Origin of the sequence: Martelella sp. NC20 (assembly GCF_013459645.1) — a bacterium.
In the GTDB taxonomy this organism is placed as follows: domain Bacteria; phylum Pseudomonadota; class Alphaproteobacteria; order Rhizobiales; family Rhizobiaceae; genus Martelella.
This window is the reverse complement of sequence record NZ_CP054863.1, coordinates 1-55,800: the sequence shown is the minus strand read 5'-3', so window position 1 is coordinate 55,800 and position 55,800 is coordinate 1. Positions and strand designations below refer to the sequence as shown.

Genomic DNA, 55,800 nt, shown 5'->3' with positions numbered 1-55,800 from the left:
GTTTCACCGGCCAGCGAGCGGAACCCTTCGAGCGCAAAGACACTTACCAACGACCCGTCGTCGGCGACAAGAGTATCGGTGTCCTCTGCGGTCACCAGACGGCAATAGCCATCCAGCGACTTGCGGAAGACCGAGCGGCTCAAGGCCGCTGCGATGTAGTCGAGGGTTTCGCCGAAACGTGCCATATCAGTTGATGCTTCTCAGCGTTCCATCAATGGTCGACGTATCCGCACCCGAGCCGAGGAAGCTCGTGACACCAACGCCGGCCCAGGCCGGCAGGCCGATCAACAGTGCGCCAGCGAGAAACCAGATGAGCATGGACATCGGGGAGTGCTGTTGATGCGGATTCCTGGAATTCGACACGAGTTTTACAATGCCGATGATGATGCACAAAAGGCCGCCGAAGAAGGCGATGGAGCCTAGAAGGTCGGCCCACGGCCCAAGTGTGGTCGTCTGAAAATTGCTGGCAAGATCGCCCAGCGATTGTTGCGCCATCACTGGCTCAAGCATGGCCAGATAAAAGCCGGAAAATGTCAGCAGGCCGGTGCACTTTCTCTGCATTTGGTCTCTCCTCTTTATTTGACCAGAAGTTTTTCAAGCATCTGCAGGACAACGACGATGTTGATCGCCAACGTCCCTGCGACGAGATGAACAATCCCGCGTCCCGTGTCGCCGACTTGTCCGCCATTGCCGGCGCGGGCGAGCAGGAACAGACCCCGTACAAATCCGAGAAGGCCGATGAATTGCGCGAAACGAACCAGAGCAATAACGGCTCGCTGGCTCATTTCAGCGGAAAGCGGTTTGGTGATTTCGGGCGCGTAGGTGAATACCTGTTCCGCCGACACGCTCTCGGATTGCAGGAAGAAGCTCATCAGGAATGCCCCGATGACCGTCGACAGCGAAATCAGCAGTGAGCCGACGAAGAACAGGACCAGCGGGCCGGTGTATGAGCCAGACGCCGCGCCCCCAATACTACGGAGCTCGTGGGCTGAAGCCATGCCGACGATCGAGCGCGCCACGAAGACAAGACCCACCAAAAAGCAGGTGCCTGCGACCAATGCCTGCAAGGGGGCAATGATCGCGACACCGCGCTCCAGAAGCTGGACAAAACTATCCATTGCCCGCCCTATTCCGCACTATCCCCGTCCGGGGCCGGCATGGCGACGACCGGATGGGTTACAATCTCGTGCTGCACGCCAACGCCGCCATTTGCGGCCTCAAAGCCAAGAGGCCCGCCGGTGCCCTGGAGCGTGACCAGTTCGTTCAGGATAAACTCGTCCTGCTTCTTCAGCTCATTCACATGACCGATAATGCGCTCAAGGACGCCGTTCCTGGCGGTCAGTGTGTTCAGTTGCTGTACCAGGTCAGCCTGTGCGGTTTTAAGCCGTTGTACCTCTGAATGTAGCTCTGAGACCTGCACCGATGTTGCATCGGAGACCCGACCTGATTTGACCGCCACTGGTTCACGCAAAAACAGGTAGAAGTTGGCCGCCGACACGGCCACAGCGACCATGATTGCCATGAAAACAAGCGATTTAGGGCCAATTTTCAGCAAATTAGGGTTGCGTCGATACGATTCGTGTTCGTATAGCTCAATTTGATTTGTCACGAGAGCCCCCGATGAAGTCTGATTTTTCCCCGAAATCACCCGTCTGCCAAGGGGACTTCACAGCTCCAATGTCTTGATGTATTACAGGCTCACGCCATTCAATGCAACATTGGCAGGAACAAATTAGCACCGGGGGACTTTTTAATGTTCAATCGCAAGTCGGCGGTTTCTACATCCGTCCTTTTCCCCGCCGCCTTACTCGGCCTGTGGCCACTCGGGGCGATCGCCGAAAACGTTGCTCAGACCGATATTGATCTGCCCTGGCAGACCACCTTTGTTGGTTGCAGCACATCGGCAGCACCTTTTATCGAGAACCAGCTCAACCTCTATGGCGCGCGCCCGCTGATGAAAGTCGGCGGCATGCAGGCATGGGCTGTGCCGCAGGGTGACGGCACAGAGAAATTTGCGCTGACAACGGAAGACGGACTGACGATTTTCGGCTTGGTTGTCGGACCACAGGGCGAGGACATTTCCGGCGCGTTGCTATCGACCAAGCCGAATGCCGTCTCGCTCAAAACCGCCAGCGCCCCCTCTCCTTCACGGCCCCCTTCCCCGAAGGTCGCCAACGAGGAGCCCGCTGCATCGAACCCCAACGCTCTCGAACCCCCCGGTCGGTTGACCGAGGCAGTTCCTGCGGAAGCGGAACCTGTCAAAGCACCGTCTTCGGATGTAGTTGAACCGAGCGACGATGCCGCACGGGCCGCATCGGCCGATCAGGCGGACGCTGGCAAACCGCCCAAACTGGCGTCGGTGGGCTCTCAAAATACACCAGACATTCCGACCGCCCAATCTTTGGATGAACTGGTGCAGCAGGCCCATGATTTCAGCGCGTGGTTCCCGGTCGGCAATCCAAGACCCGATGCACCGACCTTTTTCCTGCTTGCCGATCCGACATGCCCGCATTGCGCATGGTCGATCGATTCAATGAAGCCGCTCATTCAAAACGGCGATATCGACCTGCGCATAATTCTCGCTCCGATCCTCAGCGAAACCGCTTTCAATATCTCGGCCGCCATACTTCAGTCGGATGATGTCGGCACGGTTTTCCTAAGAAATGAGTATGCCGCGACTTCAAGCGTTGGTGGTCAAAAGGTTGCGGCAATCGCTTCCGATAAGATCGATGATCAGACGGCGGATATCCTTCGCCGAAACGTGTTGTGGATGCGCCAGAACGGGATCAAGGGCGTGCCCTTCTTCATCTACAAGACTCCTGAGGGCGGACAGTTCGCATTTGGCAATCTCACCCAGCAGGCGCTCGATACGGCGCTCACGATGGAGTAGTCATGAGCGAGCAATCCTACGGCGCACTCGAAACCGTCATGAAGCGCACACAGACATACCGGACAGCGTTCCGGGTAATGTCGATGATCAGCGGCGCGCTTCTGGTCACAACCGTCGTTTCGGTGGGCGCTGCGGCTTATCTTGCCACCCATAGGCCCGAGCCGCGCTATTTTGCGACAACGACCAACGGCCAAATCTTGCCATTGGTGGCGTTGGATAAACCGCACCTCAATGCAAACGAAGTCGCCAACTTCGCCACCCAGGCCGTGACCGCCGCGTTGACCTACTCGTTTACCAACTATCGCGCCGACCTCACCGCTGTGCAGAAGTATTTTACCCAGCCCGCTGGATGGAATTCGTTCATCGACGCTCTGGACAAGAGCGGTCAGCTCGAAATGGTGAAGGAGCGTAGGCTGAACACAACGGCGGTTGCACAAGACGCGGTGATCCTGTCGCAGGGGCCAAACGCCCGTGGCGTCTATCAGTGGATCGTGCAGATCCCGCTCCGCATCACCTATGAATCCGCGAGCGAAGTGTCCGGGCAGGATCTTCTTGTGACAGTTACCATCAATCGGATGGAAACCTATCAGACCCCTGAAGCCGTCGCGATCAACCGCTTTATCGCAGCGCGTGGAGGCACCTAATGAAAATGCGTACTTCAGGTGCCCTTCTATGCGTTCTCCTAGCGACCACTGTCCCTGCATTCGCGCAGGATGCGCCGAGCGGGCTTGCCCAAGCGGCTGCACAAGGCACACAGCGCGCCGAACAAATCAATCAGCGGCAAGCCGACCAACCTCAATACGAGGAGACTGAGAGCGAGTTTCCTGTCATTGGGTCTGACCATTTGCTGAAGTCGCTGGATGAGTTGGACCGTCCGCTGTCACCGGAAGAAATCACGGCTTTCGGCGCGGCGGTTCAATCTCAAATGCCGATGACCCCCGAGTTGATCCGTAACTACAAGCGTCGGGTGAATGAAAGCCAGAAGGCCGCAGCTCAACCCGCGACCGGCTTTCGGCCGAAGGCGATCTCTGATCAGGTCCAGGTTTCGCTTGAGGCGTCCGCCCAAACCACCGCCATCAAAACCTCGCCCGGAACGATCTCCAACCTCGCCTTCTTTGACCGCACTGGAAAGGCTTGGCCCATTGCCAGCTATGGCGTCGGTCGCCCCAATGCGTTTCAGGTCTATGCGATGCAGGAGGGTAGCAATCAGCTCATGATTACCCCGCTTCTTCCGCATGCCTTTACAAATCTGACCGTTTCTCTGGTCGGTGAGGACCGGCCGTTAATCATAGACGTCGAAACAAACGAGAAGGTCACGCAATATCGGCGCGACTATCAGGTCGACGGTCTTGGCCCGAACGCGCATGTTTCCACGGCCGTAAGCGCACCGCCGAGCCGCGCCTCCAACAAGGTGATGATGGCGTTCGTCCAAGGTGCTGGCATTCCACAAAGCGCCACGAGGCTTTCCACGGACGAGCCGTCCGTATCGGCGTGGCGAAACGGAAAGGATCTCTACATCCGCACGACCAGCACGCTGCTTTCACCATCCTGGACTGAAAGCTTGACCGGTCCCGGCTCGGTTCACGCCTACAAGCTCAAACCTACGCCAGTTGCACTCATCTCGTCCGATGGCTCTGTCAAGAAAGTGAGAATCTTCCAATGACCGATTCAGAAAACCGACCTGACGAGAACCACAGAAACCCCGATTCCGGCGAAACGCAGCAGGCTGCGCCGGAAGTCGAGACAGAATCGCCCATGAATGATGAACGGCGTTCCACGATCGATCGGAGCGCACAGCGCAACAATCGTATTGTCTACGGTGGTATTCTGGTAATCGCGGTCAGTCTTGGTTTCGTATTGTGGCAGAGCTATTCGTCTTCGCCCGTTCCATCGTCGAGCGTTGCGCGCCCGCCGAATGTCGACAGTACGCCCGGTGGCGAACAGCAAGGACGTTCAGAGCGCTACCAGAATACGCTCGATCAGTCGAACGAGGTCGGTGCTGAAACAGCTTTTGAAAACGACGAGAGCTTCATCGCGACACCTGACGAAGCCATGCGTTCGATTGATACGATCGGGCAAAAGAAAGAGCCGCCGCCGGTAAAGCGGCCAGTCGCGCCCGCCAATGTAATCGAGCGTCGCGCCCAACCTGTTGAATACCGAACCGCCGATCGCCGGCCGCCACCCAAACCGCAAACTGACTATCGACGCATTGATCAGCTTGCGAGCGCCATGAGCGCGCAACAGCAAGGATTGCTTCAGTCCTGGCAGCCTGTGGCCTCGCAGGCAACAGTTGTCGTTGAACAGGATCTGTATACGCCGCCCGAACAGCTCACAGCCAGCAACGGACAGGGCGGTGGCAACGGTTCTTTGCAGGCGTCCGGTTCTTCGCCGGTCCAAACCTATGCAGTCGCCGGCGATACGGTCATGGCGCGTATCCAGAACGCTTCCGATTCCGATACGCCCGGACCTGTGATCGCCGAGATCATCAATGGCCCCCTTGATGGCGCACGCGCCATTGGCGCCTTTGAGGTGAACAAGACGCAGAGCGCGCTCGTCATTCAGTTCGATCGGATCGTGATGCCCGATGGCGCTAACTACGACACCAGCGCCTATGCGATCGATGCGCAGCAATCGACCATCGCCGTGAAGACAGACATCGACCGCCGTTATTTTCAGCGCTACGGCGGTAAACTGGCGGCCGCGTTCATTTCCGGTCTGAGCAGTTCTCTGTCTCAACCGCAACAGCAATATGTTGGCATTTCCGACAATATTGGCTCCATCATTACCGACAAGCCGACGGTAAACGAAAGCGTCTATGCCGGTTTCGCTGCCGCCGGCGAGGCCGTTTCCAGCGACCTCAACAACAACGCGCCGAGTGGTCCCCTGGTCAAGGTTCGTGCCGGTCAGATGATCGGCATCCTGTTTCTCGAAAATGTCGGGGTGGCTAACTGATGGCGGAAAGCAGCTTCAATATCTACGGCACGCCGGTTTACTGGCGGGAAACAGTGCGAACGCCGCGCCTGCTTATCTTCGATGCCCGCCTGATATTCTTCTTCCTGCTTTTGACACTGCACCTGCGGCTATGGACCTTTATCGCTCTGGTCCTCGCATGCTGCGGGTTCTGGCTCATCGAGCGCTATGGGTACGCTTTCCCGAATGCACTGAGGGCCATTCGCAGTCTTGTTGCTGGCCGCCAACGTCCCGCCCTGCCCGGCTACAGATACCGTTCAATGATCGACTACGGCTTTGAGACGCGTGAGGTTCCGGGATGAGCATAGCTCGAGCAAACACAGCCAAAGCTCCCGTCTGCGCATGTGTGCTCTCGGAAGGCATTGCCGGCGGCAGCGCAATTTGCGCTGTGCGTGGCGATTATAGCTTGATCAACGCGATACAGAACCAGTTGGCGGCTGCCGCTGAATCTATTTTGGCTTCTGTGAAGTTAAATTCAGCGCGACAAAAAGGAGAGACAATTTGAGGTAGCCTCAAAACGACAAAGCCCCGCGCGGCTGCAACCGGCGGGGGCTTAGTGCTAAAAATAGCCAACACTTGGATAGGCTCTTTTTTAGCATTCACCCGACATCGTAGGCAAGAGGAAAAACGCAGTTTTTGCGCACGATACCCCTTTGCCTGCTTCCTGCTCGAAAGCAAGGAAAACGGAATGTTAAAATCATCGACCGGGTGGCGAAAACAGACACCCGAGCGTGCCTATTTTTCCGATCTCGCGGCCAAGACCCCGATCGGAGACCATAGCCGCGCCGAAATCAGACGGCTTCTCAACCGCATCCGTCCCGTTCTGAAAACGAACACCTCGCAAATGCTGCTGCTGAATATCCTGTTCGACGCCACCTATGATCAGGACTGGCAAAAAGGATCTCAACCGATCGTCTGGCTGTCCAACGAGGCGTTGGCTCGCCAGCTCAATATAAGCGTCAACGCGACACGGGCCGCCCTGCGGTCGCTGACCGACATGGGCATTATCTCTCACCACGATAGCGCCAATTGCCGGCGCTCCGGCCAGCGTGATCGTTCCGGCCGCATCGTGCATGCGCATGGCATCAGCCTCGCCTTGCTCGAAGCGCGGTTTGACGAGCTGACGGCGAAGGCCGACAGATACGACCGCGACAATCAGCGCCGGCGCATCCTGCGCAACGATATCACGTCGCTGCGGCGAGACATCATGGCCGCCCTGGAGATGTCGAAAGAGACGCTTCCGGCACGCCGCTGGCATAGCTTCGCAAAGCGGTTGGGCGACCTGCGAGCGTTCCTGGGCAAGATCGGCCGCGCGAACGTGGAGCATCTTGAGCGGATGCACCGCGATTTCGAACGCCTCTGGAAGGCCCTTAATGCCCTCGTCATGAGGGACCTGGACAAGAAAACTGACACCACGGAGTCCGTCAACAGACACCTATTCAAACCTACAACCAAACCTGAAATAGTATCTTGTAATGACGAACGGAGTTACGCTGACGCGCAACAATCTAGATTTGAACCTGACAGCGCCTACGGCCCTGAAAGAATGGCTCTTGAAAATGAGCCTGAGCGGATTGTGAAGCCCGAACAAGCGGAAAATCCGGTGAAATCCGGACGGCGGATAGATCTTCGAACCGTGTTGGCCGCGTGCCCGATCATTTCCGAGCTTTCCCCCGTACCACCGCGAAGCTGGCGCGAATTGGACGCATATGCCGCTGAACTTCGCCCGATGCTCGGTGTGTCGGCTCACGCCTGGGCGGAAATGCGACAGGTCGCTGGGCAAGGGCCCGCTTCGCTCGCCCTTGCTATTACCGCCCAAAAACAGGCCGACGGAGAAGTCAGTTCGCCGGGAGGCTATTTGCGGGGAATGGCCCGGAAAGCCGCCGAGGGGGAATTGCATCTCGAAAAGTCCTTGCACGGGTTGCTCGCTCGAAAGTTGGCCGCGCGGCCGGATCAAGGCCGCCAAGAGCTGTTCCAATAGTTGGTTAGGAGGCTGAAATTCCAACATGAAACGCATGCGATCCAAGTTTTTGCTCGGTATTGCCGGGGCCATCGCCATTATCGCCGCCGTTCCGGAGGCCAGCAGTTTCGTTCAATCGATCGGCGTACCGAAATCGGTCCTTCGGGAGATCGGCCGAAAGGCTGAAAAATACGGCCGGCAAACGACGATCGAGACCAACGCCGGGGAAATCAACGTTTACGACGGGGACACCATCAAAATTGGTGGTCAGAGGATGCGTTTGCTCGACATCGATACGCCCGAAATCTCGAAGCCGCGGTGCAGCTACGAGGAAAAAGTCGGATATCTGGCCAGAGACAGGTTGCGGGAGCTGATCGGTCATGCCGGGAGCGTTGAAATCATCGACAGCGGAACGACTGACAAATATGGTCGAAGTCTCATTCATGTTCAGGTGGATGGGCGCGATGCTGGGAAAATCCTTGTGTTCGAGGATCTTGCGTTGCGATATCGCGGCGGATCGGCCGCCTGGAACGACAGAAAACGGCATTGGTGCGGGTGAATTTTGTGCCCTCCCTTCGGGAGCGCGCTCTATGCCTGCGGCACGAAGACAGCATTCAGACGTCTTCGCCCATGCGGGTGACGATCGTTCGCCCGGCGCTACTTGGCCTAACAGGCGCGAAGCTGCAAAACGGCCAACTCGGAGAGCAATCGGTGAGTGAATAGCAGTGGAGGGAATTTATGCGACGTATTCACATCTTCTTGACAATTGACGACCTTGCAAATTATTATTAGTTGCATACCATAGCAATAATAGACTGCAAGGAGGAATGATGCCGTGACCGTCGAAACCATCGACCATTCATCGCTATCCCGGCTCGTGGAAGCCGGTGCTGTGAGCGGTGCGCATGTGGTCGGTCAGCCGGGCGGGTGGTCGGTGCTTGTCAAATATGGCATGGCCGAACGGGCGTTGGTCGCGCAACGCAGCCGCCAGGTTCGGGTGTTCCGCCGCATGGAAACGCTGGTCTCCTATCTCAAGGACATCGGCATCCAGCGCTTCGATGTGGACGCGGCCGAGTACGAGGCTGCGGGCGGCAAGCCCCATTCGCGGCCAGATCGCGCCGAAGCCCTGCGCCGCGCCCACGAAGCCGCCACCCATGACAAATGGTTCCGCGAACAGGTTGAGATTGCCTTGAAGGAAGCCGACGATCCGAATACCGAGTGGGTTTCTCATGAAATGGTCAAGCAGGATATGGCGCGCCAGCGCGCAGAGCTTCTGGGGCGCATCAAGGGCGATGCTGAGTGAAGGTCGTCTGGCTTCCCCAGGCTCGCACCGATCGAACGGATGCCATTGCCTATATCGCTCGGGACAACCCCCGCGCTGCCCTTGACCAGCTTGGGGAGATTGAGCAGCAGACGGATGGGCTGGCCGACCACCCAGAAATGGGGCGGATCGGTCGCATGCGCGGCACCCGTGAGCTCGTCGTTAACCGGACCCCGTTTATCATCATTTACCGGGTTCGATCGCGCTTGGATCGAGTCGAGATTTTGCGTCTGCTGCATGGCGCGCAACATTGGCCGCCTGTCTGAAACGCCGTGTTCGCTACCTGTTCCGAAGTTGGCCGTTTTCGCAGCTTCGCAGCGATTAGGCCATGCCGCATGACGAGTCCAGAATTCTTCGACGATCAACCATTAGGCAATGGTCCTTTTCAACTGCCTCTCGGCACCCATAAAACTATTGACCTGCACCCCTTGCGTCCCTCGCTCAATTCGACAGCCTGTGGGTTCGGCGAGTTCCACCCGGGCGGCGGCGGGAATACCTGTCCTTCCTGCGCTCATTGCAGAAGGAAAATAGGTGGCCGGATTTTACTCCGCCCGCGGCCGAGTCATTCCGCCGCTTCCGTGGCCGACTTTTGCACCGGCGCGTGGCGGACAAATTCGCTTTACGCCGCGCGCTTCCCCAGCCTCACACTGCGGGTGTCATTTTTTTCGGCGCATATGATCTATCGCACCTCGAATCCACGTCCGGCTCGCGTCCAATGCAAGTCCGTTGTCTATCATCTTGCGTAAGGCAGTAAGCTGTCGATCAAACAGGCCTGGTTGGTGCAGATCGCCGTTTGTCTCGTCAGGACCCAGTGGCAAAATGTGTTCGAAGTAGGTGCCGCCGAGAAAATGCCGGAGAACGCCTTCGCCGACGAACGGCTCGTCATTGTTGAGCGTACGTGTTGCGCGAAGCAATCTGCGCACATCGTACTGGCCGGGATAGATATCGGGAACCTGTTTCTTCACCCCTAAAAGTTGGTAAACACCTATTCTGGCGGTGCGCACTGAGCTTTCTAGAGTGAAGACAACATCGTTATGAGTTTCCACGAACTGCCCCAAGCACGCGAGATTGGTGCAGCCCTGAGGAACAACCCATGGGCGGTCACCTGCAGCCCGCGGCATGAACTGAGCAGTAATATAGGGCATAAGAGCTGTCCGGACTTTGGTGGCAGCAATCACTTCGCCAAGTCTATCGATTAACCCAAGATGGAAGCACATTTCAGCCAAAATCTCGTTGCCAGTGCATTCCGGCATTGTCTTCTTGATGTAGTTACCCGCCTGATCCATCAATAGCGCATAAACCCAAATGACGATGACGTCGTCAGGCTGGTTCGTGAAGTGCGGCTGACGGTTGACGGTAAAGCTCATTAACCAATTGGAGTCGGTGAACGTGATAATTCCGCCGGTTACAGTGTTGCCAGAGTATGGATCGTTAATCGATAGTTCCTTGATCTTATCAATTAGGGGGGACGGCTTGCAGGTGAGTGTCGCAGATTCCCATGTGGAGGCTGACGGGTCGCCGCAGAACTTTTCTGGGTTGCCAAAAACCGGGGATTTTTTGGCAAGGTTCTTCCAGAGTTTCCACCCTGGGCCTGCAGCGGGTTCGTCGGCGTTGATCTTCAGTTCTGGCACCGTTTCGCCATCGCCGTAGGCGGTGTCTTCGACGATCGAACCGGTGGTTACAAAGACCAGATCCTGGGCGCCGATTTCAATCCTGCCCTCTCCTTCACTACTTCGGAATTTAAGCGCACGGACGGTGATTTCTTCACCTTTTCCGTCAAAGTCCAGGTCCAAGACCGTTGTGTTAAACCGGGTATTGACGCCCTTTTCCTTCAGCCAACCCAATAACGGACGTACGAAACTCTCGTATTGGTTGTACTTCGGAAATACTAGCGAGGTCATGTCGTTCAGCCCATCCATCAGGTGCAAGAAGCGATGCATGTAGAGCTTCATTTCCAGTACCGAATGCCAGCTCTCGAAGGCGAACATGGTGCGCCAGAATGTATAGAAATTGCTGGCCAAAAAGCCTGGCGTAAACCACTCTTCAACGCTGACATTATCTAGGTCTTCCTTGCGGGCCAGCAAAAGCTTTACAAGCTCCTGCTGCTCAGACCGGGACAGTCCCATCGTGGAAAAATCCCTGATCTGGCCCTCTTTTTCCAGAAGTCGGGCTTTCGACCAATTTTTGTCAGTGTCATTCACAATCCGGTACTCATCTAGAACCGTGAAGGGATCAGGCAACTCCAAAGCCGGAATTTCCGAGAACACGTCCCAGAAGTTCTGATAGGTTAGTTCCATTTCACGGCCGCCACGTACGATAAAACCGTCCTCGGCATTTCCTGCGCCATCAAGTGCACCGCCTTCGACCTTCATTCCCTCAATAAGGGTAATGTTTTCAGCCGGCATATGGCCATCGCGGATCAGAAAAAACGCCGCCGAAAGACCCGCGATCCCGCTTCCGACAATATAAGCATGGCGTTCCGCAACACCTTCCGTGGGCAGTGGGCGATGGTTAACATAAGTGCCATGGAGATCCGCCGGCGGCAAAAGTGTATCTCGCCCATTGTGGAGGCGTTGCGATGAGGCGTCCGGTGCCACATCTACTTTTTGCGCCTTCAATGCATCTATGTGAGTTCGCAGAAGGGAAGATGAAAGGCTGTTTTTGTCGTTCTCGGCCAAGTGGAGTTCCTTTATTGTTGTCCGACAAGAAGGGGTTGTTTTGTTAATTGCTGTATCCCTACAGGATGACGTTAACACATAGGATTAACAATCCAAAACAAAGAGTTGAAAACGGAAGTAGCCTGATGCTTAGCGAGGCGACGGCATCGACCAAACCAGTTGAAGGTGCGCTCGCCCCCCATCGACGGAGCAGAACCTCAAAGTCTTTCGCTGCTTCGGAGCGTTTGATGATGTTCAAGGGTCGTTCGATATCGGTCCCTACGTCAACGGAGGACAACCCGGCGCCAGTTGCTTCGGAATGAACTCACCGCTCTGAACTGCAGCCGTAGGGTTAAGAACGCCGAGGCGCAACTCCGGAATAAAGATATAAGGACTGCCGGATTGAAGCTCCTCAACCAGGGGAGTACGCCCAGGTGCGTCCCAACATCAGGTCAGATTCAGATACAGCCCGCTTGGTTCTATCGTTTCGATACCGCCGTAGGGACTTGCGTGTACCGTCAGCAGCCAGAGGCTTGTTGTTGCTGCAAGCACATAAAGGAATATCGCTATACTCCCCGCGCGTGTTCTGTCTGCGTGCGTCACGGCGATCGTAAGCGATGTCAAGATCGTCAGCGTCAGCAGCATATACCATTTATACTGATTGACGGTCGTGCTGGCGATGGCGAGGCGCACATCGCGTGTTTCCTGCAGGTCGTTGAAAATGGCAACGGTCTGATTGATGATCGGAGCGGGCGCATCGCCCTCGGCGATATCCATGATGATGATGCGTATTTTCTGAAGCGCCTGCTCGACCGAAGCCGCGGGATGAAGGTTTCCGTTGGCACCCCATTCGTCCGAGATCACCTTTTCACGATAGAACTCCATCGCTGCTTCAAGGTCAGGCCTGTTCAGGACCTCGGCTTCGGCGTTTCCGATCAGTCGATTGATCGCGGATCGTTCCGAGGTGAGCTCCTGGTCAGCCTTTGCGTGCAGCGTCCAGATGTCGGCGGCAACGAAGCCGAGAGACAGAGCCCAGGATGTCGCAATCGTTCCAATGAAGGCGCCCAGCGGAATGACGAGAGCATCCGTGCGCGCAAATCGGGCAAACAGGCACAGAACCCAATAGGTCATGGCGAACAAGGCGAGACCGAAGACCAGAAACAGCAGGATTGAGGGAACCAGTGCCAGGTTCAGGAAGTACGACATTGAAATCCACTTCAGGGAAAACAGGGATTAGGTTCTTCTGAAATTACAGTCGTCCGGTTAAAATTCTGATTACTGCAAAGCGCGGGTGGAAGCAGTGAACTGAAAGCCGGGCGTGGAAGCCAATAACAAAAGCCGGTCCGTTTTACCGGGCCGGCTCAAGATCAGATGCGTTCTTGCTTCAGTTTTCTTCAGTTATTCGGCGCCAATCGCATCGAGACCCGCGCGGGCGCACATGGCATCGATATCGCCTGTCGGCGCGCCACCGACACCAATTCCGCCGACCAGAGCGCCATTGAAGCTGATGGGCAGACCGCCGGCCTGGATCACCATCCGTCCGTCCATGTCGCGCATGCCGTCATTTTGCGGGTTGGCGCCGATGAAATTGGCCAGCCCGGCCGTTTCCCGCCCCATGCTTGCGGAGGTGAACGCCTTGCCGAAGCTGCTGCCAACCGTATGGGGGCCAGCATTGTCGGCGCGCAGCAAGACCTTTTCGACGCCGCTGCGGGCAACAATCGAGACACTGACATTGTGGCCTTCAGCCGAGCATGCCTGAACCGCTGCCTGGGCGGCATTGGTTGCCAGATCCAGCGGCAGGTAGGGGTTGGTGGGCAGGTCCTGTGCGAACGCGGAAACGGGTGCGAGCAGGGCGGCGACGAGAGCAATTTTGCGGATCATGTCTGAGTTCCTTTCCGAAGTTGATGAAAGGAATTTAACTCAGGCATGTGTTCGCGAATATTCGTAGTGCTTGCGTGACACTCGGTAGTTCTACGGAGTGTGCTGCGCTTCCAGCCATAACCGCGTCAGTTCTGCCGGTGAACTGGTGCCGGCCTTCTGCCCGATCGCGGCGCGGTGGCTATCGACGGTTCGCGGCGAAAGCTGCAGCGCGTCGGCAATTTGCCGCGTTGTCAGCCCGCGCGCGATCATCTCCAGCACTTCAATTTCGCGGCCTGTCATGCTGGCGAGCATCTGCCTTGTCTCGCTGGTCTCCGATGCTTCACGGGTCTGCACCTCAAGCGCGGCATGTCCTTTCTGGATCGCGTCGATCAGGTCCTGTTCGTCAATCGGCTTGGACAGAAAATCGATGGCGCCGTTGTGAAACGCCCTTCGACAGGCCTCGACATCGCCATGGCCGCTGATGATCACCGTGGGCCATTTGAGGCCGCGCTCGCCAAGCTGTTCCTGAAGCTTCAGGCCGGAGACGACGGGCATCCGGATATCGAGAATGAGACATCCTGGCGAAAGGCCGGGCAACTGCGCAAGAAAGCGCGCCGGAGACGCGAAGGCGTGAACGTCGAGGCCGATCGTGCGCAGCAGCAGGGACAAGCCGTCACGCACCGCTTCATCGTCATCGACAAGATAGATCGGGTAGCTCATCCTGCGACTTCTCCTCCATTGCCGCCCTCAAGCGGAATGCGAACCTGAAATGTGGTTCGTCCCGCCTCGGGCAGAAGTCTGATATCTCCGCCCATCCCCTCGGAAAGCCGTTGGCAGAGCGTCAATCCGAGGCCGGTCCCATTCGGTTTTCCCGTCGCAAAGGGTTCAAACAGGCGGTCACGGATGGCGTCGGGAACACCGGGCCCGGTGTCGCTGACGTCTATCTCGGCCAACGAACCTTGGGCGCGCGCCGAAACACTGACCTGCTTCTCAACAACGCCTTCGACGGCCTCGATGGCATTGCGAACAAGGTTGAACACGATCTGCTCCAGTGCGACCTGATCACCGCGCACAACCAGGTCTTGCTCTGCGGCATCTACCACCAAGGTGACGCCGTTTTTCCGCGCTTCCGCCGATAGAAGAAGCTCAACGTTTCGCAAAACGCCAGCGACATGAACCTCTGTGTTTTCTTCCGGGGCCATACGGCTCCAGTTGCGAAGGCGCATGATAATCGCCGAAGCCCGCTTGGATTGATCGGCAATGCTCTGCAGCGCGCTTCCGACTGCCTCCATATCACCGCGCGCCGCCAGATGCCGGCCCGCTTGCGCCTGGCTGAGTATCGCGGTCAAAGGCTGCGTCAGCTCATGCGCCATCCCGCTCGCCATCTCGCCAAGAGCGTTGACGCGGGAGGCATGTGCCAGCCGTGCTTCGCGCGCGCTGATCTCGGCCAGGCGCTCGGCTCGCCGGGTGAACACGCGTTGACGCAGCCAGAGCGCCAAGGCCAGATAGACAAGTGAAGACAAGATAATCAGCGCGATCGCCAGCCCCCACGGAAGAAGCTCGGAGAGCGCCGGACGAATGCCCGCGCTGAGTTCAAGTGGCTGTGACCGGCTGCTGAGGCGCCTCATAAATTGCGGGCTCTGCGCCGGGGGCTCTCCTGTCAGAAGCGACCGATCAGGAAGAGCAAGCGAGCGCGTCACGGCGGGCTGTGACCAGAATTCGGTATCCATGCCAAGCAGCGACAGCCCATCCACTTCAAGAGCCAGCCCGTAGCGGGCATTCTCGTTGTTGGGGCTGCGCTTGATCAGCAGATAGCGGCCGGCATCGTCTGGGGCCTTTGTAATGACCAGTTCACCGCGCGAGCTTTCTGCGGCGGTTCGTATCATCTGCTGCTGTTCCGCCGGGAGACTGTCGCGGGTCGAAAGGACCGTTCCGCCCGGTGTCAGGGATACGAGATCAACGTCTTTTATCCGAGGATAGAATTGCTGGATCGTGCGCGCCACATTCAGGAAGACGCGGTCGCGGCCATCAATTTCGCTATCGGCAATTGCCGAAAGGGCGGTGAGATGTGCGTCATGCTGATCGGCCCGTTGTGATACGAGCCGATGCATGACCGTGGCCTCATCGTAAAACTCCGACATCAGCCGTCTGTGCTCGAAACCAACCGCGGCGGCAAGCATGACAACCGTCACAACGGCCCAGCCCAGAAACAGCAAGAGAGGGCTGCCAAGGATCTGGTAGATGCTTTGCCTGTTGTTCATGCCTTACGTTATCACCGCGCATCGCCTTAAGAAACTGTTCTGACTGACCTTCTGCACTGAACGGACAGACCGTCAGTACTGTTCTTTCTGTTGAGCCCACCATGTCTCGTAAAGGTCAGTCATTCCAGCCTCTTCGGGCGGTGTGTGCCTGACCAGGGCCCATGCCTGGGACTCGGTCGGAGCACGCAATTCGTTGGCAACCGCCTCTGTAGAAAGCCCATAAGGCTCACCTTCAGCATTTGAAAAGGCATAGAAAATCTCTGAAATGCCGGATAGCCGCATGGCGGCCAGACACATGGGACAGGGCTGACCACTTGCATAAACGATACAATTATCCAGCCGTGTTGTACCCAGTTTCTGACCGGCAACCCGCAATGCCAGAAGCTCGGCATGTGCGGTAGGGTCATTGTCGATGTGCATGAGGTTCACTGCTTTCGCGATGATCTCCCCGTTCTTCACGACGACCGCGCCAAACGGGCGCCCGCCTTCTGCGATGTTTTGATGCGCGATCGCGATGGCCTCTTGCATAAACTGTCCGGCATTCATCGCGCCCCCTCCTGCACCAGTATAGCAATAATTTCAGTGTATCCACTCTGGCGGGCGTGCTGAAGCGGCGTGACGCTGTTGTTGTCGGCAAGGTTAACGTCAGCTCCGGCGGTGACGAGTTGGCGAACGATCTCGGTGTGACGCTCTCCGCCGTTTCCAAGAATGATGGCCTCCAGAAGCGCCGTCCATCCCAGATTGTTGACGTGATCGATGTCCACACCTGCATCAATCAGCGTCTTCACCGTCTCGACATGACCGCGTTCGGCCGCCGGTATTAGCGCGGTGCCACCGAAACGATTGGTATCGGAAAGATCGGCGCCGTTCGCAAGCGTCAGCTTCAAGATCTCCAGATGTCCGCGCGCACCGGCATAAAGATACGGCGTGTCGGCAATGGCATCCTTTGCATTCACATCGGCGCCTGCTTCAATCAGCAACCGCGCGCTATCCACCTGGTTGGCATGTGTTGCCGCCAGAAGCGGCGTGCGACCGCGATCATCGCGCACATTGAGTGGCTGGCCGTTATTGATGCTATTGCTCATTGCTTTCAGCTCCCCGCTCTCAGCTGCGGCGAAAAAGGCCTGATCGGCTTGGGAAGCGGATGCTTCGTTTGTCGATATCATCATGAACGATCCTGCAAGTGTCAGAACGGCCAGAGAGAGCGACTTGGTTTTGCGCATTTTCATCTCCCGATTGGTTTCAAGCCAATCAGGTAGGAGTCGCCTCGTTCATTTTGAAATCACATATTCGTATGGGGGCGAATAGATGCGACATTCGATCTGGATCTGCGGCGAAATTTCGCCGAAGGAGGGTAAGCTTGTTCAGTCAGGAAATCCAGAATTTGCGTCGACACGCAACGATATCGTATCCGGTAGCCTACGTATTAAACGGAATTCGGCAGATGAACGATCGCCGCGCACTTTCTTGTGGCCGGTTTTGTGGAGTCGTTGAAGAGTACCTAGTGGTTTGATTCCAACGTTTGGAACCCTCGGTTTCGTGCGGTGATGATGTCCTCGGGATCGGCTTTCCAGACAAATGGCTTGGGACAGTCAGCATTGTATTCGCGCACGAAACGGTTGATTGCGGCCTGCAGATCGACGACGGAATGGAAGACCCCGTATTTGAGCCTTCGCCGTGTGAGTTTGGCGAAGAAGCCCTCGACGGCGTTGAGCCAGGAGCAGGATGTCGGGGTGAAGTGGAAGGTCCAGCGCGGATGGCGGGCGAGCCAGGCGCGGACCTTGTCCTTTTTGTGTACGGCGTAATTGTCGAGGATGACGTGGATGGCCTTGTCTTGCGGCACCTCGCGCTCGATGCGGTTGAGGAAGCGGATGAACTCCTGATGGCGGTGGCGCTGCATGTTCTGGCCGATGACCGTGCCATCCAGCACGTTGAGCGCGGCAAACAGAGTGGTGGTGCCGTGGCGCTTGTAATCGTGGGTCATGGTGCCGGCACGGCCCTTCTTCATCGGCAGTCCGGGCTGGGTTCTGTCGAGAGCCTGTATCTGTGATTTCTCGTCAACCGACAGCACCACGGCATGGGCCGGCGGGTCGACATAAAGACCAACGATGTCGGTGAGCTTTTCGGCGAAGGCTGGATCGTTGGAGAGTTTGAACTGCCTCCAGCGATGCGGGCTGAGACCGTGAGCCTTCCAGATCGCCTGAACCGTCGAGGCCGCGATGCCGGCGACCCTGGCCATGGCGCGCAGCGTCCAGTGTGTTGCCTCGTGCGGCGGCGGTTCCTGCGTCAAGCGGACGATCTCGGCAACACGCTCCGGCGGGACCGGCGCCTTGCCGGGTGGCCGGGACCGGTCATGAAGCAGGCCGTCGACGCCCTCATGCATGAACCGCTCCTGCCAGCGCCACACACAGGTTTTCGACTTGCCGGTCTCGGCCATGATCGCCGAGGTGCCCAGACCATCGTCGCTCAGAAGGATGATACGTGCCCGCCAGACGTGCTTCTGTGGGCTGTTCGGGGCCGCGACGATGGCGCTCAATCGCTGCCGGTCGTCGGGAGATACCGTAAAGGAAATGTTGCTGCGCATGCCGCAGACTCGCACATCTCAAAGCGGTTGGGAATCAACCAACGGACTCCTTTGATCCGATCAATCCACTAGCTTCTATGACGGCAACAGCTTACAAAAACGATGATGCAAGTGGAATCGGTTTTCAGGTTGCCGGACCGGGGGGAACACATTGAAAGAATATATCGTTGCGTGCGCTTTTTCTCTATGCGTTCCGCAGGTTCTCCATGCGGCCGACACTGCCACCGCGGCCCCGGAAGCCTCCGCAGTGAGCGCCTCTGACTGGGCATTCCAGATCACTCCCTATCTGTGGGCAACCGGCGTCACGGGAAAGGTTTCTCCCTTTGGCGTTGGGCCGACCGTGAATATCGACCGCTCTTTTTCCGAGGGCCGGGACGGGCTGAATATTGCCGGATTTGTCAATGTCTGGGGCCGCCACGACCGTTTCGTTCTCTCTGCGGACATGATGTATACGGATACGAGCGACGAGAACACATACGGGTTTCCGGGCACATCGCAGCTGCCGGCGTTTGAAGCGGCCGGCAAACTCAATACCAGGCAGTTCATGGCCACCGTGCAGGGCGGATACCGCGTTGTCGACACGCCCGCATTTACGCTCGACGCTTTGGCCGGCATACGTCTGTGGCATGTTTCCAATGAGATCACGGCCAGCGGACTTGGCAGATCAGTCCGTTATGACGAAAGCTTCGGCTGGATTGACCCCGTCGTCGGCGCCCGCGTGTTTTTCAATCTGACGGATCGCTTATCGGTTCAGGCTCAGGCCGATATCGGCGGCTTTGAGGTCAATTCCGATCTGACCTGGTCGTTCCTCTCGACGGCGAACTATACCTTGAACGAGCACCTGTCATTCTCAGCAGGCTATAAGATCGTCGACACCGATTACGAAAAAGACGGTCATGTCTATGACACGAGGCTGAGCGGGCCGGTTGTGGGGCTCACCTACCGGTTCTGACCAGGATTGATCTGGTCGCGAACATCCGCGATCGGAACGACAAGTCCCGTTGAGAACAGGATGACCCGGCCACCACACGGAAATGCGGTGGCCGGCACGTCTCAGTTGACCGGTTCGAACTGGAAAGGTTCGGCGGGCTTGAAATCCGCCGACACTTCGCCTGACTGCAACGTAACCATGTCAACGCCCAAATCCAGCATCCGGACCCCGGCTTCAGCCGAGAAATCCAGATTGTTCAGATCGACCCAGAACAGGTTCGGTGAAATCGCCGATTCAACATAAAACAGCTTGTCCTTGTGATCCGCGACCACTCTCCAGCGCGTGGTCGACAGGTTCGGCGCGTCCGGCGTGTTGATGCCATAGGGAACGGAAGCATTGCGGATCACGCTCATGGCGGCGGCCGCCGCGATACGCGGTTCATCCGACTGAACCACCATGTCGATATAGGTGTCAGCACGGGTAAAGCGATCGGAAGAACGGGTTGTGCCGGGCAGCACCTCACGCGGATTGACGTCCTGCCAATACCTTTTCACCGCCAGTTGCTGGTCGTATGGCGGATCGTTCGTCATGGTGCGGTATTGCGGGCCGTGATGAATGACCAGTTCGCCGTCCAGCCATTCCAGAATAGCGCTGTCGCCGCTGGCGTCCGAGAGCGAAAGATGCACCTTCGCCAGGCGTCCGGGCTGATCGGGAACGTCGGCGGTCACCACGTCGAAAGGATTGGCTTCCAAATCCTCCACCGCTTCGGCAACACTGCCGTAATTGTCCATGAAATACTGCGCCCAGATCGACAGCGACATTTCGGGCTTCGACCCGTCATTCTTCGGGTATTCGGACGCCACCAGCCAGAGCATGTTGGCCACCAGGCCGGCCTCGTTCATGCCATCCACGGTGGAGAAGTCATAACCGGAGACAATCATGCTTCCGTATTTCGACGTCCAGGTCAGTGAATTCTCGCCCGCCTCGCCATTTCGCTCCATGCCGCGCGGGAACACCCACAGGTTGGAAAGCATCGGCAGGCTCCAGTCCATGGAACGCGCCGTCAGGATGCGGTCTTCCGGACCATGATAGACAACACGGGTGCAGGCATCGGCGATCGGCGCCGCGGCCACCGAAAGCGCGGCGGCCAGTGTCAGGCTGCGCCAAAGCGATCTGTTTGCTTTCAAAATCATTCCTCCAGTTTGTACAGCGGTCAACCTTTGAACCTCAGGCGAAAAACCGACTCAACCAACTTGAATGGTCGCAAGCCGGTTGGTCAAGCTTAAGCGACGACAAACGCATCGCGAGCCACCTAAATCTGACGTTTGCTTGCGTTTGTCGGCCAGGAGTCCTTTACGGCACGCAAGCCTGCTTCGCCGATAATTTCTTGAATGTGCAGCTTTGACCTTCAGGGCCGTTGAACACAATGCGTTAGGACACGCTTTTGGGCGTCCGCCTACCGGAAACCAACCCCCAGAATGCCGGAGACTTTAAGTCACTTGATTCAACTCAAGCGGGTGTTCGTTGACATCGGCCGCCAAACATGTTGGCAACTCTGGGATGGTCGTGCGGAGCCTTCCGGGCTCGGGTGCAGTATAGAGGGGGCAGTTCAATCGTGCAGATCAACAAAGTCGTCATCATTTCGCTCCTTCTTTGCCTGCCGATCGGCATGTGGGGCGTCATTGCCCCAGATCAGATGGCGGCAAGCGTTCTGGGCTTCACCAGCTATTTCATGGTCGGGGCGAGTTGGTGGTGGCTGGGTCTCTGTTCGAGTTTCGTGCTTCTGGCCGCATTTCTGGCAATTGGTCCCTACGGCTCCATTCGCCTGGGCAAGGACGATGAAAAGCCGGAATTTTCCTATTCGTCGTGGATTGCGATGCTGTTTGCCGGCGGTATGGGGGCCGGTCTGCTGTTCTGGGGCGTTGCCGAGCCGGTAACGCATTTTGAAAATCCGCCCGTCGGCACGCCTGCATCGGCGGAAGCCGCGCGGCAGGCCATGGTGATCACCAACCTGCATTGGGGGCTGCATGCCTGGTCGATTTACGGCGTTTGCGCGCTGGTGATTGCCTATTTCACCTTCCGGCTGGACAAGCCGCCGTTGATTTCGACTCCGCTGCGTGGGCTCTTTTCCGGCCGCTCGTCCGATGTCGCCGCCACCACTGCAGACGTTCTTGGCGTCGTTGCCGTGGTCTTCGGCCTTGCCGGTTCTCTGGCGATGGGCGCCCTGCAGGTGCGCTCGGGCCTGACCGCGCTGTTCGATTTCCCCGCGATCAACGCGGTTTCGCTGGCCGTGCTGGCCGCCCTGTTTGTGATGTACATGATCTCGACGCTCACAGGCGTCGAAAAGGGTATGAAACTGCTTTCCGACATCAACATGATGCTGGGTCTGGCGCTCATGGCCTTCATCCTGATCTTCGGCCCAACGGCCTTCATCATGGAAACATTCGTAACGACGATCGGTGCCTATATGTCGCAGTTTGTCAGCATGTCGTTCCGCCTGTTCCCGTTCGAGGGGCTGACGGAGTGGTCGGCCAACTGGACGCTGACCTATCTGATCTGGTGGCTGGCCTGGGGACCTTTCGTCGGCGTGTTCATCGCGCGCATTTCCCGCGGACGCACCATCCGCGAGTTCTGCATGGGCGTCATCCTGATCCCGACCGCCTTCTCCATTCTCTGGTTCGCCGTTTTCGGCGGCGCCGGCATCTATGTCGAGATGTACGGTCCCGGTGGCCTTGCGTCCGTCATCACGCAGGATGTTGCCGCCGCGTTGTTCTCGTTTCTCGATTACTTCCCGTTCTCCTCGGTGCTCAGTATTGGCGCGCTGCTGCTGATCGTGATCTTCCTGGTGACGTCGGCCGACAGCGGCACATTCGTGCTGTCCATGATGACCACGAACGGAAATCTCAATCCGCCCGCCGCCGCGAAAATCGTATGGGGCAGCATCGTCGCCGTCATCACGGCGGCCACGCTTCTGGCGGGATCCGTCGATGTGGCAAGGGCCATGTCGACGCTTGGCGCGATACCGTTCTCCGCGATCCTGATCTTGCAGATCGTCAGTTTCCTGCGGCGATTAAGACGTGATCCCTCGCGCGAGAAACCGGTCGAGGCCGATACCAATGAGGTGATGTCATGAGGGCATTTGTCTCGCTGCTGATCGTCATCCTGCTGGCGGGCTGCTCGTCGGACCCTGTCAGGGTGGGCTCCAAGAACCTGGCGGAAAGCCGCGTTCTGGCGGAAATGTTTGCCCTTCTGCTGGAAGAGGAGGGCGTGCCGGTCAAGCGCATGCCCTCGCTCGGTGCCACGGGCGTGGTCTACCAGGCGCTGATCGACGACGACATCGATCTATATCCCGAATATACCGGCACGGCGCTGGCGTTCCTGGGCGCGCGCAGCAACGGTGATGCAGACGAAGCCATGCGGGTGGCCTCCGAGGGGCTCGCCCGCAACGGCCTTGTCCTGCTCGACAGGCTCGGCTTCGAAACCGATTACGTGGTTTTGACCCGGCCAGCCATCGCGGCCGCCAATCGCCTCGATGACATCTCCGATCTTGCCGGTGCGGATGGCAGGCTGCGCCTCGGTGTCACGCAATCCTTCGCGGAGCGACCCCGCGACGGGCTGGAGCCTTTCCTGGACCGGTTCGGCCTGACATTCGAGGATATCGAGGTGTTCAGCGAAACGAGCCGGGAGGGCATGTATGACGCGCTTCTGGAAAGAAGCGTCGACATCATCGTCGGTCTCTCCACGGATCCGGAGATAAGCGATTACGAGCTTGTCGCGCTCAGCGATGCCACGGGGTTCTTTCCCGTCTATCAGGCCGCGCCGCTGACATCGGACCTCGCGCTGGAGCGGACTCCCGACATCGCCGCCGCCATGCAGAAACTGGCGGGCAGGATCGACGACGACATGATGCGGTCGCTGAACGCCGCTGTGCGCCTCGATGGCCGGCCGGTCAACCGCGTGGCGCGGCAGGCGCTTTACGACCTCGGCCTGGTGGCGAAGCCGCCGCGCGAGCGCATGCCGGTTCTTGCCATCGCCATGGGGCCGGAGACGATGGGTACCGATGCCGGCATCGAAACGCTGCGCGCGGTCCGCAAATCCATGCGCGGCCGCGACGTCAATCTTCTGTCGACCAATGTGCCGCTGGAAGCGATGGCAAGCGGTGAAGCGAGGCTGGCGCTGACGCCGGCGCTCTCCGGCTTCACCCTGACCGATGGCCGCGTGATCCGCGATGAACGTGTCGAGGCGATCGCCGCCATCGGCTCGACCTTCCTGCATGTGTTGACGCGCTCCGATGACCGCGCATTGCCGGAAGGAACGCTGACGATTGCGACGGGACCGGTGGGGTCGGCCTCGCATACGCTCGCGCTGGCCGTCGCCCACAACAGCAACCGAGACATCAGCGTCACGCCGCTGGATGACTTTGGCGCACAGGCTGCGTCAGCGGTATTGCGCGATGGCGATGCCGATCTGGCTTTGATCTTTGCCGCAAGAGGCCGTCAGGATCTGGTCGATCTTTTCGCGCGGTCGGACGATGTCACCCTTGCCGATGTTGCCGGCTGGTGGACCAATGCCGACCGTCTTTCCATGCCGGTCATGCGCGAGGCGCAGATCGCCGTGGGCACATATCCGGGCATTGACGAGACCGTCGATACGCTTTCCACGCAAATGATCCTGTTCGGACCGGCCACATCCGACCGGTTCTTGATCGGCCAGCAGGGCCCCAATGCGTTCTTCGATGAGCCGCGACCGCTGCAGGATAAAAGCGTGGCAGCCATAAACCGGAATCTCGGCCTCCACGCAGCGGTCGACCCGCACCTGCGCCGCGCTGCCGCGCTGACGCCGGAAGTCAATATCCTTGACGACCGGATCAATCCCTATCCCGGTCGCGCGATCCTGATGATCGCGATCTTCGGGTATCTCATATGGGCGGGCTGGCTCTTCGTCAGGCCGGAACGTAAAGGCGAGAGATAGCGAACGAAATTTTACGGAGCGCCTGTTTGAGTGGCTCCAGCAAACCAAATTATCAGGATGTCGCATGTTATTATGCCCTTTAGCCCAGGTAGAAGAGCAACGTCTTGCCCAGATGCTCGAGAATGACCTTCAGGCCAGGATATCGATCAAAGACGCCGGCGAAAATCACACGCAGAAAGTGGGTCGCCGTCTCGTAATTCCACCCCATGTCATTTTGAATAGTTCGTCGCACCCTTCAAGTTCATAAGATTTGACTTGAAAATCGGACTGGTGAATGAAGACCGGGGCAACGAGTGCTTCGAGAAGTTCCTAAAAGACGTCGTGGCGAGGGCATTGTTCGCTGTGCCGATGAAAGGGGCCTTTCGAAGTTCATTCTTCAATGAAGCCGCCAACCTGCTATGCGGTCCGATTTGGGTTCTGCTGGATACGACCAAGTCGCCATTCAGCACCGCAATGTCGCCGCTTCAAGGCGCACGCTCGCGATCCGCTTCTGGAAGGGAAGAGCTGGCTTAACCAAAGTGGTCGCCCCTGCGGCGAAACAACCCAAAGCCCAATGTGCAAACGCCCTCAGTCTGGCACTAGATGGGTAGATCAAGATCGGTAAGGGGTTCGGCGCCGATCGGCACGATAAGCCTTCGAAATATTTCAAGCGCGTGCGTTCGGGGGCCGCGGCGAATAAATACAGCCGTCTTTTAGCCCTTGCTCGGCCCTTCAGTCCTTTTCGAGGTAAACGGTCTGGGTGGGGAACGCGAAATCCGCACCGTGGGAGTGAACGATTTCGACGATCTTCAGGAAAACCTCCTGCTGGATTGCCAGCCACTCGGCCCAGCGCGTGGTCTTGGTGAAGCAGTAGATCATGATGTTGAGCGAGGAGTCCGCGAATGCGTCGAAATAGACGAGGAGGGTTTGCTGCAGGTCGATATGTTCGCTCTGGTGCAGCATGCCGCGGATATCGCTAACCACGGCGGCGACCTTGTCGGCGTCTTCGTAGCGAAGTCCGATCGTGGCTTCGATGCGGCGGTTGCGCATCTGCCCCGGATTTTCGACGCTGATAGAGGAGAACACGGAGTTGGGCACGTAAAGCGGACGCTTGTCGAAGGTCATGATCCGGGTCATACGCCAGCCGATTTCCTCGACCGTACCCTCGATGTTGCGGTCGGGAGAGCGAATCCAGTCTCCAAGGCGAAACGGTCTGTCGAAATAGAGCATCACACCGGAAAACATGTTGCTCAGCACGTCGCGCCCGGCAATGCCGATGGCAATGCCGCCAAAACCGCCGAAGGCCATCAGGCCGGAAAGGCTCAATCCCATATGCTCGCCAAACAACAGCAGGAGCAGAAGAAAGATCATCAGCTTGAGAATGCGGGCGATGCTGGTCGCCGACGTTCTGTCGCTGCCCTTGCGTACCTGATCGGCCGTCAGCCGGTTGATGAGGTGGAAGCCCTGTTGCATCAGTACGAGGCCGAGGGCAACCAGAGTGATATCGTCGATCATTTCTGGCTTGACGGCTTTGATTCTGAAGTGAGCAAGAAGCTGATCGGCTGTCTTGTTGAGCGTGAGCAGAAGACCGGCAGTTGCTCCAAGAAAGATCGCATGGAGGGTGATGCTGTGCGACAACGCCTCGTGGCGGCGCATGGCGAGGCTGCTGAGAAGCATAACGGCAACGAGTGCGACGGCAATGCCTGCATTAATCCAGTAAACACTCATGCAGTAAACCTGGCTGGAGCTGGTCCATTGACAAAAAATCCATGGAAGCGCTCAATCAAATCTTCTGTCGCATCTTGAGGATGCGAGATTTCGTCGACCCGCCGCGACCGTACCGGTCTGACAGTTGTTCCGGCCATCCTGAGAAGGCCTCTTGCCCATGTGGTTCGCCCACGGTCCTTCATGAGCGCGCCGTTACACGCCATTCGCGTGGTGGCTAACGGCCCGGTCTGGAGACCGCCCTCGCCATCTATCGCCAACATGCCGGTAAAGCTGTTGCAGCCGTAGATCTGACCCTCGTCAGTGATTGTAAAGTCCGGTGGTTTGCCATCATCGCTCCGGTGATTGCCATTGATGGAGCCGACCATCCATTCGGTGCCTGAAAGAAGGCTCAGCGTGTCGCCGCCGCAGCCCTGCAGCGTTTCGATTGCCGTTTCGAGCGTGACGGCCTTTGGAAAAGATCGGCCGCTAGTATCATCCTGGCATATCCCGTCACGTATGACGGCGACCAGTTTGAACGGCGCTGAACCGTAGCGATAGGCTCCGTCGACGATTTCCGGTTCGGGCAGAAGAAGATTCAGCCGGTCGTCACCGTAATTAATGTTTAACGCCATGCGACCGTTGGCGATGATGGCGCGCCAACCGGGTTCATTGCCCTGCTCCGCCCACAGCTTATCCGCCTCTGCCAGTACGCCGAAGCATTCCGACAGGTCCTTTCCGTCGAACGTCACGAGCGCATTCTTGCCCTTGCTCCAGAAAACCGTTTCGCCGTCGTCGGACTGATATTTGGCGCCATCCGCGGAGATTAGCGGGGCGAGGTGGTAGAACTGTGTGTCGGTTTCGATCACCGCATCTTCACCCTGAAACCTCGCCTCCAGACGGGTATGCCCAAACATATAGGCGCTTTCGAAAGTCGCAGGCGTGAATGCCGACGGCATCAACTGTCCGAGATCGACATTCTCTTCTCCCGCGGCAATCGGGGCAGGCGCGATTACCCAGCGGTTGGTGCCATCGATCCGGATGGCGGCGGAGAAATCGGTCTTTACGCCCGCCGGGATGTCGAGTGTGAACGGCCATGGAATTTGCTGGCCGTTCGCCTCGGTGCTGTCCGTCGCAAACAGTGTGTTATGGAAACCACGTGCTTCGACCACGAGTTCGGCATTGTCGTGCAGAGCCATGCGCTCGCGTATGACGGCTTCGCCGGAAATCAAACGTATGTTCTGAGCATGTGCGGTCGTTGCGGCAAGAAAGCTTGCTAGAAGCGTCAGGACGCAACGGGACATAGTCTTTCCTTTGTCGTCTTCAACGGGTGAAAAGGCACGACGCGCAGGAGACGGCTCCGCATTTCGTCGCGGAGCTGGTCGAACCACCGGCGAGGCCAGCAGTTACAGCACGGCAGGCCACGGACATGGCAACACACTATTTCTAGGTCACCGCAACCGCCTAAACAACATGTCAGACCGAACGGTTGACCGTGTGCAAGCGCGGTGATTATCAGCAGGTTCGGTTGGTAGAAGCGCAAACTCTGCCTGCCGGCAGTTTCCGGTGGCTCCGTGCCGATCGGCGTCGAACCCTATGTCGATTTACATGCGCAGACAATTCGACATGAACGTCTTCGGCGCCGTCACCATCGCCAAGGCTTTCCTGCCGTGTTTTCGCGCGCGGCGCAGCGGCTTCATCATAAACGTCACCTCGATGGGCGGAATGATCACCATACCGGGCATCGTCTATTACTGCGGCAGCAAATTCATGCTTCTGTGGTGTTGGATTTCCGAGGTCATGCGCGCCGAAATGGCACCCTTCGGCGTCCATGTGACGACGCTCTGCCCCAGCTCGTTCCGCACCGACTGGGCGGGCCGCTCAATGGTACGCACCGGCCGATCGATTCTGGATTTCGATGCGCTGTTCGATCCGGTCCGCGCCGCGCGGCGAGAAAAGAGCGGCAAACACCTCGGCGACCCCGACAAGCTGGCGGCAGCCGTGCTGATGCTGATCGCTTCCGATAGCCCGCCGCCGCAACGCCTTCTGGGCAGCGACACGCTGCGTCTCGTCACGGAACGGATCGACCGCACGAAGCAGGAAATTGCCGATTGAGAGAATCTGACCTGCCCGACGGATGGATGATTAGAGTCGCCCGATGACGACTGCCGCCGACGCCTCCGTGACGCGGTTCCTTGGGCGCTGTGCGTCGGCCAGCGCAGCTCCCTCCTGGGTCGGGCGTTCTTTCGCTTGAAAGACCCGGCATGGCTCCCGGCGACCCTCGTTCGGACTTCGGCGAGGCCGCAAGCCCGCTGCCTCGGCCAAGACGCGGATCGCTCTTCTCCAGCTCGAAAGTTCGGCTTGGGACCGCGAAACCTAGAAAGACACAGCTCGAATAGATGGACCGCTTCAAAGGTCATTATGGGATACGAACCAACGACCCCGTCGAAATGATATTCAATTGAATAAACTGCCAGTGGCCGAACGGCGACGTCGCCCCTGGCTGATGAAATTGCCGCCACTAAGCGCGGGCAGGTCTCCATGGCTGTTTCCGACTTCATTCTGGTCATTTTGAGCCAGGATTCCAAAGCGGAAGGTTGGGTTCACGCAGTAAAGCGTGGCAGCCCGCCAAAAGCGGTCCGGGAAACTACGTCTCGCGTACAGCGCTTCGCGCCATCGCGGCGATAAGGTCTGTCCTCGTCACGATGCCGATGATGCGATCGTTCTCCAGCACCGGAACCGCGTCGACCTCTCCATCGGCCATCATCGGCAGCAAGGCGCTCAACGGGGTCGTTGCCGCCGCGCGCGGACCGCGCACCTGCATGATGTCCCGGGCGATTGTCGGCTTGATCTGTTCGCGACCGAGCATGTGCCGGAACGCGGGAATGAAGCTGCGATCGTGCTTCAAGCCCTCTCTCGCAGCCTGACTGATGAGGTGGATCTGAAAGATCACGCCCACGAATTCCCCGCCCGGTCCGACCACCGGAAGTGACGTGAACCTGTGGCGTTCGAACAGATCCGCGACCTCGAACAGCGTGGTGTCCGGACCGACCGTAATCAGATTGCGCGACATGATGTCGGTGACCGTCATGGCGCCGGTCTGATGGCTGGCTGCCTGCAGCTCCGCCGCTCCGATGAGCCTTGCCAGATCTTCTACGCCGAGGTTCAGGGACTGCCGATACCGTTGCAGGATATCGACCAGTTCGGCCTCGCTCAGCCCGAGGCGCTCGGCAGGCGGCTGATCGCTCGTTCCCTGGACATTCTGCTCCTCGAACTGCCGGAATGGGTATCGCCGTCCGGTCGTGCGCGCGTAGATCCAGGCGATGAGGACGAGAAGCGTTGTTCCGGTTGCCACGGGCGTGATGGCGAAACGAAACCCTAGTTCCTGAATGGCATCGGGGCTCATGGCCGCGGTCATGGCGACAGCCCCGGCCGGCGGATGGACGGCGCGGGCGAGGCTCATGAGCGCAATCGCAATGCCCACAGCCAGGGCGATGCGGAGCGACGGCTCCGAAACGGTGAGACACACGGCAACGCCGACAATTGCGGCAAGCGTATTGCCGACGATTGCGGACCATGGCTGGGCCAACGGGCTGTTGGGCACTGCGAAGATCAGAACCGAAGTCGCGCCGAAGGGCGCGACGAGATAAAGCCCGAGCCTGAGATCCACTGTCGGCGCCAGGACGAACAGTCCCACGATGACAAGACCGAGCGTGGCGCCGAGACCCGCCCGGATGGATTCCCGAAGGGAAATGGGCGCCATCGCGGGCCCGATAGCCCGGATCAGACGGCCTGTGATTGTCATTGATTTCGTCATGGCAACCGAGCTTCATTCTACCGCGATCTGGACCAGATCGGTCTGGTCGTATGATCGTTCTCCTCGTTATGTCGATGCAGACGGGTGTGCAACAGACCATGCCGAGCAAATATCCCAACCACTGCACCTTCGCCTATGGTCCTGGCGCAGGATGCTTCCACCTTGACCGAATGCGCTCCAGTCTCTCTTGCCACTATGTCTTGGTCTCGACGAGTTCTGCCAGTTGCGCCACCACGGTGCCCCAGCCATCGTGAAACCCGAGTTCTTCATGTTTCTCACGATCGGCACGACTTTTATGCAGCGCTTGCGCGCGGTAATGTGTGCCCTCTGGATGATCGGAAAGGGTGATGATCGCCGTCACAAAGCCGTTTGCGGCAGGTCGCCAGCCTCCGGTCAGCGCGTTCGTGTAGATGATGCGTCTCCCGGCCAGCACATCGAGAAAGCAGGCCGAGAGGTGCGGCACGAACGGCCCGTCATTCTCGCTCATTTCAGTGACGAACGCTCCGCCGGGACGAACGTCCAGGCTGACGACGCGGCAGATCAGGGGATGTGGTATCCACCATTTTGCAAGGCGTTCCGGATCCACCCAGGCGTTCCATACGCGGTCCCGCGGCGCCTTGATGATCCGGGATACCTCGAGATCGAGTTCAGCGATCACTGTCTGCATTTCTGCCCTCCTGTTCCAGCATTACAAAAGCCTCCAGCCGATCGGCCTGGGTTTCCCATATTTTTCTCTGCTCCGCCAACCACCGCTCGGCATTGGAAAGGCCTGGTCCATCGATCACGCAGGTGCGGGTTCGCCCCGACTTTCTGGTCCGGATCATCCCGCTGTTTTCAAGAAGCCGAATATGCTTCATGAATGAAGGCAGCCCCATGTCGAAAGGACTTGCGAGTTCGCTGACGCTGGCCGGCCCCTGCCCTAGGCGGGCAATGACGGCACGGCGCGTCGGATCGGCGAGCGCCAGGAAGATCGAACTGAGATCGTCGGGCATCTGCGATGCGGCTGTTGCCATCAACCTGCTCCTCAATCCTGTGCGGCGCCGGCCAGATTGGTCTGCCCGCGCACATATGTTCCAGCCGACCCATTGCCCGTGTTCTCAAGACGGCACATGATGAGACCCGATGGCGTTCGCTCCTCGGAAAGAAGTTTGAAACCTGATGGCGCTCGCGTGTCGCCAAACAGCTTTCGCCCCTGGCCCACAATCACCGGCGCGATCGCGATACGCAGTTCATCGACGAGGTTCGCAGCCAGGAGAGACCGGCCCAATCTGCCGCTGCCATGCACCTGAAGTTCGCCGCTCTCCTCCCGCTTCAGGGCGGCGACCGAGGCTTCAACATCGCGGTCCAAAACCGTGACCGGCCCCCAGGCGACATCGACTGGGGAGGTGGCCGCGACATACTTATGAAGCGTGTTGAGCCGGGCGGCGTTGCGATCGGCTGGATCGGTAATGGCGGGCCAGACAGCCGAAAACTCTTCATAGGTCCGTCTTCCGAACAGAAATCCGGATGCTGTCGCCGCCCATTCTTCCACGCGTTTCTCCAGGGTCGCATCAACGAAAGGCACAAACCAGCCACCGCGTTCGAAACCATCCGACCGATCCTCATCGGGGGATCCCGGCCCCTGATAGACCCTATCGAGCGACAGGAAATTCAAAATGACAACGCGCATTCCAGCCTCCGGCATGATAGTTTTCCTTTTAGCCAACTATCATGCCCGAGTACTTCGCTCAAGAGGAAAGTGAACTCCAAACGTTCCCGGTAATAAGGGATGCTCCTCAAGCGCTAGGATCGAAGCGAAGGCTAACCCGCCCTGAGTTCTTCTGCCGCTCATGGCATTCAGCTTTGCCCGTCTTCTGTATATGCTTGCCCGAGCGGAACATTTTACGGGGAGGCTCCTGTCGTGATGGGCGGAACGGAGAACGCATCAGGGCTCAGCGATTTTCTGCTGGAACTTTACCATGACGCCTCGGAATGCACGCCCGACGAACTGCGTCTGCGCGTACTGAATAACCTGCAGCGCTTCATTCCCTTCGATTTCGGTGTGTGGGGCGGCGGCTGGGCTGACGGCCGGCTGGTCACGGACCTGACCGTCCTCAACCAAAGCGAGGCGATATTGGGCGAATGGGACACTGTCGCCCAGGAAGATGCCTTCTGTGGCCGATTTTGGCACCGCCAATCTCATCTGAGAACGGCGGTGCAAAAGTCGGCCACGGAAGCGGCGGAATAATTCGTCCGCGGGCGGAGTAAAATCCGGCCACCTATTTTCCTTCTGCAATGAGCGCAGGAGGGACAGAGGATCTACACCGTGGAACTTTATCTGAAGGTTCGTCTGGCCGTCTCGGAAGGGATGAGCCGACGTCAGGCAGCCAAGCACTTCAACATATCCCGCGACAGCGTAGCGAAGATGTTGTCGTATTCGACGCCTCCTGGCTATCAGCGACAATCACCGGTCCGGCGGCCGAAGCTGGACGCGTTCGTTTCAACGATCGACCACTGGTTGGACGAAGACAGACACGTACCGCGCAAACAGCGCCATACAGCCAAGCGTGTGTTTGACCGGCTTCGTGATGAGTGCGGGTTCACCGGCGGCTATACGATTATCAAGGGCTATATCCGGGAGCGGGAACAGCGCCGTCAGGAAGTCTTCGTGCCGCTTTCTCATCCGCCCGGCCATGCGCAGGCTGATTTCGGTGAGGCGACGGTCGTGATCGGCGGTGTCGAGCAGAAAGCCCATTTCTTCGTACTCGATCTTCCGCATAGCGACGGTTGCTATGTGCGGGCTTATCCGGCGGCGGTAGCCGAGGCTTGGGTCGATGGCCACGTCCATGCGTTCGCCTTCTTCGGGGCCGTGCCTCCATCAATCGTCTATGACAATGACCGCTGCCTTGTGGCGAAGATCCTGCCTGATGGCACGCGCAAGCGGGCAACACTGTTCAGCGGGTTCCTGTCCCATTATCTGATCCGGGATCGCTATGGCCGCCCCGGAAAGGGTAATGACAAGGGGAATGTCGAGGGCCTTGTGGGCTATGCGCGGCGTAACTTCATGGTCCCCATCCCGCAGTTTCCAACGTGGGATGCGTTCAATGCCTTTCTGGAAGAACAGTGCCGCAAGCGCCAGCGCGACAGGCTGCGTGGTGAGAGCGAGATGATCGGTGAACGGCTGCAGCGTGATCTGGCTGCCATGCAGTCCTTGCCAGCCTCCCCATTTGACGCCTGCGATCAGGCCAGCGCCAGGGTCACGGCACAGTCTCTCGTTCGCTACAAGACGAACGACTATTCCGTACCCGTCGCCTACGGTCACCAGGACGTCTGGGTCCGAGGCTATGTCGACAAGGTGGTGATTGGTTGCCGCGGCGAGATCATCGCCCGCCATCCCAGGAGCTTTGATCGGGAGGATGTCATCTTCGACCCTGTGCATTACCTGCCGCTGATCGAGCAGAAGATCAATGCGCTGGATCAGGCAGCCCCTTTGCAGGGCTGGGATCTGCCGGAGGAGTTCGCGACACTGTGCCGTCTGATGGAAGGCCGCATGGCAAAGCATGGCCGGCGAGAATACGTGCAGGTTCTTCGACTGCTGGAAAGCTTCGATATGGCTGACCTGCATGCGGCGATCAAGCAAGCCATTCATCTCGGTGCGATTGGCTTCGACGCCGTCAAACATCTGATTCTTTGCCGGGTGGAGCGCCGGCCGCCGCCACTTGATCTGTCGATCTATCCCTACCTGCCGAGAGCAACCGTGGAGACGACATCGGCGAAGGCGTATATGGGCCTCCTGTCATCGGGGAAGGGAGAAGCGGCATGAGCACCGAAGCACCCGAGATCCTGCTTGCCCACGACCTCAAGAGCCTGAAGCTGCCGACCTTCCAGCGGGAGTATCAGAAACTGGCCCGGCTTTGCGCCACCGAGGGCGTTGATCATATCGGATACCTCACCCGGCTTGCCGAGCGGGAAATGATCGAACGGGATCGCCGCAAGGTCGAGCGCCGTATCAAGGCAGCCAAATTCCCGGTTGTCAAAAGCCTCGACAGTTTCGATTTTACCGCCATACCGAAGCTCAACAAGATGCAGGTGCTGGATCTGGCCCGCTGCGAATGGATCGAGCGTCGCGAGAACGTCATCGCTCTCGGCCCCAGCGGAACCGGGAAGACGCACATAGCGCTCGCCCTTGGCCTGGCCGCCTGCCAGAAGGGCCTGTCCGTTGGCTTCACCACAGCAGCTGCCATGGTCAGCGAGATGATGGAGGCCCGTGACGAGCGGCGTCTCCTACGTTTCCAGAAGCAGATGGCAGGATACAAGCTGCTGATCATCGACGAACTTGGCTTCGTGCCGTTGTCAAAGACCGGCGCGGAGCTGCTGTTCGAGTTGATCTCGCAACGCTATGAGCGGGGCGCCACCCTGATCACCAGCAATCTGCCCTTTGACGAATGGACAGAAATCCTGGGATCCGAGCGACTGACTGGCGCTCTGCTCGACCGCGTCACCCACCACGTCAACATTCTCGAAATGAATGGCGACAGCTATCGTCTCGCCCAAAGCCGCGCCAGAAAGGCTGGCTGAAACCCTTCAGAAAATCGCTACGCCGGTATGAGACCCCCGCTCGGGCTACGCCCTCCCGCGGGTCTCATACCGGCGTCCAAAGTGGCCGACTTTTGCTCCGCCCCGTGGCCGGTTTTTACGCCGCCGTTGACAGGCACGACAAGAAAGTCGGCCGCGGTGCCCCAGATCTCGCCAAGAAGGTCCAGCGCATCCTGTTCCGAACACAGGGACGGTCCGTCGGTGGAAATGAAATAAAGGCTGTGTCCATGACACGTCTCGATGCTCATGCCGGGTCTCTCCGTTCGAGAATTGGTGCCACTGCGCATGGGGCTTTCCCATTGCTGCTCGCTACAACTTCACGCCAGGCAGTCGACAGGCCTGTTCCACCCAGCTCTCGATCAAGGCCTCATTCAGCTTGTCTGTTTCGTGGATGTTGAAATAACGGGTCCCTTCCGTCTTCGAGCTTTCCGGAGGGACCGGTGACAGGGACGTCCCGCGCATGAAGGTCAACTGAACATATCGCTTGTAGCAATACATCGAGAAGAACCAGCCATCGTCCTTGCCATAGAGGGGCGTATTCCACCGGACGGCTTTGCTCGCTTCCGGATAGACGCGCTCCACGATCTTGTTGAGCCGGCGCCCGATATCGCGTTTCCAGCCGGGCATCGCTGCGATGTAGGCCTGAACGGCTTCATCGCCGTCGCCTTTGGGGATCTGCGGATTACCGCTCGACAGCAGCTTCGGTTTTGCGGCGTCGGTCATCGCTGGTCCCCTCCCGCACACAGGCCCGGCGTTTCGCGCATGTAGGGCAGAGCGAACAGGTAGAGGCCTGTCAGCAGCATCAGTATGAGGGGGAGCAATGGCAGGTAGAACACCCATTCGGCCGGCTCGGGGCGTGACGCCGCAACCATCGCAACGATGACTGTGCCAATAAAGATAATCGACGACCACCTGTGAAACTGCCGGATTGCGATGTTGAAAGTCATCTCGTCTCCTTCTGCTTGCCGATGCAGGTCATTGCTGCTCGAGAACGTTTTCGAGATTATCGAAGAACATCGCCCAGCCGCCCTTCGCGCCGCCATAGGCCTGATCCTGGTCTGGCTTGAACCCAGATTGTTCCATCCTGAGGCGCGTTCCGGCGGAGGTCGGTGTGAGCGTCCATATCACCACGGTCTCGAGCCCATAGGCCTGCCACGTATAGGACAGTTCCCTCTCCTCCTCGATGGTCAGGACTTCGCAATTCACCGATCTCCAGTCGCCCGTCATCGTAAACGCCGCGCCCGGATCTGGCCTGAAATCGTTTTTCATCAACCACTCCTGAATCAGATGCGGCTGCGTCAGCGCCCGCCATACGCGTGCGGGTGAGACGGCGAAGTCGCGCTCGACGACGACGGATCTGGTTTCCGGGGGAATCTCGGTTATAAATCGGCACAGGGGTTCGACGCCGAACGGCACGATAAGTATTTGAAATATCTAGAGCGTATGGGAACCTGCTGCCGGGCCGAATAACAACGATCACTCCAGACATCCCGCCTTTAACGAGGACCGTTCGTCGCCCTGAACTCGTCAAGAAAGCCCAGAAGCGTCCTGAACGGTGCGGCATGGGTCAGCGTCTTGCGATAATAGATCGCCGTTGGAAACTGATAGAGCGGCTCATCAAGCGACAATACCTTGATATCGGGTCCCGAAAACCGCTCCAGGAACGGTCGCGCGATGAAGGCGACATAGCGTCCGCTGCGCACCAGTTCCAGGGTCGCCAGCAAGGACTTGGTCTTCACCGCGATATTGAGGGATCGCCCGGCCTTCTGCTCGATGCGGGTCAGGACGCGGTCGATCAGTTCGGTGTCGTCCTGATAGATCACGACCGGCGATTCAAAAACGTCGTCGAGCTTGACGCTTTCCCGCTTCGACAGCGGCGACGGCAGACCACAGGCAACCGCGAAGTCCACGGTCACCAAGGTGGACCTGACAAAGCCTTCCTCCTGAAAGGTCGCGTTGTCGGAGCCAAAGACGACATCGGCGCGTCCTTCCCTCAGCGCCGCCAATGCCTTCGCGCTGACCGCGATATCGAGATCGACCTCGAGCTCCGGAAACTGTTCCTGCAGCCTGCGGATGATATCCGGCAGGTAACAATAGCCCCAGGCCATGCCCGCCGAAATTCTGAGCGCGCCGATCCGCCCCGTCGCCAGATCGCTGATCTCCTCCCGCGCCAGCGCCAGTTCATCCAGCATGCGGCGCGAGCGTACGTAGAGCCGTTCACCCATCGCCGTGAGCACGATGCCCTTCTGGCTGCGTTCGAACAGCCTGCAGCCGAAGATATCCTCGATATTCTGTACCGACTGCGTCAGCGCCGGCTGCGACAGGTTGAGGTCCTGCGAGGCCCGCTTGATGCTGCCGGCATCGCTGACGGCGACAAAGCGGCGGGCCAGATGAATATAGGTATCCTGCATATCGGCTTTTCCAATATCAATTTCAAAATTGATATTAGTCATGAATACTACTTAAGGCTACTGATCCCCCAAGGAATTTTTGGGAGGACATGTATGCGAGCGATCTTCTGCCTGTTCGATTCGCTGAACAAGACGGCCATAGAGGCCTATGGCCTGGGGTCTGTGAAGACCCCGAATTTCGATCGGTTTGCGGAACGCTCCATCGTTTACGACAATCACTATGTCGGCTCTCTGCCCTGCATGCCGGCGCGCCGTGACCTCCATACCGGCCGCATGAACTTCATGCACCGAAGCTGGGGGCCGCTCGAGCCGTTCGACAACTCATTCCCGGAACTCCTGCGCAATGGCGGCATATACAGCCATCTCGTGACCGACCATCTGCACTATTTCGAGGATGGCGGCGCGACCTATCACAACCGCTTCACCAGCTACGACTTCATTCGCGGACAGGAATACGACCCGTGGAAAGCCATGGTCGAGCCCCCGCTGGAGCGCTTCCGCGAGATCTATGCCAACAAGCACTATCCCTTCGGCGAAGGCGAGAAGCCGCACGGCCGTGCGGCGGTGCGCTTTCAGCATGCTATCAACAACACCTTCCTCACCGAGGAGGAAGATTTTCCCGGGCCGCGCTGTTTCGCCTCTGCTTTCGATTTCCTTGATGTCAATCACAAGGCCGACAACTGGCTGATGATGCTGGAATGCTTCGACCCGCATGAGCCGTTCCGCGCGCCGGACCGCTTCAAGGAGGCCTACAAGACCGGCTGGAACGGCGGCGTTCTCGACTGGCCGCTTTATGCCAAGGTCAATGACAGCCCGGAAGAAATCGCCGAAATCCGCGCCAACTATGCGGCGCTCGTTTCCATGTGCGACGAGTATTTCGGCAAGCTGCTCGACTATATGGACGAGCACGACATGTGGAAGGATACGGCGCTGATCGTTTCGACCGACCACGGTCTGCTGCTGTCCGAGCATGACTGGTGGGGCAAGAACTTGCAGCCCTACTATCAGGAACTCGCCAATATCCCGCTGATGGTTCATGACCCGCGCACGCCGGAACGCGGCGGCACACGTTCGGATCGCCTGACCCAGACCCATGACCTCATGCCGACGCTGCTCGACCTTTTCGGGGTGGATGTTCCTGCTGAAGTCTGCGGCAGTTCGGTGCTTGCCGAAGACGACGAACATGAAGTTGCGATCTACGGCATGTTCGGCGGGCCGATCGGCGTCAATGACGGGCACTACGCCTATTACATCTATCCGGAGGATCTCTATGCGCCCGGCCTTTACGAATACACGCTGATGCCATTGCATATCCGCGCGCCCTTCAGTTCCGAGGAAATGAAAACCGCCGAGCTTCGGGAACCGTTCGGCTTCACCAAGGAGATGCCGATACTGAAGATCGACGCGCTGATGAACGCGGCGCGCATTCCGATCCATGACGGCGAAGCGTTCCAGGATATCGGCACGCGGCTTTACGACCTTGAGGGCGATCCGCAGCAGGAAAGCCCGTTTCGCGACGAGACCATAGAAACCCGTCTTAGGGACGCGCTTTGCCGCGTGCTTGCAGACCATGACTGCCCGGAAGAGATCTACACGCGATACGGACTCGCGCCGGCCTAGAGAATCTACGCATCGGACATCAGTTACAGGATCAAAGGGAGGAAAAAATGGGACTGCTTTCATCGATTTCAAAAGCCGGCTGGACCGGCGCCATCGGCATCGCCACGCTGATGGCGGGCACGACGCTGTCCGCCAACGCCGCCGAGCCGATCACCATCCTGGTCAACAGCTCGCCATGGTATGCGGGCTTCGAGGCCGTGGTGGACCAATACGAGAAGGACACCGGCAACACCGTCGAAATCGACAGAACGCCCTATGGCGGCCTGCTCGAAAAGGCCCGCAATGCCGTGCGCGGGCAGGAAAGCCCCTATGACCTCGTCAATCTCGACAATGGCTGGGTGGTCGAGTTCTACTCCGGCGGCTTCCTTTCACCGTTCAACGATATCGATCCGGACTTCAAGCTGCCCGACGAGGCGATCACAGCCGGCGGCTCGATCTACTGGAACGAGGACAAGCAGTGGCCGACCCCCGATGGCGGCAAGCTGATGGCGTTCAGCCCGAATGCCAACGCCCATCTGTGGTACTACCGCTCCGACCTTATCGACACGCCGCCGGCGACCTATGACGACGTGCTGGCCAATTGCGCGGCGCTCAACAATCCGCCCGACATGTATGGCGCGGTGCTGCGCGGCGAACGCGGCAACCCGATCCGCTTCGCCTTCACCCCGCATATGCTCGCCTATGGCGGCTCGATCCTGAAGGACCCTGAAAACGGCGACTTCACCGTGACCTTCAACAGTCCGGAAGTGCTTGAGGCGCTGAACATGTTCCTCAAGATCAACAATGACTGCAGCGTGGACAATCCGGGCTCCGTTGGTCAGAGCGAGATGATCCAGCTCACCGTCACGGGCAAGGCCGCGCAGGCCGGCATTGTTGTTGCCGCCCAGGCACAGATGGACGACCCGCAGAAATCGATCGTGGTCGACAAGATCGGTTATGCGCCGATGCCCTATCCTGCCGGCGGCAAGCCTGCAGGCGTCTTCGGAAGCTGGCAGATGGCCATCCCCGAAAACATTTCGGATGAGCGCAAACAATCTGCCCTCGAATTCGTCGACTACTTCATGACCGCTGATGCGCAGCAACTCTACGCCGAGGCGGGCGGCATTCCGGTGCGCTTCGACACGCTGCGCGGGCCGCTGTCCCAGGACGCCAAGTATCGGTGGATGGAGCCCTACGCGACCGTTGCCGAGAACGCGACCCAGGTGCTCCTCTACAAGGAAGGCGCGCAGGTTGAGGAAGTCCTCGGCCTCAGGCTGAACCAGGCCCTGATCGGCGAACTGACACCGGAAGAAGCGCTGAATACCGCAGCAGAGGAAATCCACGCTATCCTCGAAAAATCCGGCCGCAAGACCGGCATGCTGCAGCCGCTCTAAGCGGACGTTTCAACACAGAAATCCGGGGCCGCCAATGGCGGCCCCGCCCTTTCGCCGGAGTTCTGCATGTCGCACAAGACGCAGCCAAGCTCGCATGTTGGCAAGACGGGTCCGCTCGAGCCGTTATGGGCCTTCATCGACCGTCATTTCAAACTGCTGGCGATCCTGCCGGCCGCCGCGTTCTTCCTGGCGCTGAGCGTGTTTCCGCTGATCGAGCTGTTCCAGATGGCGGCTTCGACGATCACCTTCGAAGGCGGCGAACTGGTTCGCACGCCCGCTTTTCTGGAAAACCTCGCCAAGCTCGCCGACGACTGGGTGTTCCGCAGGGCGATGGGCAACACGCTGATCTTCGTCCTGGTTGCGACAGCCTTCGAGATGGTGTTCGGATTTGCGCTGGCGCTGGCCGTCAGCGAAATCGTGCGCGGTCGCGGGCTGGTGCGCACCGGCATGCTTCTGCCGATCCTCATCCCGCCGGTCGCCATCGGCAATATGTGGCGGCTGATGTATAATCCCGAATTCGGCGTCATCAACTGGCTTTTCGGGCTGGTCGGCATTCCCCCGATGGACCTGCTCGGATCGACGAGCACCGCGCTGATCGCGGTCATCATCGTCGATATCTGGCACTGGACGCCGCTGGTGTTCCTGATCCTGCTGGCGGGCCTTGAGGCGCTGCCGGAAGAGGTCATGGAAGCCTCGTCCATCGATGGCGCGAGCTACGCCCAGAAGCTGCGCCACATCGTCATTCCGCTGATGTGGCCGGCGCTGATGGTCGCCTTCATCTTCCGCTCGATCGTTGCCTTCAAGGTGTTCGACCAGATCTATCTGCTGACGTCGGGCGGCCCCGGCACGGCAACCGAAGTCATCAGCCTCTACGTCTACAAGGTCTTCTTCAAACAGAACCAGCTTGGCTATGGCGCGCTGATCGCCCTGATCACGATTGCCATCGTCTGTGCCTATCTCGGCGCCTTCGCGCTGGCGCAGCGTCGACTGGCGAGGGCACGCTGATGGTCAGAAAACCCGCAAAGAATGCAAGCATCTGGGCGTTGGTCGCATTCGCGCTTCTGCTCGTCGCCGCTCCGTTTCTCTGGATCGTCGTCGTTTCGCTCAAATACCAGATCGCGATCCTGATGGGGCAGTTCCCCTTCGAGGCGACATTCTCGAACTATCAGCAGGTCCTGTTCGGTCGAAGCTCGGATTTTCCGCAAAACCTCCTGAACAGCTTGATCGTCGGCATCGTGAGCACGGTCGTCGTGCTGGCGATCGGCACACTTGCGGCCTATTCGCTGGCGTGGCGGCGCAGTTCCGGCATGTTCAGCGCGATCTTCCTCGCCTGGACGTTGATCTTCAACATCGTTCCGCCGATCACGCTTGTCGGCCCGTGGTACGTGATGTTCCGCCAGATCGGCCTGTTCGACACGCTGACGGCGCTGGTCCTGACCCACATCGTCATCAACCTGCCCATGACCATCTGGCTGATGATGGCGGCCTTCGACAATATTCCGAGAGATCTCGAGCAGGCGGCGATGATCGACGGATGCCGGCGCACCACCGCGTTTCGCAAGATCCTGCTGCCGCTGGTCGTGCCGGGGCTCATTGCAGCCGGGCTGCTCGCCTTCATCTTCTCGTGGAGCGAGTTCTCGATCGCCCTCAATCTGACCGCCAAGGACACGATGACCGTTCCTGTCGCGATAGCGGCCTATGCGGGACAATATGAAATCCAGCATGGCGAAATGGCTGCCGCATCTGTGCTGTCGGCGCTGCCGGCGATCGTGCTCATGTTCCTCGGCCAGCGCTTTATCGTGCGCGGCCTGACCGCCGGTTCGGTGAAGTAGAGTTTAAACGCATTGTCGCGAACGTCAGGTGGTTCGACCTGACTGCGAAATGCTCTGGGAGACAAGAATGTCCACTGTCGAGCTTCAGTCCATTTGCAAGAATTTCGGCCGGTTCCAGGCCCTCAGCGATATCAACCTGTCGATCGCCGAAGGCGAGTTCGTGGTGCTGGTCGGTCCTTCCGGCTGCGGCAAGTCCACCCTGTTGCGCATGATCGCGGGGCTCGAGACCATATCGTCAGGCACGATGAGGATCGGCGGCGAGGTGGTCAACGACATGGAAGCGCGCGAGCGCGACATCGCGATGGTGTTCCAGTCCTATGCGCTCTACCCGCATTTCAGCGTCGACGAAAATATCGGCTTTCCGATGAAGATTCGGGGCGAAAGCGGCGAAGCGCTCGCCACCCGCGTCAAGGAAACCTCGAAGACGATCGGCATGGACGCGCTGCTCCATCGCAGGCCCAGGGACCTTTCGGGCGGCCAGCGCCAGCGGGTGGCGATGGGGCGGGCGATCATCCGCGATCCGCGCGTCTTTTTGTTCGATGAGCCGCTTTCCAATCTCGACGCCAAGCTGCGCGTGGAAATGCGCCACCAGATCCGTCAGCTTCACCGCAGGCTCGGATCGACCTCGATCTACGTCACCCATGATCAGGTCGAGGCGATGACGCTGGCCGACCGCGTGGTGCTCCTGAAGGATGGAGAGGTCCAGCAGGTCGGCCCGCCGATGGAACTCTACACCCGCCCGGCAAACACATTCGTCGCCGGGTTCATCGGCTCGCCGGAGATGAACTTCATCGACGCGCGGATCGAGCAGCGTGACGGCAGGAAGACCTGCGTCCTTGTCGACGGGCGGGCTGCCGCCGTGACAAATCTGCCTGAGGGACCGGTGACACTTGCCATACGTCCGGAAGACCTGGCCCTCTCAGAAACTGGCATTGCCGGCAGGGTTTACGATATCGAGGTGCTCGGCTCCGAAACGCATGTGGAAGTTGATATCGGCGGAACAATCGTAACATGCGCGCCCCGCGGGATCATGCCGCTCCGGCTAGGCGAGACGGTCCACATCACGCCCACCCCGGACAAACTGCATTTTTTCGACAAGCAGTCCGGAAAACGCCTCGAGGCGTAGTGTCAAAGCAAGCCTTGAAACCCTGCTTCGTGTCGGGCCATTGCCCGGTTGGGGTCGGAACAAGATGGGGTGGTTGCCGCCCTCCCCAGACGGCATCGCAGTGTGCCAGAGGTGTGATCTTCAGAGGTCACAAAGCGGAAAGGACGGCAAATGAGCTGCGGAATGTTTGCATGCCAGGATATCGGCTCCGTACAGTCGCGATAGCACCATCGGCCATATCGGCGAACTCGCAATCCCGATAGCAAACGGCGTCATTACTGCCGATGACATCATTGGCAACCACCATGATCGCCGTCTATATCGCTCACGCCTGCGCCAAGACGTCTGAAACTCCGAGACAGAGGTGCGCATCAGCGCTTCCCCAAGGATCAAGGGGAAGCAGTTCCGTCATCAGGCTAGACAGCTTTTGCTGTGGCGCGCTGGCGCGCCAGAATGCCGAGCGCGGAGGTGATGACGCGGGCAAACGACAGCGCGCCCATCCCATCGATGTCGCGCTCCGGCATGAATTCGACAAAATCCATCGCGGCGATGCGGCCGCGTTTGGCAATCCCGAACAGAAGGTCGAGGGTCTGAAAATAGGAGAGCCCGCCCGGACCGCGCGCGATTACGCCCGGCACAAGCGTGGAATCGAGTGCATCGGCATCGAAACAGACGATGACATCGGAACCATCCGGGATCATGTCGAGCGCCGGCGCGAGGCCGCCGCGATCGAGCTGATGGGCGGTAAAGAGGCTGGCGCCCCACCGTTTGGCATCCTCAACGTCCGACGCCCTCGCCGAGCCGATGCCGCGCGCGCCGACCTGAATGATCCGCTCGATATGGCCCATTTCGGATGCCCGGCGCATTGTCGACGACAGCCCCATGTTCTCGCCCATGTGGGAATCGCGCCAGTCGATATGGGCGTCGATCTGAACGATGGTATATTTCCGGCCGGTTTCGGAGAGAGCGTCGATCATCGGGATCGGAATGGAATCGTCGCCGCCGAGCAGTACGGGAACGGCCCCGCGTGAGACGACCGCGCTGACGGCCTTGCGGATCGTGTCCCGGTTGCCTGCCGCATCATTTTCGTCGAAGGGCAGGTTGCCGCAATCGACGGCGCGCAGCCCGGCCTCGGGAAACACCGGGCCGCCGAGGTCGAAGTCGAAATGGTCGACATTGGCTGTCAGGGGCGCGGTTGCCCGTCTGAGCGCATCGGGACCATTGCGGCAATAGGCGCCGGCGCTGGCATAGGGCGTGGCGCAGGGTGCGCCGATGATGGCGATCGGAGCGTCGAGCGTGGTCAGATCGCCGCAGGCGTCCAGCCCGAGGAAGGTTTTGGTGTCGGCGCCTGCGCCGAAAAGAACGCCGAGATCGACGGATTCAGTCATGTCTTCTCCTTGCCTGCCAGGTCCGGGACGCGGGCAGATCGCTTGTCATTGTTTGAATGCGGATTGTCCGCGCGGTCAGTGCCGTCTTGGCTGCAGGTATCCGGCATAGCGGCGCTGAACGAGCTGGAAGGCGGAGACCAGCACGAAGGTCATCACCAGATAGATGCCGGCCGCCGTCACGTAGGGTTCGAACTGAATATAGTCGTTGAGCGAGATCTGCCGGGCAACGCCGGTCGTCTCCAGAAGCGTCACCGTGCTCGCAAGCGAGGTCGCATGCAGCATCATGATCATCTCGTTGCCGTAAAGTGGCAGCGCGCGGGTCAGCATGGCCGGCAGCAGGATGCGTCGGGCCGCGGCAAGCGGGGGAATGCCGAAGGCGCGCGCCGCTTCGATCTCGCCGTGCGGAATGTGCCGAAGCGCACCGGCGAATATCTCGGTGGTGTAAGCCCCGGAATTCAGCGCAAGCGCCATCAGGACGCAGACCATCGGGCTCGAAAGCCAGGGCCACAGAAAACTCGTCTGGATCAGTTCGAACTGTGCCAGGCCGAAATAGATCAGGAAGAGCTGCACCAGAAGCGGGGTTCCGCGAAAGACCAGCGTATAGGCGTGAACCGCGCCGCGGATCGCACGGTTATTGCTGTTGCGCAGGAAAGACAGCGGCACGGCGATGGCAAAAGCCAGAAGAAGGGCGAAAAAGGTCAGCACCAGTGTCAGTTTCGCGCCTTCGAGAAACAGGCCGCTGTTTTCGGCGATGATATCCCAGTTCATGCTCCGGCCTTTCTCATTCCCGCATTGAAATGGGTCGCGACACGCGCGAGGCAGAATGTGGAAAGCAGCGTGAGGGCCAGATAGAATGCGCCCGCAACGAGATAGAAGGTAAAGGGCTGTCCCGTCGCCTCAGCTGCGCCCTTGGCCCGGAACATGACGTCCTGAAGTCCGATCAGCGAAACCAGCGCCGTTGCCTTGGCCAGCACCAGCCAATTGTTGGTAAACCCCGGCAGCGCCAGCCGGATGAGCTGCGGCAGCACGATCCGGAAGAAGATCCGCGCCCGTCCGAGGCCGAAGGCCTGCGCCGCCTCGATCTGGCCGTGCGGAATGTTTTCCAGCGCAAAGCGGAAGGTTTCGGTCATATAGGCGCCGAAAATCAGCCCCAGCGTCGCAATCCCGGTCGCAAGCGGCGGAAACTCGACCCACCAGTCCAGACCCCAGAGCTGGAACAGCTGGTTGAGCAGCGCCGGCAGGCTGTAGAACACCAGCAGGATCATGACGAGGTCCGGAATCCCGCGGACGATGAAGGTGTAGGCCTGCGCCGCACCCCGCAACGGCCTGCTGTGCGAGCGCTTAGCGAGCGCTGCCGCCATGCCGATCAGCGTCGACAGCAACAGCGCCGCGAAGGCCAGGAGAAGGGTCATCCCTCCTCCCGCCAGGATCGTCCAGGTGTAATCGACGAGCATATCCGTCAGTCGCCGAAATACTGGGCGTTGAGCGCATCCAGCGTGCCGTTTTCACGGACGATCTCGAGGCCCTTGTTGATCTCTTCCAGAAGCGCGGTGTTTTTCTTGCTGATCGCAATCGCCACGCCCTCGCCGAATTCCGGCGCGTCCTCGCCGGTCAGCTGCGGGCCGACAAGCTCATAACTTTCAGCCTTGTCGCCGCCCAGGAAGCCTGCTGTGATCTGTGCCTGATAGCTGAGCACGACATCGGCGCGCTTGCTTTCCAGATCGAGATAGGGCGCGCTGCCGGTGTCGTAGCGCTTGATATCGGAGTCGGCATAGACGCGGGTGACATAGGCATCCATCGGCGTGCCGCGCTGAACGGCGATGGTCTTGTCGGCAAGACCTTCCGGCGTGATCGTGAGATCTGCATCACTGGCCGCGACGAAGCGGAAGATCGGATGGCTGTAGATGTCGCTGAAAGCGATGACCTTGCGGCGCTTGTCGGTCACCGTCAGCTGCGAAATCAGCGCATCGTATTTGCCGCTGATGAGGCCGGGGATCATCCCCTCCCAGGCGGCATTGGAGATGACGCAGTTAAGTTCGGCGGCTTCGCACACGGCCGTCATCAGGTCGATGTCGTATCCGACGAGCTTGCCGTCCTTGTCAATCGATTCAAATGGCGGGAAGGTCGCATCCGTTGCGACGATCACCTTTTCGCCGGTCTGGGCGGAAGCCGTGCCGGCGGCAAGGGCAAGCGCGATGGCGGCGGCTGAAAGCAGTCTTTTCATAAGTCTGTCCTCTGTGGTTTTAGGGGGTGGAGCGGCAGTTGCGGAACGATCCGGTCTGCCATTTCTTATCGGCGCTCGGCGTGACGATGCGCCCGGTCAATGCCGCAATTGTCCGGCCAGGAATTGCTGCATGCGTTCGCTCTCGGTCTGGTCGAACACGCGCGACGGCGCGCCTTCTTCCTCGACGCGGCCTTGATGCAGGAACATGACCTTGGTGGAGACGTGGCGGGCAAAGCCCATTTCATGGGTGACGACCACCATGGTGCGGCCCTCTTCGGCGAGCGCCTGCATGACCTTGAGCACCTCGCTCACCAGTTCCGGGTCCAGCGCCGAGGTCGGCTCGTCGAACAGCAGGACCTCGGGGTTTACGGCAAGCGCGCGGGCGATCGCCACACGCTGCTGCTGGCCGCCGGAAAGATGGGAGGGATATTTGTCGAGGACGTCCAGGCCGAGGCCAACCTTGGTGAGGTTCGCCTTCGCCAGCTCGGTCGCCTCGCGGCGCGACAGACCCAGCACGCTGATCGGCGCTTCGATAATGTTGGACAGCACGCTCATATGGGACCAGAGGCAGAAATTCTGGAAGACCATGGCAAGGCGGGTGCGCATCAGACGCAGCTCGCCGCGGTTCAGCACCCTCAGCATGCCGTCGCGGTCACGCACTGTTTCCAGTCTCTTGCCATCCACCGCAATCTCGCCCTCATGCGGGCGTTCCAGAAAGTTTATGCAGCGCAGGAACGTACTTTTGCCCGAACCGCTGGAACCGAGAATGCTGACGACATCGCCGGCGGCCGCACGCAGCGAAACGCCTTTCAGCACTTCGTGCTGGCCGTATGATTTGTGAATGTCGCTGACGGCGAGTTTGTCCATTTCATACTCCGGAGCATGCCTCTGGCGGAAGATCTCCCGCAGAGCGGGCCGGGCACCGGCAAACGCCGGTGTCTAATTTTGAGGCACAATAGATGCGTGTCGTATTTTTGCGCAAATGATCATTCTTCAGGCGATTCATGATCTGTTTTCATCAATCGAGCGCAGGCAGCGTGTCGATCATGTCGTCCTGTCCGAAGGCCGCCAGTAGCCAATGCAGGAACAGGCGCGGGCCGGCCCGCTCCAGGCTGTGCAGGTGGGCAACGACATACCAGCCGCCAAAGGCATCGATCGAGAAGCCGAACGGCCTTATAAGACGGCCCTGTCGGATATCGTTGCGGGTCAGCGTTTCGCTGGCAAGCGCAAACCCGACGCCGTTGAGCGCAAGGTCGATGGCGATGCCGAGATCGCTGCAATAAAGGTGGCGGGCGCGGTCGAAGACATCGCCGTGGCCGCATTCGGAAAGCCAGCGCCGCCACTCGGCCCCGTCATCGCGGTGCAGCAGAAGACAATTTTTCAACGCGCCCGCATCCGGCGTCGCATATTCCAGACGCTGAAACAGCACCGGCGAGCAGACAGGCGTGATGTCGACATCGGCGAGACGCGCCGACCACCGGTTTGGCCATCCGCCCTGCCCGAACATTATACCGAGATCGACATCCGCTGTTTCAGGGACGAGATGGTTTTCAATGAGCCGGATGTGGCACTCGACCGTCGGGTGCCTCTCGCTGAAATCCGCGATATTCTTCGCAAGCCAGGCGCTGGCGAACATCGGCGGACAGGCAATGTCCAGCCGCCCGCCGGCAAGCGGCTGTTCGGACAACATGACCGCGGTCGACAGGATATCCTGCAACGCCTTCGCAACGGTCTTGTGGAACAGTTGCCCGGCATCAGTGAGCCTGATCCCCCGCCCGGCCTTCTCGAACAGATCATAGCCGAGATCGCCCTCCAGCCTGCGCAGCTGATGACTGACGGCGCTATCGGTCAGGTTGAGCTCGGCCGCCGCCCGCGCCATGCTGCCATGGCGGGCGGTTGCCTCGAACGTCCTCAGCGTCTGCAAAGGCAGATGTCGCAGATCCTTCACGTCGACCTCAATGTTTCGGCGCCCGGTCATGGTGGACGGTTCGTCGCCTGACGCAACGACGACCGCCCAGGTCGGTCGCTCCTATCGTCTGGCGAGGTGAATGCCCGCCAGGGTGCAGCGCACCGAGCCGCCGGCGTTCTCGATCGTCGGAATGTCCAGCGCCACAATGCTTGCCGTCTTTTCTATCGCTGCAATCTGGTCGGGACGCAAGGCGTCGAGCGCAGTCGTGGAAAGGGCGAGCAATCGCTGATCAGGCGCCTGAAGCTCAAGCGCATTGCCGGCAAAGCGGGCGATCTGGTCGTTGTCGAGGGCAATGATGTCCCGTCCGGTTCGTCGCAACCTGTCGAGGATCTCGGTCCGCCGGTCGGGTTCGGTCATCATCTCCGGGCCGATCAGCACGAAACCGGTTCCGATGCACATCAGGACATTGGTGTGATAGATCGCCATGCCCTGAGGGTCGCGCGCGTCGAAGACCATCGGCTCGAAATTAAAGTGGGTCGCGAAACGCTCGAGCGCGACCGGGTCGGCGCGCTCGGAACGCACCACATAGGCGACCCTGTCGATGTGATCGAGCACCATGGCGCCCGTGCCCTCGAGGAACAGACCGTCGGCTTCCAGCCCCGAATAGTCGATGACGTCCTGAACGCGATAGTCGCGCTTCAGCGTTTCGATGATATCCGGACGGCGTTCGAGCCGCCTGTTTCGCGCCTTCATTGGAAAAATCGCGACATGCCCGCCGGCATGGGTAGAAAACCAGTTGTTTGGAAAGACAGAATCCGGCGTCTTATCTCCCTCGTCCTCGAACATGTGCACGGCAATGCCGGCTGAAGAGAGCATTTCGCCGGCGCAGGTGATTTCATCATAGGCCCGGCGCCTGAGGTCCTGCCCGGTTTCGGGAACCTTCTGAAACCGGTTGTCATTGGCCGTTTCGGTGTTGACGGTGAAATGATGCGGCCGGACCATGACCACGGCGCTCGCCGCCTGCGGCGAAAAGAAGAAAGGGCGCGCCATGGTTCACATCGCCCGCTGCAACATGCCGAACAGATCGCGCGGGTCGTCAGGATCGGCGATCATGTCGAGGTTCTCGTAGAGTTCTGTGCCTTTGATCCGCTCGGCGACATAGCGCAGCGCGGTGAAATCCTCTATCGCGAAACCGACGCTGTCGAATAGCGTGATCTGGCGTTCGTCGGTGCGCCCGGCCTGGCTTCCCTCAAGCACGCGCCAGAATTCGGTCACCTCGTAATCTTCGCCCATCTGCTGGATCTCACCCTCGATGCGCGTTTGCGGCGGATACTCCACGAAGGTGGTCGCGCGCCTCAGGATATCGGGATGCAGTTCGGTCTTGCCGGGGCAATCGCCGCCGATGGCGTTGATGTGGATGCCCGCCCCGACCATGTTGTCCGTCAGGATCGTGGCATACTGCTTGTCGGCCGTACAGGTGGTAACGATCTCGGCGCCCTCCAGCGCCTCCTCCGACGAGCGGCAGGCCTTCACCGACAGTCCGCTGCCTTCCAGATTGCGACATGTCTTTTCGGTGGCGGCGGGGTCGATGTCATAGAGCCGAACCGCCTTGACGCCGACGACGGCCTTCATCGCCAGCGCCTGAAACTCCGCCTGCGCGCCATTGCCGATCATCGCCATCGTCCCGGCATTCTTCGGCGCCAGATGACGGGCAACCATCGCCGAGGTTGCCGCTGTCCGGATGGCCGTCAGCAGTGTCATCTCGCTCAGAAGGACCGGATAGCCGGTGGCGACATCGGCCAGAAGCCCGAACGCTGTGACCGTCTGGTGACCCGTCAGCTTGTTCTTGGGATGGCCGTTGACATATTTGAAGCCGTAATGTCCGCCGTCGGAGGTCGGCATCAGCTCGATCACCCCGTCGGCGGAGTGGGCGGCCACGCGAGGCGTCTTGTCGAACTGGTCCCAGCGCCGGAAATCCTCTTCAAGCGCTTCGACCAGTTCGCTCATCATCGTCTCGATGCCGACATTGTGCACCAGCCGCATCATGTTCTCGACACTGACGAAGGGCACAAAGGCTTTTGTGGAAGGTGACGGCATTTCAACCTCTTTTCGTTTTGGTACTTTCAGGAAAAGCTATGCCGATTTGAATGCTAGCGAAAAGCGCAAAACTGTACTAAATTTGCGTCAATATTAGTAGATTTGACCATTAAAGATGATCAATTTGTATAATGAACGACACCATGGCACGGCCAAATACGTTCCCGATCGCCTTGACAGGGACATCATTTCGCATCTGCGCAGCGATGGCCGGGCCTCACTTTCCAAGCTTTCGGACACGCTGGGGATCGCGCGCGGCACGGTGCAGAAACGCCTCGACCGGCTGATCGAGACGGGAACCCTGATGGGTTTCACCGTGCGGGTGCGCGAGGACTACGAGGATGACAGGGTTCATGCGGTGATGATGATCGAGGTCGTCGGCAAATCGACGACCCAGGTCATCCGCAAGTTGCGCGGCCTGCCGGAGGTCTATTCGCTGCACACGACCAATGGCAGTTGGGACCTCGTCGCCAATATCCGCACATCGACCCTTTCGGAATTCGACAGGGTCCTGCGCGAGGTCCGGATGATCGAAGGCGTCTCCAACAGCGAAACCAGCCTGCTTCTGAGCAGCGTCTGACGATCGCCGACGGCCCCGCAGGTGCTTAACAGGCGCCGACCACCATTGATCAACGTCGGAAACCGCGTCTAACGCGATCTTATGTGTTATTCGGCGCGGCGCCAGGACCCCACACGCATTAATTACCTCAAAGATTTATCGTCTCGATCGGCGTCGAACCAGCGAAACAAGAGATTGTAGTTGACCTGCTTCATCATCGTCCGCTCGGAGCGGATCGAGAAGAAAGCCTGCAAAAGCGTGGCCCGAAGCAGCATCTCGGGCGGGATCGAAGGACGGCCGACGCGCGCGCACAGCACCTCAAGCCGACCGCTGAGCGACGCCAGAACCTCATCCGTCAGCGTCCGGATCGCTCCAACAGATGATGCGCCAAAACGCGTTCCTCCAGCCGTACGAAACCAAAAAAGGCTCATCCTCGTGATTCGATCGCCCGCACATGAATCCAACCCCGCAAATCAATTCCGAAAGTGAATCACGAACTCTGCGCGCCGACGAGGAATTTTGCCGCAGCCTCCTAGCCATTCGCAACCGCAGTACAGTCGATTTCGACGGACGCGCCGAGCGGAATCTCGGGGACGACGATGGTGGAGCGCGTCGGCGGGTTGCTCGGAAAGAACTCACGAAATACACCGTTCATTGGCGGAAAATAGTCGACGCTTGTCAACAACACGATGCATTTAACAGTTTGATCAAGCGAAGTTCCCGCAAGTTCCATCATGTCCTTGACATGGTTCAGAGCTTGCCTGGTTTCGTTTTCAACACCTCCAGACACCAGCTCTCCAGTTCCCGGTTTGGTACCCAGAACGCCGCCCACGTAGACCATGCCTTGCGCCTTCACGACACCGGAATAGGGCAACCCTTCCACGGCTGTCGACGGATAGGCGGTTCTGCCTTCCGCCCGCGTCTCGACAGAATTGATCGAAAGCAACAGCAAAGATGCGGCAACAAGAGTTAAATTCTTAAATCTGGTCATGTACATTTTCATTCCCTCTCTTTCATGAAGTTAATGATATTAATCTGCATATGCTTGGCGCCTTCTCCAGAAGGCATGCTCCGTGAAGCGATGCTCGCGCCCGTAAATCCTTCGGCGGTCCGACATGTATCGGGAAATGCCGCTGACAACGCGTTCCTGGTATTGGTTTATGGAATCTGGCGAGCCGGACAGTGACTTTGCTGCTGCCTTGGCTCCCTCGACCCCCGTCCAGAGTGCCGAAGTCATCCCGTGGGACGACAAGGGATCAAACGCAGCTGCCGCATCACCGATGGCAATCCAGCCGGGGCCGGTCGGGGTCGATAAAAAGGTTGTTCCGGCACTCGTCAGGGAAGGCGGGTTGTCGATGGCAAACCCGGCGGATTCAAGCCAGCGAACAATGTACCGGCTTTCTCCGATGAGTGTTTTCCAGGCCTCAACGTCATGCCCCAGCCCCCTGGGCATAAGGTCTGGATCAGAACAATAGTTGATCGCAAGGCGTTTGTCCTCGAGCAGCGCCGCATACCACCAGCCATTCGGGACGGCCTCGACCAGAGTTGCTGGCGTTGGGTCCACCTCGTTGTTTTCTTGCTCCAGGAAGTCATATGCTGCCACAAGCTTGTCCTGCCGGCTCAGTGTGGCGTATTGCCGTCCCACAATCATGTGACGGCCGCTGCCGTCGATCAAGAAATCGGCTGTAAACTCCAGGCCGGCGCAGGTTGTCACATGCCAAGCCTTGTCCAGCCTTTGAACCGAGGCCACGGCATCGACACACCGATCAATTGCTGGTCTTTTTGCAACTTCCTCGGAAAGTCTGAACTCGAATTCTGTCCGGTTGATTACGTAACCCAGGTTGCCGGCACAACCGGTCTGGTTCTTCTCGATGAGGCTGTTAGCGCCCCAGCTCGAAAACAAGACTTCGACCTTGCGATGCATGGGCGTCTCCAGGATAGCATCAAGTCCCAGTGCTCGCAAAAGGGGCACGGCTGCGGGTGCCAGACTTTCTCCCGGTTTTGCTTTGGCGAACCCCTCAGGTGCAATCCAAATTGCCGGCACACCTTCATTCGCAAGCGACAGGCTGGCCGCCATGGCGGCTATACCTCCTCCCACGACAATGACGCGGGTCCGCTTCATTGGTGCCAAACCACCGACCTTCAAGGCAACTGGCCATCGGTTGGCTGCCAGTCGAACCGGCTTTCGGCATTGCCCCGATCCACCTCGACAAAAACGGTCTCTGGAATACCAGGCACGCGCTGGTCTTGCGCCGGGCCGGGTCTGGAAACGACAAAACCCATTTCCTGCCAGATCCGGATCATGTTCTGGATCCCGTCCCAGTAACTCGCGTTTGCGTGGTATCCTATTCCCGTAACGCCACGCGCCCACCAATCACGATTGTTGAAGAACTTGAGGCGGTCTTCAGGCGAAAGATCCTCGCGCATCAACTGTTCATAGCTGTGCTCGGACAGGACATCCACCGGCAGCAGGGCAGGCCACCATACGGGTATGGGAAATTCGTCCTGCATTGCAACGCGCTGACAACTGAAGGCATCAGGTTGCCAGGGCAAGCCCATCCAGCGCGTCAAATCCCCCGGCATCTGCGGACCGATAGCTGGTGTATCGCCGGCAGTCGCCGTCTCGAAATCCAGCAAAAAGCCCAGATCCTGCACAAGGGAAGTGCGATTTCCGCGCGCGATCCGGAAAGGCTCGGCATTTTGGTCGGTATTGCGCTGGTAAAGCGGCGCAAGCCGAAGATAATAGGAGAGCTCGACCCCCGGATGAAACGCTCCCCCGGAACAGGGCTCCAATGCGGCTTCCGTAAGCGCATACGGACGGGCTTCGACCGGCAGATCATCGAGGTCCGAAATGTCATCGAGCGAGGGATCGTCGAAATCATTGATGAAATCGCCTGACGCCCAGCTTCGCAGCATCTCGTATTGCAGTTTGGGAAACTGAAACCAGGTCAACGGGCTTCCGTTATGATTTACACCGTCACCCGGCATCAACGGTATCTTGAGGTGCTGATCAATGAAGGCAGTTGGGGTGAGATCCGACGGATCGCGAAAATTCGCGAATACCGTTTGCCGGAACTCCGCATTCGCGTCACTGGGATCCGATAGTCTCTTCAAATATTCAGGGTTAGAGAAATCGCCGATGTTGAGCCAGCCCTTGCGCAGGTTTGCCGCGGCAGAAACCCATTCCATAAGCGCAGCACGACGAAATGTCGGATAGATATCGCGGCGAAACGAGAGAGGTCTCTGAGGATCGGGGACCCAACCCTGCTCCCAGTTCATGCTGTCAATAACATCATACATCGTGCTTATCGGCGGTATTTCGGGAGCAAAGTTGGGACCTACGCATGCCACCCAGGAACCATCTGCGGTCAGCACCTGGCCATCTGGAAGGGTCACAGTCGCGTCCACGCGCCCGTCGCACCAATCGTCATACCAGCCGTCATTGTCAGCGAAACTCGTAATCGGCGACTCACGCGGACTTGCGGAGATCCCGTCGGGGGGGACCACAAGGAGACGCCCGGCATCGTCAGTCCGGACCTGGCCGAGCGAGACATCGACGCTTTGCCAAAATCGACCTGTCATGCCGTACTCAGGCATTTCCCCGTCCCAGTTTTTTTGAGTACCTGAAATAGAAACTGGACCGGGATCGATGATAAGCATCCGCTCCCGCTGGTCCTGGGTTTGAATGAACTGATTTCGCTTTTGGGTCGGAAGCCCCGGAGCGTTCTGACCGTTGTCGAGAGGATTATTGAACCCGTACCAGGCGGCCTTGGTGTTTGCCACATGAACACGCCACTCGATCTTGGCGGTCTTGTCGGTAAGCTCTGAAATGACCCGGCCCTCACTATCAAAGGCATAGATACGAAACCGCTGGACCTGCTTCTTTATCTTGCTCGTACCGTCTTTGAATCCCCCCTCTGGATCCGCCGGTACACCTGGCAGCTCGGGCGCGTAAAACCATTTCTTGCTGCCTCCAACCCGACAGATTCCAATAGCTGGATAAATCCCTACCCGGGCAATCTTCGCACCTGGTTCGGCAGATTCCAGTGGCGGTACCGCTGACAAGGCGATTTTCGGGGAAAACGGTAAGTTGGCGACAGAAAGTCCAAGACCAACGCCGACTGAGGACAAAAAATCACGTCGCTTCATAATCGTTCGCTCCTTATTACTACTGCTTGCAATCCATCAATTATTTGGCCCGGCCGCCGCCATACGCGGGCTTGCGAACGCCGACACGAACGACTGCCGACAGGTTGAGGGCGCCTTCGATACGGATCTGCGCAAGGCCGATTGAGACGTTTTTTTGGGCTTGCCAATCGAGATCAGTCTCGAACCATGACGAAGCGGATGTCATCCTTGGTGCTGCCGTAGACGCGGTCGCGGTAGGAATCGATGGGCAGGTCGAACGAGCCGATATTCGGCGTCGCGATGGCGGACAGGATGATCGTGCGACCCTTGCGTTCCCAGCCATTGATACGGCTGACGCCGTTGATGCTGCCGAGACCCTCGACCAGGTTGCAGGCGAATGTGCTGACGCGGCCCTTGTGCGGGTCGAAGACGCTCGCCTTGAACTCGATCGAGCAGTTGCGTTTCGTCGGGCCGATTGCCGGGTACATTTTCCATTTCCCCACAACCGAGTCCTTCATCTCCTTTTGCGCGGCCGCGGTCGTCTGGTAGTCGGGCGCGGTTGAAACCGATGGCATGGAGCCGTCCGATACCTCGCAGCCAGCCAGACCGGCGACTACCAGAAGACCTGCCCCGACCAGCAATGACGACGTGACGTGAGAATGAGCGCGTTTCAT

The 55,800-nt window shown here is 58.9% G+C and carries 59 protein-coding genes and 2 pseudogenes (1 of these 61 only partly in view); 23 read left to right on the top strand and 38 right to left on the bottom strand.

All coding sequences use genetic code 11. From position 1 onward, the window contains the following. The 4 genes in view from HQ843_RS28145 to HQ843_RS28130 are tightly spaced (at most 14 nt apart) and all read right to left on the bottom strand, a layout consistent with a single transcriptional unit that may run on beyond the window. On the bottom strand, positions 1-185 hold the 5' end (the start) of the coding sequence (locus tag HQ843_RS28145; RefSeq protein ID WP_180902423.1) for a hypothetical protein. 2,842 nt of this gene lie to the left of the window's left edge; 185 of the gene's 3,027 nt are visible here — the first part of the coding sequence; the start codon lies at positions 183-185; its stop codon lies off the left edge, out of view. Position 186: 1 nt separating this feature from the next. Next, positions 187-561 (bottom strand): hypothetical protein, encoded by a 375-nt coding sequence (locus tag HQ843_RS28140; protein WP_180902424.1) that lies wholly within the window; start codon positions 559-561, stop codon positions 187-189. A gap of 14 nt (positions 562-575) precedes the next feature. Beyond that, positions 576-1,118, bottom strand: coding sequence for a hypothetical protein (locus HQ843_RS28135; RefSeq protein ID WP_132312789.1), 543 nt, complete (start codon positions 1,116-1,118; stop codon positions 576-578). A gap of 8 nt (positions 1,119-1,126) precedes the next feature. Continuing rightward, the gene (locus HQ843_RS28130; RefSeq protein WP_180902425.1) at positions 1,127-1,609 is read right to left on the bottom strand and encodes a hypothetical protein; all 483 of its coding nucleotides are present in this window, start codon (positions 1,607-1,609) and stop codon (positions 1,127-1,129) included. 144 nt (positions 1,610-1,753) lie between these two features. On the opposite strand from HQ843_RS28130, the gene HQ843_RS28125 reads away from it, so the two are divergent. The 9 genes from HQ843_RS28125 to HQ843_RS28085 all read left to right on the top strand — a co-directional run bounded on the left by HQ843_RS28125 (position 1,754) and on the right by HQ843_RS28085 (position 9,407). Then, the gene (locus tag HQ843_RS28125) at positions 1,754-2,890 is read left to right on the top strand and encodes a DsbA family protein (RefSeq protein WP_180902426.1); all 1,137 of its coding nucleotides are present in this window, start codon (positions 1,754-1,756) and stop codon (positions 2,888-2,890) included. 2 nt (positions 2,891-2,892) lie between these two features. Then, positions 2,893-3,534 (top strand): type IVB secretion system apparatus protein IcmL/DotI, encoded by a 642-nt coding sequence (locus tag HQ843_RS28120; RefSeq protein WP_180902427.1) that lies wholly within the window; start codon positions 2,893-2,895, stop codon positions 3,532-3,534. Then, positions 3,534-4,553, top strand: coding sequence for a DotH/IcmK family type IV secretion protein (locus tag HQ843_RS28115; RefSeq protein WP_246710502.1), 1,020 nt, complete (start codon positions 3,534-3,536; stop codon positions 4,551-4,553). Before HQ843_RS28120 ends, HQ843_RS28115 begins: the two co-directional genes overlap by 1 nt. Continuing rightward, complete coding sequence (locus HQ843_RS28110; RefSeq protein ID WP_180902428.1) at positions 4,550-5,842, top strand: DotG/IcmE/VirB10 family protein; 1,293 nt, start codon at positions 4,550-4,552, stop codon at positions 5,840-5,842. The genes HQ843_RS28115 and HQ843_RS28110 overlap by 4 nt, the downstream gene beginning before the upstream one ends. Further along, positions 5,842-6,162, top strand: coding sequence for an IcmT/TraK family protein (icmT, locus tag HQ843_RS28105; protein WP_018067321.1), 321 nt, complete (start codon positions 5,842-5,844; stop codon positions 6,160-6,162). The genes HQ843_RS28110 and icmT overlap by 1 nt, the downstream gene beginning before the upstream one ends. Positions 6,163-6,548: 386 nt before the next feature. Next, on the top strand, positions 6,549-7,841 hold the full coding sequence (gene repC / locus HQ843_RS28100) for a plasmid replication protein RepC (protein ID WP_180902429.1): 1,293 nt from the start codon (positions 6,549-6,551) through the stop codon (positions 7,839-7,841). Between the two features lie 25 nt (positions 7,842-7,866). Next, complete coding sequence (locus HQ843_RS29695) at positions 7,867-8,379, top strand: thermonuclease family protein (protein WP_246710501.1); 513 nt, start codon at positions 7,867-7,869, stop codon at positions 8,377-8,379. A gap of 276 nt (positions 8,380-8,655) precedes the next feature. Further along, positions 8,656-9,123, top strand: a complete 468-nt coding sequence (locus HQ843_RS28090) for a hypothetical protein (protein WP_180902430.1) — start codon at positions 8,656-8,658, stop codon at positions 9,121-9,123. Further along, complete coding sequence (locus HQ843_RS28085; protein WP_180902431.1) at positions 9,120-9,407, top strand: type II toxin-antitoxin system RelE/ParE family toxin; 288 nt, start codon at positions 9,120-9,122, stop codon at positions 9,405-9,407. Before HQ843_RS28090 ends, HQ843_RS28085 begins: the two co-directional genes overlap by 4 nt. Positions 9,408-9,797: 390 nt before the next feature. On the opposite strand, the gene HQ843_RS28080 is transcribed toward HQ843_RS28085, so the two are convergent. The 8 genes from HQ843_RS28080 to HQ843_RS28040 form a co-directional block, all read right to left on the bottom strand. Next, entirely contained in the window at positions 9,798-11,759 is a 1,962-nt protein-coding gene (locus HQ843_RS28080; protein ID WP_371824629.1) for an oleate hydratase, read from the bottom strand. Positions 11,760-12,245: 486 nt separating this feature from the next. Further along, entirely contained in the window at positions 12,246-13,004 is a 759-nt protein-coding gene (locus tag HQ843_RS28070; RefSeq protein WP_180902432.1) for a bestrophin-like domain, read from the bottom strand. Between the two features lie 192 nt (positions 13,005-13,196). Next, positions 13,197-13,679, bottom strand: a complete 483-nt coding sequence (locus HQ843_RS28065) for a GlcG/HbpS family heme-binding protein (protein ID WP_180902433.1) — start codon at positions 13,677-13,679, stop codon at positions 13,197-13,199. A 90-nt stretch (positions 13,680-13,769) separates the two neighbouring features. Next, positions 13,770-14,378: a response regulator transcription factor gene (locus HQ843_RS28060; protein ID WP_180902434.1), complete on the bottom strand. Its 609-nt coding sequence runs from the start codon at positions 14,376-14,378 to the stop codon at positions 13,770-13,772. Next, positions 14,375-15,919: a sensor histidine kinase gene (locus HQ843_RS28055; protein WP_180902435.1), complete on the bottom strand. Its 1,545-nt coding sequence runs from the start codon at positions 15,917-15,919 to the stop codon at positions 14,375-14,377. Before HQ843_RS28055 ends, HQ843_RS28060 begins: the two co-directional genes overlap by 4 nt. Positions 15,920-15,991: 72 nt before the next feature. Continuing rightward, complete coding sequence (locus HQ843_RS28050) at positions 15,992-16,465, bottom strand: nucleoside deaminase (protein WP_180902436.1); 474 nt, start codon at positions 16,463-16,465, stop codon at positions 15,992-15,994. After that, a complete protein-coding gene (locus HQ843_RS28045) occupies positions 16,462-17,142 on the bottom strand; it encodes an ankyrin repeat domain-containing protein (protein ID WP_180902437.1) in 681 nt (226 codons plus the stop codon). The genes HQ843_RS28050 and HQ843_RS28045 overlap by 4 nt, the downstream gene beginning before the upstream one ends. Positions 17,143-17,420: 278 nt before the next feature. Then, positions 17,421-18,503 carry an IS630 family transposase gene (locus HQ843_RS28040; protein ID WP_180899062.1) on the bottom strand — a complete coding sequence of 361 codons (1,083 nt, stop codon included), beginning with the start codon at positions 18,501-18,503 and terminating at the stop codon, positions 17,421-17,423. Between the two features lie 151 nt (positions 18,504-18,654). On the opposite strand from HQ843_RS28040, the gene HQ843_RS28035 reads away from it, so the two are divergent. Beyond that, positions 18,655-19,455 carry an outer membrane beta-barrel protein gene (locus HQ843_RS28035; protein ID WP_180902438.1) on the top strand — a complete coding sequence of 267 codons (801 nt, stop codon included), beginning with the start codon at positions 18,655-18,657 and terminating at the stop codon, positions 19,453-19,455. A gap of 101 nt (positions 19,456-19,556) precedes the next feature. On the opposite strand, the gene HQ843_RS28030 is transcribed toward HQ843_RS28035, so the two are convergent. Beyond that, positions 19,557-20,627 (bottom strand): linear amide C-N hydrolase, encoded by a 1,071-nt coding sequence (locus HQ843_RS28030; protein ID WP_180902439.1) that lies wholly within the window; start codon positions 20,625-20,627, stop codon positions 19,557-19,559. Between the two features lie 422 nt (positions 20,628-21,049). On the opposite strand from HQ843_RS28030, the gene HQ843_RS28025 reads away from it, so the two are divergent. Together HQ843_RS28025 and HQ843_RS28020 are read left to right on the top strand one after the other, a co-directional pair. Beyond that, positions 21,050-22,567 (top strand): BCCT family transporter, encoded by a 1,518-nt coding sequence (locus tag HQ843_RS28025; protein ID WP_180902440.1) that lies wholly within the window; start codon positions 21,050-21,052, stop codon positions 22,565-22,567. After that, entirely contained in the window at positions 22,564-24,405 is a 1,842-nt protein-coding gene (locus tag HQ843_RS28020; protein WP_180902441.1) for a glycine betaine ABC transporter substrate-binding protein, read from the top strand. The genes HQ843_RS28025 and HQ843_RS28020 overlap by 4 nt, the downstream gene beginning before the upstream one ends. A gap of 79 nt (positions 24,406-24,484) precedes the next feature. On the opposite strand, the gene HQ843_RS28015 is transcribed toward HQ843_RS28020, so the two are convergent. Next, positions 24,485-24,613, bottom strand: a complete 129-nt coding sequence (locus HQ843_RS28015; RefSeq protein ID WP_180902442.1) for an amidohydrolase family protein — start codon at positions 24,611-24,613, stop codon at positions 24,485-24,487. Between the two features lie 47 nt (positions 24,614-24,660). Between HQ843_RS28015 and HQ843_RS28010 the strand changes: the two genes are divergently transcribed. After that, positions 24,661-24,918, top strand: coding sequence for a hypothetical protein (locus tag HQ843_RS28010; RefSeq protein ID WP_180902443.1), 258 nt, complete (start codon positions 24,661-24,663; stop codon positions 24,916-24,918). A 198-nt stretch (positions 24,919-25,116) separates the two neighbouring features. On the opposite strand, the gene HQ843_RS28005 is transcribed toward HQ843_RS28010, so the two are convergent. Next, entirely contained in the window at positions 25,117-26,112 is a 996-nt protein-coding gene (locus HQ843_RS28005; RefSeq protein ID WP_180902444.1) for a mechanosensitive ion channel family protein, read from the bottom strand. After that, positions 26,109-27,392 carry an META domain-containing protein gene (locus tag HQ843_RS28000; protein WP_180902445.1) on the bottom strand — a complete coding sequence of 428 codons (1,284 nt, stop codon included), beginning with the start codon at positions 27,390-27,392 and terminating at the stop codon, positions 26,109-26,111. The genes HQ843_RS28005 and HQ843_RS28000 overlap by 4 nt, the downstream gene beginning before the upstream one ends. 304 nt (positions 27,393-27,696) lie before the next feature. Here HQ843_RS28000 and HQ843_RS27995 point away from each other — a divergent pair. After that, a pseudogene (locus HQ843_RS27995) lies at positions 27,697-28,203 on the top strand (SDR family NAD(P)-dependent oxidoreductase); the annotation flags it as partial. A 532-nt stretch (positions 28,204-28,735) separates the two neighbouring features. Here HQ843_RS27995 and HQ843_RS27990 read toward each other — a convergent pair. The 4 genes from HQ843_RS27990 to HQ843_RS27975 form a co-directional block, all read right to left on the bottom strand. Next, positions 28,736-29,893 (bottom strand): HPP family protein, encoded by a 1,158-nt coding sequence (locus HQ843_RS27990; protein ID WP_246710500.1) that lies wholly within the window; start codon positions 29,891-29,893, stop codon positions 28,736-28,738. Positions 29,894-30,098: 205 nt separating this feature from the next. Beyond that, on the bottom strand, positions 30,099-30,572 hold the full coding sequence (locus tag HQ843_RS27985; RefSeq protein WP_180902447.1) for an SRPBCC family protein: 474 nt from the start codon (positions 30,570-30,572) through the stop codon (positions 30,099-30,101). Then, the gene (locus HQ843_RS27980; protein ID WP_180902448.1) at positions 30,553-30,918 is read right to left on the bottom strand and encodes an ArsR/SmtB family transcription factor; all 366 of its coding nucleotides are present in this window, start codon (positions 30,916-30,918) and stop codon (positions 30,553-30,555) included. The genes HQ843_RS27985 and HQ843_RS27980 overlap by 20 nt, the downstream gene beginning before the upstream one ends. 11 nt (positions 30,919-30,929) lie before the next feature. After that, positions 30,930-31,574 carry a dihydrofolate reductase family protein gene (locus tag HQ843_RS27975; protein WP_180903582.1) on the bottom strand — a complete coding sequence of 215 codons (645 nt, stop codon included), beginning with the start codon at positions 31,572-31,574 and terminating at the stop codon, positions 30,930-30,932. Positions 31,575-31,805: 231 nt separating this feature from the next. Between HQ843_RS27975 and HQ843_RS27970 the strand changes: the two genes are divergently transcribed. The 3 genes from HQ843_RS27970 (at position 31,806) to istB (ending at position 34,462) form a co-directional block, all read left to right on the top strand. Beyond that, positions 31,806-32,132: a hypothetical protein gene (locus HQ843_RS27970; protein WP_180902449.1), complete on the top strand. Its 327-nt coding sequence runs from the start codon at positions 31,806-31,808 to the stop codon at positions 32,130-32,132. A 78-nt stretch (positions 32,133-32,210) separates the two neighbouring features. Further along, positions 32,211-33,707 (top strand): IS21 family transposase, encoded by a 1,497-nt coding sequence (istA, locus tag HQ843_RS27965; RefSeq protein ID WP_180903581.1) that lies wholly within the window; start codon positions 32,211-32,213, stop codon positions 33,705-33,707. Further along, positions 33,704-34,462 (top strand): IS21-like element helper ATPase IstB, encoded by a 759-nt coding sequence (gene istB / locus HQ843_RS27960; RefSeq protein WP_180902450.1) that lies wholly within the window; start codon positions 33,704-33,706, stop codon positions 34,460-34,462. Before istA ends, istB begins: the two co-directional genes overlap by 4 nt. Positions 34,463-34,479: 17 nt before the next feature. Here istB and HQ843_RS27955 read toward each other — a convergent pair whose 3' ends face one another. The 5 genes from HQ843_RS27955 to HQ843_RS27935 all read right to left on the bottom strand — a co-directional run bounded on the left by HQ843_RS27955 (position 34,480) and on the right by HQ843_RS27935 (position 36,891). Continuing rightward, positions 34,480-34,728 (bottom strand): hypothetical protein, encoded by a 249-nt coding sequence (locus tag HQ843_RS27955; protein WP_180903580.1) that lies wholly within the window; start codon positions 34,726-34,728, stop codon positions 34,480-34,482. A gap of 61 nt (positions 34,729-34,789) precedes the next feature. After that, positions 34,790-35,203: a DUF1801 domain-containing protein gene (locus HQ843_RS27950; RefSeq protein WP_180902451.1), complete on the bottom strand. Its 414-nt coding sequence runs from the start codon at positions 35,201-35,203 to the stop codon at positions 34,790-34,792. Then, positions 35,200-35,427: a hypothetical protein gene (locus HQ843_RS27945; RefSeq protein ID WP_180902452.1), complete on the bottom strand. Its 228-nt coding sequence runs from the start codon at positions 35,425-35,427 to the stop codon at positions 35,200-35,202. The genes HQ843_RS27950 and HQ843_RS27945 overlap by 4 nt, the downstream gene beginning before the upstream one ends. 28 nt (positions 35,428-35,455) lie before the next feature. Continuing rightward, positions 35,456-35,863, bottom strand: coding sequence for an SRPBCC family protein (locus HQ843_RS27940; protein WP_180902557.1), 408 nt, complete (start codon positions 35,861-35,863; stop codon positions 35,456-35,458). Between the two features lie 113 nt (positions 35,864-35,976). After that, on the bottom strand, positions 35,977-36,891 hold the full coding sequence (locus HQ843_RS27935; RefSeq protein WP_180902453.1) for a LysR family transcriptional regulator: 915 nt from the start codon (positions 36,889-36,891) through the stop codon (positions 35,977-35,979). 93 nt (positions 36,892-36,984) lie between these two features. On the opposite strand from HQ843_RS27935, the gene HQ843_RS27930 reads away from it, so the two are divergent. The 5 genes from HQ843_RS27930 to HQ843_RS27910 all read left to right on the top strand — a co-directional run bounded on the left by HQ843_RS27930 (position 36,985) and on the right by HQ843_RS27910 (position 42,842). Continuing rightward, on the top strand, positions 36,985-38,511 hold the full coding sequence (locus HQ843_RS27930) for a sulfatase (protein WP_180902454.1): 1,527 nt from the start codon (positions 36,985-36,987) through the stop codon (positions 38,509-38,511). A 47-nt stretch (positions 38,512-38,558) separates the two neighbouring features. Then, entirely contained in the window at positions 38,559-39,884 is a 1,326-nt protein-coding gene (locus tag HQ843_RS27925; protein ID WP_180902455.1) for an extracellular solute-binding protein, read from the top strand. Between the two features lie 66 nt (positions 39,885-39,950). After that, a complete protein-coding gene (locus HQ843_RS27920) occupies positions 39,951-40,889 on the top strand; it encodes a carbohydrate ABC transporter permease (RefSeq protein ID WP_180902456.1) in 939 nt (312 codons plus the stop codon). Beyond that, complete coding sequence (locus tag HQ843_RS27915) at positions 40,889-41,716, top strand: carbohydrate ABC transporter permease (protein WP_180902457.1); 828 nt, start codon at positions 40,889-40,891, stop codon at positions 41,714-41,716. The genes HQ843_RS27920 and HQ843_RS27915 overlap by 1 nt, the downstream gene beginning before the upstream one ends. 67 nt (positions 41,717-41,783) lie before the next feature. Then, positions 41,784-42,842 (top strand): ABC transporter ATP-binding protein, encoded by a 1,059-nt coding sequence (locus HQ843_RS27910; RefSeq protein ID WP_180902458.1) that lies wholly within the window; start codon positions 41,784-41,786, stop codon positions 42,840-42,842. Positions 42,843-43,237: 395 nt separating this feature from the next. On the opposite strand, the gene HQ843_RS27905 is transcribed toward HQ843_RS27910, so the two are convergent. From HQ843_RS27905 to HQ843_RS27870, 8 genes are all read right to left on the bottom strand, one after another. Next, on the bottom strand, positions 43,238-44,209 hold the full coding sequence (locus HQ843_RS27905) for an arginase family protein (RefSeq protein ID WP_180902459.1): 972 nt from the start codon (positions 44,207-44,209) through the stop codon (positions 43,238-43,240). Positions 44,210-44,284: 75 nt separating this feature from the next. Beyond that, entirely contained in the window at positions 44,285-44,977 is a 693-nt protein-coding gene (locus HQ843_RS27900) for an ABC transporter permease (protein WP_180902460.1), read from the bottom strand. Next, entirely contained in the window at positions 44,974-45,663 is a 690-nt protein-coding gene (locus HQ843_RS27895; protein WP_180902461.1) for an ABC transporter permease, read from the bottom strand. Before HQ843_RS27895 ends, HQ843_RS27900 begins: the two co-directional genes overlap by 4 nt. A gap of 5 nt (positions 45,664-45,668) precedes the next feature. After that, positions 45,669-46,433, bottom strand: a complete 765-nt coding sequence (locus HQ843_RS27890) for a transporter substrate-binding domain-containing protein (protein ID WP_180902462.1) — start codon at positions 46,431-46,433, stop codon at positions 45,669-45,671. 96 nt (positions 46,434-46,529) lie between these two features. Continuing rightward, positions 46,530-47,300 carry an ABC transporter ATP-binding protein gene (locus tag HQ843_RS27885; RefSeq protein ID WP_180902463.1) on the bottom strand — a complete coding sequence of 257 codons (771 nt, stop codon included), beginning with the start codon at positions 47,298-47,300 and terminating at the stop codon, positions 46,530-46,532. Between the two features lie 151 nt (positions 47,301-47,451). Then, the gene (locus HQ843_RS27880; RefSeq protein WP_180902464.1) at positions 47,452-48,381 is read right to left on the bottom strand and encodes a LysR substrate-binding domain-containing protein; all 930 of its coding nucleotides are present in this window, start codon (positions 48,379-48,381) and stop codon (positions 47,452-47,454) included. An 81-nt stretch (positions 48,382-48,462) separates the two neighbouring features. Continuing rightward, a complete protein-coding gene (gene ctlX / locus HQ843_RS27875; RefSeq protein WP_246710498.1) occupies positions 48,463-49,392 on the bottom strand; it encodes a citrulline utilization hydrolase CtlX in 930 nt (309 codons plus the stop codon). 3 nt (positions 49,393-49,395) lie between these two features. Then, on the bottom strand, positions 49,396-50,439 hold the full coding sequence (locus tag HQ843_RS27870; protein WP_180902465.1) for an ornithine cyclodeaminase: 1,044 nt from the start codon (positions 50,437-50,439) through the stop codon (positions 49,396-49,398). Positions 50,440-50,563: 124 nt separating this feature from the next. On the opposite strand from HQ843_RS27870, the gene HQ843_RS27865 reads away from it, so the two are divergent. After that, positions 50,564-51,019 (top strand): Lrp/AsnC family transcriptional regulator, encoded by a 456-nt coding sequence (locus HQ843_RS27865; protein WP_246710497.1) that lies wholly within the window; start codon positions 50,564-50,566, stop codon positions 51,017-51,019. Positions 51,020-51,174: 155 nt separating this feature from the next. On the opposite strand, the pseudogene HQ843_RS27860 reads toward HQ843_RS27865, so the two are convergent. The 5 genes and pseudogenes from HQ843_RS27860 to HQ843_RS27840 form a co-directional block, all read right to left on the bottom strand. Then, positions 51,175-51,404, bottom strand: a pseudogene (locus HQ843_RS27860) (transposase); the annotation flags it as partial. Positions 51,405-51,530: 126 nt separating this feature from the next. Continuing rightward, on the bottom strand, positions 51,531-51,989 hold the full coding sequence (locus tag HQ843_RS27855; RefSeq protein WP_180902468.1) for a RidA family protein: 459 nt from the start codon (positions 51,987-51,989) through the stop codon (positions 51,531-51,533). Between the two features lie 39 nt (positions 51,990-52,028). Next, complete coding sequence (gene goxB, locus HQ843_RS27850) at positions 52,029-53,120, bottom strand: glycine oxidase maturase GoxB (RefSeq protein ID WP_256432970.1); 1,092 nt, start codon at positions 53,118-53,120, stop codon at positions 52,029-52,031. Positions 53,121-53,140: 20 nt separating this feature from the next. Beyond that, a complete protein-coding gene (goxA, locus tag HQ843_RS27845) occupies positions 53,141-55,147 on the bottom strand; it encodes a CTQ-dependent glycine oxidase GoxA (RefSeq protein ID WP_180903579.1) in 2,007 nt (668 codons plus the stop codon). Between the two features lie 173 nt (positions 55,148-55,320). Beyond that, complete coding sequence (locus HQ843_RS27840; RefSeq protein WP_180902470.1) at positions 55,321-55,800, bottom strand: hypothetical protein; 480 nt, start codon at positions 55,798-55,800, stop codon at positions 55,321-55,323.

Excerpts from the sequence above, each read along its gene's own strand:
- istB (WP_180902450.1), top strand. The coding sequence starts at position 33,704 with ATGAGCACCGAAGCACCCGAGATCCTGCTTGCCCACGACCTCAAGAGC.
- HQ843_RS29695 (WP_246710501.1), top strand. The coding sequence starts at position 7,867 with ATGAAACGCATGCGATCCAAGTTTTTGCTCGGTATTGCCGGGGCCATC.
- HQ843_RS28045 (WP_180902437.1), bottom strand. The coding sequence starts at position 17,142 with ATGCGCAAAACCAAGTCGCTCTCTCTGGCCGTTCTGACACTTGCAGGA.
- HQ843_RS27925 (WP_180902455.1), top strand. The coding sequence starts at position 38,559 with ATGGGACTGCTTTCATCGATTTCAAAAGCCGGCTGGACCGGCGCCATC.
- HQ843_RS27915 (WP_180902457.1), top strand. The coding sequence starts at position 40,889 with ATGGTCAGAAAACCCGCAAAGAATGCAAGCATCTGGGCGTTGGTCGCA.
- HQ843_RS28050 (WP_180902436.1), bottom strand. The coding sequence starts at position 16,465 with ATGAATGCCGGACAGTTTATGCAAGAGGCCATCGCGATCGCGCATCAA.
- HQ843_RS28070 (WP_180902432.1), bottom strand. The coding sequence starts at position 13,004 with ATGTCGTACTTCCTGAACCTGGCACTGGTTCCCTCAATCCTGCTGTTT.
- HQ843_RS27885 (WP_180902463.1), bottom strand. The coding sequence starts at position 47,300 with ATGGACAAACTCGCCGTCAGCGACATTCACAAATCATACGGCCAGCAC.
- HQ843_RS27910 (WP_180902458.1), top strand. The coding sequence starts at position 41,784 with ATGTCCACTGTCGAGCTTCAGTCCATTTGCAAGAATTTCGGCCGGTTC.
- HQ843_RS28020 (WP_180902441.1), top strand. The coding sequence starts at position 22,564 with ATGAGGGCATTTGTCTCGCTGCTGATCGTCATCCTGCTGGCGGGCTGC.
- HQ843_RS27935 (WP_180902453.1), bottom strand. The coding sequence starts at position 36,891 with ATGCAGGATACCTATATTCATCTGGCCCGCCGCTTTGTCGCCGTCAGC.
- HQ843_RS27980 (WP_180902448.1), bottom strand. The coding sequence starts at position 30,918 with ATGGCAACAGCCGCATCGCAGATGCCCGACGATCTCAGTTCGATCTTC.
- HQ843_RS27985 (WP_180902447.1), bottom strand. The coding sequence starts at position 30,572 with ATGCAGACAGTGATCGCTGAACTCGATCTCGAGGTATCCCGGATCATC.
- HQ843_RS28140 (WP_180902424.1), bottom strand. The coding sequence starts at position 561 with ATGCAGAGAAAGTGCACCGGCCTGCTGACATTTTCCGGCTTTTATCTG.
- HQ843_RS28015 (WP_180902442.1), bottom strand. The coding sequence starts at position 24,613 with ATGGGGTGGAATTACGAGACGGCGACCCACTTTCTGCGTGTGATTTTC.
- HQ843_RS27905 (WP_180902459.1), bottom strand. The coding sequence starts at position 44,209 with ATGACTGAATCCGTCGATCTCGGCGTTCTTTTCGGCGCAGGCGCCGAC.
- HQ843_RS28000 (WP_180902445.1), bottom strand. The coding sequence starts at position 27,392 with ATGTCCCGTTGCGTCCTGACGCTTCTAGCAAGCTTTCTTGCCGCAACG.
- HQ843_RS28110 (WP_180902428.1), top strand. The coding sequence starts at position 4,550 with ATGACCGATTCAGAAAACCGACCTGACGAGAACCACAGAAACCCCGAT.
- HQ843_RS27955 (WP_180903580.1), bottom strand. The coding sequence starts at position 34,728 with ATGAGCATCGAGACGTGTCATGGACACAGCCTTTATTTCATTTCCACC.
- HQ843_RS27990 (WP_246710500.1), bottom strand. The coding sequence starts at position 29,893 with ATGACAATCACAGGCCGTCTGATCCGGGCTATCGGGCCCGCGATGGCG.
- HQ843_RS27900 (WP_180902460.1), bottom strand. The coding sequence starts at position 44,977 with ATGAACTGGGATATCATCGCCGAAAACAGCGGCCTGTTTCTCGAAGGC.
- HQ843_RS27895 (WP_180902461.1), bottom strand. The coding sequence starts at position 45,663 with ATGCTCGTCGATTACACCTGGACGATCCTGGCGGGAGGAGGGATGACC.
- HQ843_RS27855 (WP_180902468.1), bottom strand. The coding sequence starts at position 51,989 with ATGACCAGATTTAAGAATTTAACTCTTGTTGCCGCATCTTTGCTGTTG.
- HQ843_RS27920 (WP_180902456.1), top strand. The coding sequence starts at position 39,951 with ATGTCGCACAAGACGCAGCCAAGCTCGCATGTTGGCAAGACGGGTCCG.
- HQ843_RS27890 (WP_180902462.1), bottom strand. The coding sequence starts at position 46,433 with ATGAAAAGACTGCTTTCAGCCGCCGCCATCGCGCTTGCCCTTGCCGCC.
- ctlX (WP_246710498.1), bottom strand. The coding sequence starts at position 49,392 with ATGGCGCGCCCTTTCTTCTTTTCGCCGCAGGCGGCGAGCGCCGTGGTC.
- HQ843_RS27950 (WP_180902451.1), bottom strand. The coding sequence starts at position 35,203 with ATGACCGACGCCGCAAAACCGAAGCTGCTGTCGAGCGGTAATCCGCAG.
- icmT (WP_018067321.1), top strand. The coding sequence starts at position 5,842 with ATGGCGGAAAGCAGCTTCAATATCTACGGCACGCCGGTTTACTGGCGG.
- HQ843_RS28055 (WP_180902435.1), bottom strand. The coding sequence starts at position 15,919 with ATGAACAACAGGCAAAGCATCTACCAGATCCTTGGCAGCCCTCTCTTG.
- HQ843_RS28115 (WP_246710502.1), top strand. The coding sequence starts at position 3,534 with ATGAAAATGCGTACTTCAGGTGCCCTTCTATGCGTTCTCCTAGCGACC.
- HQ843_RS28060 (WP_180902434.1), bottom strand. The coding sequence starts at position 14,378 with ATGAGCTACCCGATCTATCTTGTCGATGACGATGAAGCGGTGCGTGAC.
- HQ843_RS28040 (WP_180899062.1), bottom strand. The coding sequence starts at position 18,503 with ATGCGCAGCAACATTTCCTTTACGGTATCTCCCGACGACCGGCAGCGA.
- HQ843_RS27840 (WP_180902470.1), bottom strand. The coding sequence starts at position 55,800 with ATGAAACGCGCTCATTCTCACGTCACGTCGTCATTGCTGGTCGGGGCA.
- HQ843_RS28005 (WP_180902444.1), bottom strand. The coding sequence starts at position 26,112 with ATGAGTGTTTACTGGATTAATGCAGGCATTGCCGTCGCACTCGTTGCC.
- goxA (WP_180903579.1), bottom strand. The coding sequence starts at position 55,147 with ATGAAGCGACGTGATTTTTTGTCCTCAGTCGGCGTTGGTCTTGGACTT.
- HQ843_RS28125 (WP_180902426.1), top strand. The coding sequence starts at position 1,754 with ATGTTCAATCGCAAGTCGGCGGTTTCTACATCCGTCCTTTTCCCCGCC.
- HQ843_RS28120 (WP_180902427.1), top strand. The coding sequence starts at position 2,893 with ATGAGCGAGCAATCCTACGGCGCACTCGAAACCGTCATGAAGCGCACA.
- HQ843_RS27870 (WP_180902465.1), bottom strand. The coding sequence starts at position 50,439 with ATGCCGTCACCTTCCACAAAAGCCTTTGTGCCCTTCGTCAGTGTCGAG.
- HQ843_RS28065 (WP_180902433.1), bottom strand. The coding sequence starts at position 13,679 with ATGATCCGCAAAATTGCTCTCGTCGCCGCCCTGCTCGCACCCGTTTCC.
- HQ843_RS28030 (WP_180902439.1), bottom strand. The coding sequence starts at position 20,627 with ATGATTTTGAAAGCAAACAGATCGCTTTGGCGCAGCCTGACACTGGCC.
- repC (WP_180902429.1), top strand. The coding sequence starts at position 6,549 with ATGTTAAAATCATCGACCGGGTGGCGAAAACAGACACCCGAGCGTGCC.
- goxB (WP_256432970.1), bottom strand. The coding sequence starts at position 53,120 with ATGAAGCGGACCCGCGTCATTGTCGTGGGAGGAGGTATAGCCGCCATG.
- HQ843_RS28135 (WP_132312789.1), bottom strand. The coding sequence starts at position 1,118 with ATGGATAGTTTTGTCCAGCTTCTGGAGCGCGGTGTCGCGATCATTGCC.
- HQ843_RS27975 (WP_180903582.1), bottom strand. The coding sequence starts at position 31,574 with ATGCGCGTTGTCATTTTGAATTTCCTGTCGCTCGATAGGGTCTATCAG.
- HQ843_RS27945 (WP_180902452.1), bottom strand. The coding sequence starts at position 35,427 with ATGACTTTCAACATCGCAATCCGGCAGTTTCACAGGTGGTCGTCGATT.
- HQ843_RS27930 (WP_180902454.1), top strand. The coding sequence starts at position 36,985 with ATGCGAGCGATCTTCTGCCTGTTCGATTCGCTGAACAAGACGGCCATA.